We start from the raw sequence: 56065 nt of genomic DNA, 5'->3' as shown, positions 1-56065 counted from the left end.
CGCGATCCGAACCCGCTGGCGATCAAGTACGATAGCCTCGGCCGCCCCAAGCGCGACACCAGGCCCGCCGAAGTCCGCGCCGCGCAATATGTCGAGGACCGCGCGCGTCAGGCCGACGCGATCCTGCGCGCGCATGTCGAATGGAAGCTGGGGATCGCGGTCGACAAGTTGCAGGGGCGACCGGAGGGGGCGGGGCCGCCGATCGCGCCGCTGGATCTGGTGGCGGAGTGGGAGAAGGCGGGGAAGCGGTAAGTTAGCGAGGTCGAAGTTTATGCCTCATCATCGCTGGATTCGGAATCTAACGAGCGAGACGAAATATCGCCTAAGTAAACTGCGCTGTTACGTGCGCGTGAGAGCTTAAGCCACTGGTTATTCAATTGAGATATTCTATCTTCCACATCTGATAGTTCTGCAATATTCATAGACCTCAGGCGGCCAATACTACCGATACGGTCAGTGAAATCGGCTTCGTCTTCACTGGAGTTTTCACCATGTTCAACAATTTTCTGAAGGCCATTCTGCATCCTATCTAAGAGGGCAAGCTTTTCGATTATGCCGTTACGCTTTGAAACTAGGTCTGCAAACTCCGAATTGTGCAAAGCCTCCTTTCGCAAACGTTTTCTTAAAATTCGAACCGCATCCAATTGTCGAACATCAACCTTTTGAATACTCTCTGCCTCCTTTACCTGTTCAACTACTTCTTTGCTGGCTTCAAAAGTGGCTAAAAGAAACGACAAAGGAACGAGGTGTAATGACTTTCCCTCGGATGCTCTTCGATACTCGTCGATAAGTTCAGGTCTTGGTTGAAAAGTTCCCTTCCTTTTTATCCACCAGTCCGACTTCTGTTCCTCGGTGACAAATATGCAATGTGACTTTCGGCGAGACGCTTCTGATAATATGGTTTTCCAAATAAGAAAATCACCGACTCCATAGTCATCCTTGTTTTGGTCTTTGTATCCCGGGGCAATCTCTAGGCTGGCACGTCTCTTCACCTCAGACAGCAGTTCCTTACGCGCCTGGCTGTCCGGCAGATCGCAATCGATTACACAGTCAGAAAGCAAATTTCGATATATTATAGAAACCCTGTCTCCGACGAGCTCGTCCTTTAGCTTTCGATTAACCAATTCAAGTTTTGACGATATCGTCCTCCCCAAGTCCAAATACCGCTTGGCCTCTGATTTAGCTTCTACATAGTCTTCGTCTTCTTCCAAAAGAGGAATGGATTTTTCAAAAAGCTGCCGTTTGGCACGCTCAATTGCCCCATCAATAGCGTCGGCTATCAACGCAATCTTCTTTGACCGGTTCTTGTAGAATTCTCTGACGGATTGACCGGGGACAACAAGGCGGTCTTCCCTTTTTAGCTTACTATAAATCCTCTCGATTTCTCTGATCGAAGCAGATGTGAATTCGTAGGGCAAAAGAAGGACATTGGCATCTAATACGACAATCGCATCTTTGCTCACCTCCTTCAAATCTATGATTTCATGCCTGAAAAGGGCCGCAGCATCCGGATACAGGTCGGTTAGCCAAAAAGCATCGTCATCAGATGTCTGGTAAGTAGCTTGTGAGGGCGACTTTTTGGACGAATCGCTCATTCCGGTAGCCCCTATCACGCTGAGAAGGCCGCGATAATGCACAAGGGAAAAGCTGACGCTAGCGGGTTTTTCGGTCGAATGGACGGTGGTGGTTCCGCAATCCATAGATCAGAGACTTATCGCTTGCCCTTTACCTAGAATGCCTTTTTCTCAATAACGCGGGAGGCTACCAGTCCTCTTTATTGCCATCATCAGGAAAGCAGGAGTCTCCATGGCCGGCGGCCTAATCGCACTACTTGATGACGTGGCGGCGATCGCCAAGCTGGCGGCGGCTTCCGTGGACGACGTGGGCGTCGCGGCGGCTCGGGCGGGGACGAAGGCCGCGGGCGTCGTGATCGACGATGCGGCGGTGACGCCGGGCTATGTCGTCGGCCTCGCCCCCGCGCGCGAGTTGCCGATCATCGCCAAGATCGCGGTCGGCTCGCTTCGCAACAAGCTCATCATCCTGCTGCCCGCGGCGCTGCTCCTGTCGGCGCTCGCGCCATGGGCGATCACGCCGATCCTGATGCTGGGCGGCGCCTTCCTCTGTTACGAGGGGGCCGAGAAGCTGCTCCACAAGCTGACCGGCGACAAGCACACCGACGACGCGGCGGCGATCGCCGATCCGGCGGAGCTGGAGGCGCGGCAGGTGTCGGGGGCGATCCGCACCGACCTGATCCTGTCGGCGGAGATCATGGCGATCGCGCTCGCCGAGCTGCCGCAGCAGAGCCTGTGGATGCAGGGCGTGGTGCTGGCGGTCGTGGGCATCGCGATCACGGTCGCGGTTTACGGCGCGGTGGCGCTCATTGTGAAGATGGACGATGTGGGGCTGCACCTCGTCCGGTCGGGGCGCGGGGTGGCGCTGGGCCGCGGGCTGCTCGCGGCGATGCCGGTGCTGCTCAAGCTGCTCGCCTGGATCGGCACTGCGGCGATGCTGTGGGTCGGCGGCGGGATCATCGTCCACGGGCTGGCGGGCTTCGGGCTCGCGGGGCCGGAGCATGTCATCCACGACGCGGCGGTGGCGATCGGCGGCGGCGTCGGCGCGATCGAGTGGCTGGTGACGGCCCTGGGGTCGGGGCTGCTGGGGCTGGTGGTCGGCTTTATCGTGGTGGGCGCGCTCAAGCTGCTGCCGGGGAAGCGCGGGCATTGATCCTCTGACGGGTTCACGCCCGTGGTGCGGTGCCGGGCCCGTTGAAGGGTCAATCGCGCCCCGCGCGGTTCACCCGAAACGGGCCGGCGCTGCCTCAACCAGTCACGCCGCCGCCTTCAGCGCCTCCGCCGCGCCGAGCAGCTCGCCCTGCGGCACCGTGTCGAAGCGGATCGGCACCTGCGCGATCGAGCGGGCGTGGCGGCCGGTGCCGGCAAAGGCGGCGGTGACGCGCGGGCGGCGGAACATCGGCGCGAGCGCGGCGCCAAGGCCGCCGGCGACGATCACCCCGTCCCATGCGCCGTGGCAGAGGACGAGGTTGCCGAGATGCGCCGCGAACGCCGCGGCGATCGTCTCACACGCCGCCTCCGCCACCGTGTCGCGGTCGGCGCCGGCGGTGATCGCCTCGGGACTGGTGAAGCGCGGCGCGGTGCCTTGGGTGCGGGCGAGATGGGTATAGACCTCGACCAGGCCCGAGGCGGAGATCAGCTCCTCCGCCCCCACCGACAGCCGGCCGGGGAACAGCGCGGCGACGATCGCGGCCAGCTCGGCATCGGGGGGCGTGAAGGCGGCGTGCCCGCCCTCGGTCGCGATCACGGTGATGCCGCGCGCCGGATCGCGCCGCAGGATCGCGACGCCGAGACCCGAGGTCGCCCCCGCGACGCAGTGGGTGGTGGCGAGCGCGCCCGCCCCGTCGCGCGCGGCGAGGGCCCAGGCCTCGGCCTCGAAATCGTTGAGGATGATCGGCGGGTGCCCCAGCATCGCCGCGAGGCCCGAGCGCGACAGGAACCAGCGCGTGCGCGTGACCGAGATCGCGTCGCCGCGGACGAGGCCCGCGACCGCAAAGGCCGAGCGGATCGCGCCCGGCGGCAGCGCCAGCTCGCGCTGGAAGCCGCTGATCGCGCCCGAGATGCTGGTGACCGTCGCCGCCTCGTGAAAGCGCGTGCTGCCGGGCGCGATGCGCCCCCCGGCATCGACCAGCGCCAGCCGCATCCCCTTGCGCCCGACATGGCCGACGATTGCGCGTGCCCCCGCGCTCGTCCCCTCGTACATCCTCATCCCCCTGTTTTTGCGGGGATGTTAGCGGTCACGGGTTAACGATCAATCCCCAAATCCGCAGGGCCGAAGGCGTGGGGGAGGAGGTCGGACAGGCGATGGCGCTCGGTCGCCTCGCCCTCGGCCCCCGCGCACAGGACGACGAGGTCGCGGCCCGCCATGCCGGCGGCTTCGTTGAGCACCTGGCGGCAGCGGCCGCAGGGGCGGACGGGGTCGGTGCCGGTGGGGCGGCCGTCCTCGATCATGCCGCCGATCACAGCGACGGCGACAATGTCGCGAAGCCGCCCCCCGGCGCTGGCGGTCGCGGTCGCGACCGTCTCGGCACAGAGCGACAGGCCATAGCTCGCATTCTCGAAATTGGCGCCCGTCACCACGCTGCCGTCCTTGAGCAGCAGCGCGGCACCCACGCCGAAGCGCGAATAGGGGGCGTGGGCATTCAGCGCCGCGGCGCGGGCGGCGGCGATCAGCGCGGTTTCGTCGATCTCGATCACGGTGCCACCACGTCCCAGCCCACCGGCGCCTCGAACCCCTCGACCGCCCTCGCGGCGTTCGCCTGCCACATCCGCCACGGCCGCGCCAGATAGCTGGGCGCGAACCAGCCGCCCGTCGCCCAGAAGGTGCGGGGCAGCCCCTCGCTCAGCCGGTACTGCTTGTCGAAGGCGGGAGTGACGCGGATCAGCACGCGCTCGCCGGTATGGCGCTCGACGCGTTCGAGGAAGGTCGCGACCTCGCGCAGCAGCACCTCGCGGGCGGGGCGGTCGGCGCAGTCGGGGGCGAAGTCGAAGGCGACGACCGCGGGCAGCGCATCGGGCATGCGCGGCACGACGGCGTTGAAATGATCGGCCTGGTCGGCGGCGAGGCGGCAGAGCGACCAGGCGTGCATCGCCCCGCGCCGGATGCCGCTGTCCGCGAGTGCGGCCCAATGCCCCTCGAACGCCGGGTCGCGCCCCTTGTCGCCCGTGGTCGCGAGGACATAGGCGAAGTCGACACCCTCCGCCTTCGCCGTCCCCCAGTCGATCACGCCGGTCGCGGCGCTCACATCGACGCCCTGGATCGGGAATTCCTCGGTCGAGGGGCGCCAGTGCACGGCGAACCACCAGCCCGCGAGCCCCAATACGACAAAAACGATAACGGCGCCGATCCAGCGCCCCAAACCCCACATCACTGCCCCCATTCAGCCCTTGATGTGCAACACGCAGATCAGCGTGAACAGCCGCCGCGCGGTGTCGAAATCAATCTCGATCTTGCCCTCCAGCCGCTCGCGCAGGAGCTCCGCCGCCTCGTTGTGGATGCCGCGCCGGGCCATGTCGACGGTCTCGATCTGCTGGGCGGTGGCGCTGCGGATCGCCTGGTAATAGCTGTCGCAGATCGCGAAATAGTCCTTGATCGGTCGCCGAAACCGCCCGAGCGCGAGTACCAGCGTCTCGAGCGGCGACTTGTCCTCGCGCGCGATGGCGAGCGCAAGGCGACCCTCCTCGACGCTCAAGGCGAGGTGATAGGGGCCGGCATAGCCGTCGGGATAGGCGCGCAACGGGCGGAAGTGATTGCCCTCGAGCAGGTCGAAGATCGCGATGCGGCGCTCCTGCTCGACATCGGCCGAGCGCCACAGGATCGTCCGCTCGTCGAGCGTCACGTCGATGATGCGGGGATCGGCCATCGCCGCCCCCGCTTGCCGCGTTCGGATCGTGATTACAACGGCCCACAGCTTTCACAGGGTGTGCGGCTTGCGCGTCGCGGGGCGATGCGCCCATGAGGCGGGATGGCCACTCAACTGATTCCGACCGCCCCCGCGGAGCCCCTTCGCCTGCCGCAGAATGTAGAGGCGGAGGCGGCGCTGCTGGGCGCGATGATGATCGACAATCGCTTGGCCGACGACATCGTCGACATGCTGAAGCCCGAGCACTTCCACGAGCCCGTGCATGCCCGCATCTTCGGCGCGATCGCCAAGCTGCGCGGCGACGACCTGCTCGCCAACCCGCTGACGCTGAAACCGATGTTCGAGGCCGATGCGGGAATGGCGGCGCTCGGGGGGCCGGCCTATCTTGCGCAGCTCACCGGCTCGGGCGCCGGCCTGATCGGCGCGCGCCAGTTCGCCAAGCAGATCTACGACCTCGCCCAGCTGCGCACGCTGGTCGAGGTCGGCCGCGAGCTGGTCGACCGGGCGATGGACACCTCGGAGAAGATCGACCCGTCGGCGCAGATCGAGGCCGCCGAGGAGCGGCTGTTCGCGGTCGCGGCGGGTGGCACCACGACTAAGTCGATCAAGACCTTTGCCCAGGCGACGGCGGCGGCGGTCGACATGGCGGCCAAGGCGCTCAATGCCGGCGGGGGCCTGTCGGGGTCGACGACGGGGTTCGAGAGCATCAACCAGCGGATCGGCGGCCTGCACCATTCCGATCTCATCATCCTCGCCGGACGCCCCGGCATGGGCAAGACGTCGCTCGCCACCAACATCGCCTTCAACACCGCACGGCGGTGGAACGACGACATGGCGCTCGGTCTTTCCCCCAAGGAGAGCGTGGGCGCGAAGGTCGCGTTCTTCAGCCTCGAAATGTCGGCCGACCAGCTCGCCACACGTATTCTCGCCGAACAGTCGCGCATCAGCTCCGAGGCGCTGCGCATGGGGCGGATCAGCAAGCAGGAGTTCCGCCAGCTCGCCGATGCGGCCACCGACCTCCAGAACCTGCCGCTCTATATCGACGATACCGCGGGCATCTCGATCAGCGCGCTGCATACGCGCGTGCGGCGGCTGAAGCGGACGCTGGGCGACGACCTGAAGTTCATCGTGGTCGACTATCTCCAGCTGCTGTCGGGATCAGGCAGCCGTGCGAGCGACAACCGCGTGCAGGAAATCTCCGAGATCAGCCGCGGGCTGAAGACGCTCGCCAAGGACCTCAACGTCTCGGTCATGGCGCTGTCGCAGCTCAGCCGACAGGTCGAAAGCCGCGAGGACAAACGGCCGCAGCTATCCGACCTGCGTGAGTCGGGCTCGATCGAGCAGGACGCCGACATGGTCTGGTTCGTCTACCGCGAGGATTATTACGTCGCCGCCAAGGAGCCCAAGCGCCCTGTCGAGGGTGACGATCCCAAGGTGTTCGAGGACCACCAGAAGTGGCACATGGACATGGAACGCGTCTTCGGCCTCGCCGAGCTCATCATCGCCAAGCAGCGCCACGGTGCGACGGGCAAGGTAACGCTGAAGTTCGAGCCCGAGATCACGCGGTTCAGCGACTATGCGGGGCCGCAATATCAGGGGCCCCTGGAGTGAGGTGAGGGGGGCTTCCCTCCTTCGCCGGGGGTACGGGCGGTTTGTACCAAGGGTGGCCACCCCGTTCGGTCCGAAGTCGGTAGCGCGATCCTAACGCGGTCTTCACCATTTCGGCTCTAGGCGTAACCCATGGTTAAGCTGTTTTCGGGGCCGGTCGCCGTGGCCGCCCAATGCATGCTCGCGATCGGCGGGATCGGCTCGCTGTTGCTGGCGCCGCCGGCAAAGGGGCCGCTGCTCATCGTGCCCGTTGCAGGTAGCAGCGTCGGCGCGCTCAATGCCGCGATCGGGGCCGGCGCGCGGCTGGTCGGCAAAGGCACGGTGCCCGGCAGCCTGATCGTCGAGGGCCGGCGCGACGCGATGATGATCGCGGTACTCCGCGCGGGCGGCCTGATCGTCGCGGCGCAGCCGGGCCTGTGCGGACGGACGGAGATCCCGGCATGATGGCGACGAATCCGGATTGCGCGCTGGCGGCGCTGCGGCGGCGCGGCCTCACCTTCGTCGCGGGGGCAGGGTGGGCAAGTCTTGTCGCGATCCTGTTCGTCGCGTGGTCGACGGGGCAGCCGATGCTGCCCGTCGCGATCCTGGGCGGGGCGGTCAATGTCCTGCCGACGCTGTCCGCGTTATCGGGCCGATCGGATGCGACCGCACGACTGCTGGCAGGGACGCTGTCGGCGGTGATGCCCGCGCTACTGGTCTATGCGCTGGCCGGTCATGGCTGGCAGATGGATGCGCACATGTACTTCTTCGTCGCGCTCGCGCTGTTGACGGTGCTGTGCGACTGGCGGCCGATCCTGCTCGCCTCCGGCTTGATCGCGGCCCATCACCTGGCGCTGGAGTGGCTGGCGCCCGACTGGGTGTTCAACGGCAACGGCAATCTGGGGCGCGTGGTGTTCCATGCGCTGGCCGTGGTGCTGCAATTCGCTGTGCTGGGATACGTGACGACGCAACTTGCACAGTTGGTCGCGGCGCAGGATCGCGCGATGCACGAGAGCGGGCGCCTGCTCGCCGCCGCAGAGGCCGAGGCGACGCGCGCCGAGCGGGAGACGCTGCGTGCCGAGAGCGCACTGGCACAGGCGCGGCGCGCGGAGGCGCTTGCCGAGACCGCCCGGACCGAGCGGCGCGACGCGGAGCGGCGCCATGCCGCCGAACGGCGACGCGAACTTTTGGCGCTGGCAGGCGATTTCGAAGCATCGGTGACCGGCATCGCGGTGGCGATCGAGGACGCGGCGCGGGGGCTGGAGCAATCGGCGGCCACGCTGGACGCGATGTTCGGGGCGGCGGGGCGCGAGGCGGGAATTGTCGCGGCGAATGCCGCCGATGCGGCGAGCGAAATCCGGCGCGTGGTCGGCGCGATCTCGACGCTCGGCCAGTCGATCGGGTCAATCGCCGCGGCGGCGGAGCAACAGCGCGAGTTGACCGGCATCGGCCGGGTCAAGAGCGAGCAGAGCCGCACGACAATCGCGGCCCTGTCGGACCGCACCGAGCAGATTGGCACGTTCATCAACGAGATTCGCGGCATCGCGGCCAAGACCAACCTGCTGGCGCTCAACGCGACGATCGAGGCGGCACGCGCGGGCGATGCCGGGCGCGGCTTTGCCGTCGTGGCGGGCGAGGTGAAGGGGCTGGCGGCGGAGACCGAGCGTGCGAGCGGACGGATCGTTGACATCCTCAACGACGTACGCGGATCGGCGGCGGCCTCGAGCGTGGACGCCGACCTCGTTTGCGATGTCGTGGGCGAGGTGTCCGATGCCGCGGCGGGCATCGCGGCGGAGGCGGCCGAGCAGCGGTCGCTGGCCAGCGCGATCGAGACGAGCGTGACGCGGGCGGCTGGCAATGCCGATCTGATCGAACAGCGGATCGAGGGGTTGGCCCAGCGCGTCGATACCGCCGGCACGCTGGCGACCGATCTTCGCGCCAGCACGCAGGCGCTGTCGGTCACCGCCCACGCGCTGCGCGGTTCGGCCGAACGGTTCGTGCTCCATCTGCGCGAGGAGCCGCTGGCAAATGCGGCCTGAACCCGCTCAGAAGCTCGGCTGGTCGGGGTCGCCGTCGTTCGGCTGGACGTGGATGCCGCATTCGGTCTTGTCCCAACCCTTCCATCGGCCCGAGCGCGGGTCCTCGCCGGGGGCAACCTTGCTGGTGCAGGGGGCGCAGCCGATCGAGGGATAGCCCTGCGCCACCAGCGGATGGGCAGGGAGGTCGTGCTGGCGGAAGTAATCCTCCAGATCCTCGCGGCTCCAGGTGATGAGCGGGTTGATCTTCAGCCGCCCGTCTTTGCTGGCGCTGTCGAGTTCGAAGCGCGGCAGATGTGCGCGCGTCGCCGCCTGGAATGCCTTGCGTCCGGTGATGCTGGCGTCGAAGTCAGCCATCGCCTTTTCGAGCGGGAGGACCTTCCTGATCTCGCAGCAGCCATCGGGGTCGTAGGACCAGCGCAGGCCAGTGGCGTCGCGCTTCTCGAGCGCTTCGGCATCGGGGGTCAGGACGCGCAGGTCGGTAAGGCCGAGGCGTGCCACCAGGTCATCGCGATAGGCAAGCGTTTCGGGGAAGTGCTTGCCGGTGTCGAGGAACAGCACCGGCGTCGATCGGTCGGCCTGCGCGACGAGGTGGAGGAGCACGGCCGATTCGGCGCCGAAGGAGGAGACGACCGCGACCTCGCCCACCATCCGCTCGCCGAGCAGGACGCGCAGCATCTCGGCGGTGTCGCGGCCGCGGAACAGGTTGTTGAGGCGCAGCGCGTCGGCCGCGGTGAAGCGGGGGGCGACGTCAATGCGATCGATGCGCCGGACGGCGGCTTCAGCCATGACGGAGTCTCCACACGGGGCTGCGGCCGTCGGCCGCCCCCTGATACACATGCGCCTGTTGTTCGAGGGCGCGGGCCAGCGCCGCCGCGTCCACCGGCTGGGCGGGCGCGAAGCTGTCGAAGCCGCAGCGGCGCATGAGCGGGATCTGATCGACGAGCACGTCGCCCTCGGCGCGCAGCTCGCCCCGATAGCCCGCCTCGCGCAGCACCGACGCCGCCGAATAGCCGCGACCGTCGCGGAAGCTGGGGAAGCTCACCTCGACCAGGGCGAGGCGATCGAGATGGGGGAGGAGCGCGCGCGCATCCTCGCCCGCCTCGATGCGGACCGCGGTGGCGTTCGACTGGCCGAGGAACGCGTCGAGCGTGACGGCGGGCTCGTCATGCTCGGGCTCGTCGCGGAAGCGGAGCGGGGAATTGGTCATGCGGCACCTTGGGGCAGGCTGACGATCGCCTTGATCTCGAAACGGAAGCCCGAGAGCCAGGTGGTGCCGGGCACGGTGATCGCCGGCCGCGGGCCGTCGCCGAAGCGCAGGGCGAACTGCTCGATCGCGAGCGGCAGCACCGTGTCGGGGTCGATCGCAAAGATCGTCACGTCGACAACGTCGTCGAAGCTCGCGCCCGCGGCGGCGAGGATCGCCGCGAGATTGTCGAAGGCGAGCGTGATTTCCTCGCCGAGATCCTCGGGCGGGGTCCCGTCCTCGCGCGCGCCGACCTGGCCCGAGACGAACAGGAACCCGTTGGCGCGTACCGAGGGCGAGTAGCCGTGCAGCTTGTAGAGCGCGTGCGGCTTTTCGGGCCAGACGGTGTCACGGGCGGGCATAGATGACCTCCTTGAACGGCTCCATGCCGAGGCGGCGATAGGTGTCGACGAAGCGCTCGCCGGGTTCGCGGCGAGCCTTGTAGAGATCGGTCACGCGCTCGATCGCGTCGACCACCCCGTCCTCGTCGAAGCCGGGGCCGGTGATGCGGCCGAGGCTGACGTCCTCCGCCCCCGATCCGCCGAGGAGGAGCTGGTAGTTCTCCGTCCCCTTACGGTCGACGCCGAGGATGCCGATGTGACCGGCATGATGGTGGCCGCAGGCGTTGATGCAGCCACTGATCTTGAGCTTGAGCTCACCCAGGTCGCGCTGGCGCTCCGGATCGGCGAAGCGATTGCTGATCTTCTGCGCGAGCGGGATCGAGCGGGCGTTGGCGAGGCTGCAATAATCAAGGCCGGGGCAGGCGATGATGTCGCCGATCAGGTCGAGATTGGCCTCGGCCAGCCCCGCGCCATCCAGCGCCTGCCAGACCGCATACAGGTCCGCCTTGCGCACGTGCGGCAGGACGAGGTTCTGTGCGTGCGTTACCCGCAGCTCGTCGAAGCTGTAGCGTTCGGCGAGGTCGGCGATGAGCTCCATCTGCTCGGCGGTCGCGTCGCCGGGGATGCCGCCGGCGGGCTTGAGGCTGATCGTCGCGATCGCATAGCCGGGCTGCTTGTGCGCGGCGAGATTCTGGTCGAGCCAGAGCGCGAACGCAGGATCGCTGCGGTCGATCGTGTCGGGCGCGTCCGCCTGGAACGGCGGATCGGCGAAGAAGGCAGCGATGCGGTCGAACTCGGCCTTGGGCGGGTCGAGGCCGAGCTGCTTGACGGCCAAGAACTCTTCCTCGACCTGCTCGCGATAGGCATCGACGCCGATCTCGTGCAGCAGGATCTTGATCCGCGCCTTGTAGATGTTGTCGCGCCGACCAAAGCGATTGTAGACGCGCAGGCACGCCTCAAGGTAGCTGAGCAGGTCGTCGATGCCGACGAAATCGCGGACTTCGTGCGCGATCATCGGCGTGCGGCCCATGCCGCCGCCGACGAAGATGCGCGCGCCCTGCTGGCCGTCCGCGTTTCGCACGATCTCGATGCCGATGTCGTGCAGGCGCATCGCCGCGCGATCCTTCGGCGCGGCGATCACGGCGATCTTGAACTTGCGCGGCAGGTAGCTGAACTCGGGGTGGAAGGTGCTCCACTGGCGAAGGAGCTCGGCCCAGGGGCGCGGGTCGGTCACTTCGTCGGCGGCAGCACCGGCATACTGGTCCGAGCTGATGTTGCGGATGCAGTTGCCGCTGGTCTGGATGGCGTGCATCTCGACCTTCGCCAGCTCGGCGAGGATGTCGGGCGCGTCCTTCAGCTGGATCCAGTTGTACTGGAGGTTCTGGCGCGTGGTGAAATGGCCGTAGCCGCGGTCGTAACGCCGGGCGATGTCGGCGAGGACGCGCAGCTGCGCCGAATTGAGCGTGCCATAAGGGATGGCAACGCGCAGCATATAGGCGTGAAGCTGAAGATAGAGGCCGTTCATCAGCCGCAGCGGCTTGAACTGGTCCTCGCTCAGCGCACCCGACAGACGGCGCTCCACCTGATCGCGGAATTCCGCGACACGAGCGTCGACGATGGCCTGGTCATATTGGTCGTAGCGGTACATGTATTCAGCTCCAGCGCCGTTCGGTCCGAGCGAAGTCGAGGAGGGCCGCCGAGCGAAGCGAGGCACGTCGCTGCGCTCGGCAATGTGTCTCGACTTCGCTCGACACGAACGGGAAGGTCATATCACCCAGCTCCCCGCCGCGGGGTCGGCGGGCTTGAGCGTCAGGTCGGCGCGGACGGTGGGGCCGAGTGCGCGGATGCGGTCCTTGATGTGCGCGGGGCGGGGGCCGCCTTCGGTCGCTTCCGCGTCGATCACATAGGGCACGTTGACCCGGCGCGCGGCCTCTTCCTCGCGCGCGAGGCGTTCGCCGTCCTCACCCACGTCGACCGCATCCTCGACATGGCGCGACCAATCGCTGCCCGTCCACCAGACGACGTCACCGGTGGGCAGATCGTTGCCCGTCAGGATTTTCATGCCGCCATTCCTTCCGCGACCTTGGCCCAGCGCGCGAGCTTGTCCTCGGCGTCCGAAAGTTCGACTACTTCGCCGACGACGATGATCGCCGGGCTTTCGACCCCCTCGCGCTCGACCATCGCGCCGAGGTCGGCAAGGAGCGTCTTGAGCGCGCGATGACCCGGGCAGGTACCCTTTTCGAGCACGGCGACGGGCATGTCGGGCGCAACGCCGTCAGCCATCAGCTTCTCGGCGATCGCGCTTGCTGTGGCGACGCCCATGTAGATGACGAGCGTGCGGCCGCGGCCGGCAAGGCCCGACCAGTCCTGTTCGGACAGGCCCTTGCACTGGCCCGCGACGAAGCTGACCGCACTCGAATGGTCGCGGTGCGTGAGCGGCAGCATCGCCTCCGCGGCGCAGCCGAGCGCCGCCGAGACGCCAGGAATGACCTCGACCGCAAGGCCGGCGGCGCGCACCGCCTCGACCTCCTCGCCGCCGCGGCCGAAGATGAAGGGGTCGCCGCCCTTCAGCCGCACGACGATCGAGCCGGCCTTCACATGCGCGACGATCAGCGCGTTGATCCCCTCCTGCGGCACGGTGTGGCGCGCGCGCTTCTTGGCGACCGAGATGCGCTGCGCGTGCGGCGGGGCGAGGTCGAGGATGCGGGGGTCAATCAGGCCGTCATGGACGACGACATCGGCCTGTCCCAGCGCCTCGACCGCGCGAACGGTCAGGAGGCCGGGATCGCCGGGGCCGGCACCAACGAGAATGACGCGCCCGCGCGCATCGGGATCGAGAAGGCTTGCCATGGCTCCGGATGTGGGCCGCAGAAACCGTCATCGCAATCCAGCGATGCTTGGTCGATGGGTAGCAACGCTATCGTCCGCGGGTCCGTCACTCGGCGATATGGAAGTCCGGATTGGCGGGGTCCACATAGGCGGTCTGAAGCGTCAGGATGCTGCAGCCGCTGCGCGATTCGTGCGGGCCGTGAACGACCCCGGTTGGATGGGTCACGAAGGCACCCGGCCCTAGCGTCTCGCCTGCATTGATGAAGTCGCCCGACAGCACGTAGTGCGCCTCTGCCCCGTCGTCATGATAATGCGCGGGGATGCGCGCTCCGGCGCGATGTGAATGATCTTCGTGACGAAGCCCCGCGCGGCATCGACGTTGACCAGCGTGGCTGTCACGCCGTCGGGGGTGCCCCCGGAATGCCGAACGGGACGGGTTCGATCGCGTCGGTCTGAACCGTCAAAGAAGTGCCGTCGACCTGCATTGCCGCCTCCCCTCGGAATTGTTATTGAACGTTACAATACTAGGCGCTCAATGTGACAGGTTCGCGTCGTGTGACGGCGGCAATTCTCAGCTCTCCCGCAACCCGATCCCGATCGACGCGCGGGCGGACTCGGCCTCGCTCGATACGACCGGGAAGGCGCAATAGTCGGCGGCGTAATAGGCGCTCGGGCGGTGGTTGCCCGACCAGCCGACGCCGCCGAAGGGCGCCGAGGAGCTGGCGCCGTTGGTTGGCTTGTTCCAGTTGACGATGCCCGCGCGGATGCCCGCCCAGAACTGATCGTAGAGGTGCGGGTCTTGGCTGACGAGGCTGGCGGACAGGCCGTATCGGGTTGCGTTCGCCTCGGCCACCGCTTCCTCGAAGGTTGCGGCGCGAATGACCTGGAGGACCGGGCCGAACAGCTCGACATCGGGCTTCTCGCGCGCGTCGGTCATGTCGACGATGCCGGGCGACAGGAAGGGGCGCCCCTCCACCGGCCGCTCCATGTAGCGGATCGGGCGGCCGCCCTGGCTCATCAGCGCGAGGAAGCTCTCGGTCAGGAGATCAGCCGTGTCGTTGTCGATCACCGGCCCCATGAAGGGTGCCGGATCGGCATGCGGCTCGGCGATGATGAGGCGGCCCGAGAGCTTCACGATCTCCTCGACCAGCGGGTCGAACAGGCGATCCTCGACGATCAGGCGGCGCGCGGCGGTGCAACGCTGGCCGGCGCTGGTGAACGCCGACTGGATCACGAGCACGGCGGCCGAATAAAGGTCGGGCGTGCCCCAGACGATGATCGGGTTGTTGCCGCCCATTTCGAGCGCGAGGATCTTCTCGGGCGTCTCGGCGAACTGGCGGTTGAGCGCGAGGCCGGTGCGCGCCGAGCCGGTGAAGAGCAGGCCGTCGATGCCCGGATGCGAGGCAAGCGCGCGGCCCGCCTCGGGCCCGCCGAGGAGCAGGCGGATGCAGTCCTCGGGCACGCCCGCGGCGCGATAGCAGTCGACAAGGAAGGCGCCGACCGCGGGCGTCTTCTCCGACGGCTTGAAGACGACGGCATTGCCCGCGATCAGCGCGGGAACGATGTGGCCGTTGGGCAGGTGCGCGGGGAAGTTGTAGGGACCGAGCACCGCAAGCACGCCATGCGGCTTGTGCCGGAGCGCAAGGCGGCTGCCCATCGGCGCGTCGATGCGGCGCTGGCCGGTTCGCTCCGAAAAAGCGGTGATCGAGATGTCGACCTTGGCGATGACGGTGTCGACCTCGGTCCGCGCCTCCCATAGCGGCTTGCCCGTTTCGCGCGCGATCAGGTCGGCGAAGGGGTCATATTTGGCGCGCACGACATTGGCGAAGCGGCGCATCGTCTCGATGCGATAGGTCAGCGGGCGTGCGGCCCACTGGCTCCACCCGGCGCGTGCCGCGGCGACCTCTGTATCGGCATCGCCGGCGGTCCCGCGCCACAGGACCGCGCCGGTAGCGGGTTCGAACGAGATCAATTCGCTGGCTGACACTGATGGCTTTCCGGCTGGCTCCCCCCGAGCGGGGGCGTTCTGCAACAAACGCGGGGGAAAGGCTACCCGTGGTTGTGGAGCGCGTGCGCCCGACGAACCGCGTCGTTTTTGGCCCATGGCACCAGACTTCGCGGAAGCACTCGCGTCGCAGCGGCGGGAGCCGGGGCCAAACGGTGCTGCACCCCTCAGGCGAGCGCCTCGCCCAATCCGCGGACCGCCGCCACCTTGTCATAGAGCGGCTGCCAGTCGTCGCGCTGGTCGATCGCGGACCACAGCGTCTCGACCTCGTCGATGAGCATCGACACCGGCGGGCCGGACCAGTGCGGGTGGCTGCGTTCCTTGCGGGGGGCATAGGGGGCTAGGTGCTCGCGCGCCTCGGCAAAGGCGTCGCCATTGCACGGCGCAATGATACCGCCGAAGCTGTCGTGGAAGAAGGCGTCGATCGGGGCGTCACTTTCGCGCAGGCCGCGCTCGATCGCCTCGACGAGGGGCAGGTCGTCGGCGCCGCGCGGGCTGACGCCAAGCCGCCACAGGATCGCGCGGGCCACCGCGGGCGGGTAGAGGTCGCCGAACCGCTCGAGTGCCTCGATCAGCGGGGGTGCGTCCGAGATCGTCCGCAAGGCGACGGCCAACTGCATGCAGTTCCAGTGGATCGCCTCCGGCTGGCGGGCAAAGGCGTAAAGGCCTGCATGATCGAAATAGGCGGCGGTGAAGCCCGGGTCCCAGCTCGGCGCGAACCGCCACGGGCCATAGTCGAAGCTCTCGCCCGACACGTTGATGTTGTCGGTATTGAGCACGCCGTGAACGAACCCCGCGGCCATGTAGGACGCGGCCAGTGTCGAGGTGCGATCGACGACATGGCCGAGCAGGCGCGCGGGAGCGTCGGCGCCGCCCTCCTCGCCATAGAAGTGGCGGAGGCAATAGTCGGTCAGCGCCGCCATGTTCTCTGCCTCCCGCAGATAGGCGAGGCGCTGGAAGGTGCCGATGCGGATATGGCCGTGGCTGAGCCGCGTCAGCACTGCGCCGCGTGTGGGCGAGGGTTCATCGTTGCGATCGAGCGCCTCGCCCGTCTCGACGATCGAGAAGGTGCGGCTGGTGTTGACGCCCAGCGCCTCGAGCATCTCGGTCGCGAGCAGCTCGCGCATCGCACCCTTCAGCGTCAGGCGGCCGTCGCCGAAGCGGCTCCACGGCGTCCGGCCCGACCCCTTGGTGCCGAAGTCCATCAGGCGGTCGCGATCGTCGCGAAGCTGGGCATAGAGAAAGCCGCGGCCGTCGCCGATTTCGGGATTGTACTGGCGGAACTGGTGGCCGTGATAGCGAAGCGCGAGGGGGGCGGGGAGGCTACCGGGCAGCGGCTCGAACCGGGCGAAGCGGGCGAGCCATTCGTCGTCGGACAGTGTCGCCAGCCCCACCTCCGAGGCGGCGCAATCGTTCCGCCAGCGCAGGATCGACTGCGGGAAACGCGCCGGCTCCACCACATCGTAGAAGGCATCGCCCAGTGCCTCGATCGCGCGTTCAGGGCGGGGCGGGATCGACGCTTGCGGGAAATCGGCCATGCGGCGATATGGGTAGCGATGGCCACTGCCCGCAACCCGAGCCCCTATTCCGACGGCTATTGGTGGTCGGGGGACGGCGTCCGGCTTCATTACCGCGACTATCCGGGGCCGGCGGACAAGCCGCCGATACTGTGCCTGCCCGGCCTGACCCGCAACGTCCGCGATTTCGAGGCGGTGGCGGCGCGTCTGTCGCCCGACTGGCGCGTGATCGCGGTCGAACTGCGCGGACGCGGCGAGAGCGGCTACGCCAAGGACCCGATGACCTATGTGCCGCTCGCCTATCTGCAGGATGTCGAGCGGCTGATCGACGAGCTGAAGTTGGAGCGGATCGTCGCGTTCGGCACGTCGCTGGGCGGCATCCTGACGATGCTGCTGGCAGCGACGGGACGCCCGCCGCTCGCCGCGGCTTTGCTCAACGACGTGGGGCCGGAGCTCGGCAAGGCAGGGCTCGAGCGCATCCGCGGCTATGTCGGCAAGCCCGCGCAATACCCGACCTGGATGCACGCCGCGCGCGCGCTGGCCGAGGCGAATGGCGACGTCTATCCGACCTATGGCGTCGAGGACTGGCTGGCCATGGCCAAGCGGCTGCACCGGCTCACCTCGGCGGGGCGGATCGTCCTCGACTACGACATGAAGATCGCCGAGCCGTTCCGCGTGCCGGGGAACGAGGCGGGGGTCGATATGTGGCGGGCGCTCGACGCGATGAAGGACGTGCCGACACTGATCGTGCGCGGTGAGCGCTCCGACATCCTCGCGGCCGATGTCGCCGAGCGGATGACCCAGCGGCTGGACCGCGCAGAGCTGGTGACGGTGGCGGATACCGGCCACGCGCCGACGCTGGATGAACCCGCGGTCGAGGCGGCGATCGACCGGCTGCTGGCGCGCGTGCCAGCGGCGTGACCGTCAACATCCTTCACCTCCATTCGAGCTTCGACCTCGGCGGCAAGGAGGCGCGCGCCGTCCGGCTGATGAACGCCTTCGGCAAGCGCGCGCGGCATACCATCGTGTCGGGCGTCGAGGGCGCGTATGGCGCGAGGGGCGCGATTACCAAGGGTGTGGCACATGAGATCGCGCAGGACCCGCCGCCGCTGACCGGCAAGCCCTCGGTCGCGCGGTACGAGGCGATTGCGCGCTATATGCGGCGGTTCGACCTGGTGCTCACCTATAACTGGGGCGCGGTCGACGGGGTGATGGCGGCGCGGGTGTTTCCCAAGGGCGCGCCGCCCGTTGTCCATCACGAGGATGGCTTCAACGCCGACGAGGCCGAGCGGCTCAACCGGATGCGCAACTATTATCGCCGCGTCGCGCTGGGGGCCGCGCATGCGCTGGTCGTCCCGTCCGAGCGGCTTGAGAAGGTCGCGCTGACCGCGTGGAAGCAGCCGGCTGCGCGCGTTCACCGCATCTCCAACGGCATCCCGACCCGCCTCTACGCCGGGCGGCCCGACCCGAGGGCGATCCCCGGCTTCGTCAAGGGCAGGGATGCCGTGGTCGGTACGCTTGCCGGGCTGCGCGCGGTCAAGGACCTGCCGCTGATGGTCCGCGCGGTCGGCGGCGTGCCGCAGAATGTCCGCCTCGTCATCGTCGGGGAGGGGCCGGAGCGGCAGGCGATTGAGAACCAGGCGGCGGCGATGTTCATGCACGACCGCGTGCACCTGCCCGGCTTTCTCGCCGAGCCGCACCGTTATATCGGGCTGTTCGATCTCTTCATGCTCACCAGCCTGTCCGAGCAGCAGCCGATTTCGGTGATGGAGGCGATGGCGGCGGGGTTGCCGATCGTGGCACCGCGCGTCGGTGACATCGCGTCGATGGTCGCGCCCGAAAACCTGCCCTATCTCGCCGACGGCCGATCGGAGATCGAGCTGCGCGACCGGCTGGCGCCGCTGGTCGCCGATCCCGACCTTCGTGCCGCGGTGGGGGCGGCGAATCGCGCGCGTGCGTCGGCGCTTTTCGACGAGGGCCACATGATCGGAGCGTACACAAGGCTTTATGAGGGTGCGATGCGCCGGCCGGGTGTGTTACAACCTTAATCTTCGCTCGCACGCGCCGTCGAATGACGCTAGCGCGGGGCGCATCAGGGTCCATTCGGAGGAAAGCTTGTTCAAGGGTCTGTCACCCATTCGCTACAACGGTCGCGAAGTCTGGCCGCTGATCGAAGGGGGGAAGGGTGTCGCCGCCACGAACCACGCATCGGCGGGCGCCTGGGCCGCGGCGGGCGGCATCGGCACGGTGAGCGCGGTCAATGCCGACAGCTACGACGCCGAGGGCAAGATCATTCCGCAGGTCTATCACGCGCTGACGCGCCGCCAGCGGCATGACGAGCTGGTCGAATATGCGATCGAGGGCGCGGTGCAGCAGGTCCGCCGCGCGTTCGAGATCGCCGGCGGCAAGGGCGCGATCAACATCAACGTGCTTTGGGAGATGGGCGGCGCGCAGCGGGTGCTGCACGGCGTGCTCGAGCGGACGCGGGGCATGGTCGCGGGTGTCACCTGTGGCGCCGGCATGCCGTACAAGCTTTCCGAGATCGCGGCGTCGTACGGCGTCAATTACCTGCCGATCGTGAGTTCGGGCCGTGCGTTCCGCGCGCTGTGGAAGCGCGCCTATTCCAAGGCGAGCGAGTGGCTGGCGGCGGTCGTTTACGAGGATCCGTGGCTGGCGGGCGGGCATAACGGCCTGTCCAATGCCGAGGACCCGCTGGCGCCGCAGGACCCGTATCCGCGCGTCAAGGCGCTGCGCGACGTGATGCGCGAGGGCGGCATCTCCGACGAGGTGCCGATCGTGATGGCGGGCGGCGTCTGGCATCTTCGCGACTGGAACGATTGGATCGACAATCCCGAGCTCGGCGCCATCGCCTTCCAGTTCGGCACCCGGCCGCTGCTCACCAAGGAGAGCCCGATCCCTGAAGAGTGGAAGGCGCGGCTGATGGAACTGGAGCCGGGCGACGTGCTCCTCCACCGCTTCTCGCCGACGGGCTTCTATTCATCGGCGGTGCGCAACCCGTTCCTCCGCAGTCTGGAAGCACGGTCGGAGCGGCAGATCCCCTTCTCGACGCAGGAAGCGGGCGATCACATCTTCCAGCTCGACGTCGGCGTGAAGGGCAAGAACTTCTGGGTGACGCGCGGCGACCTGCTCCGCGCGCGCGAGTGGTTCGGCCTGGGATTCACCGAAGCGCTGAAGACGCCCGACAACACGCTGGTCTTCGTGACCCCGCCCGAGAAACAGGAAATCCGCAAGGATCAGGCCGACTGCATGGGCTGCCTGTCGCAATGCGCCTTTTCGAGCTGGGCGGATACCGAGACGAACTCGACCGGCCGCCTCGCCGACCCTCGCAGCTTCTGTATCCAGAAGACGCTGCAGGACATCGCGCACGGCGGGCCTGTAGACCAGAACCTGATGTTCGCGGGCCATGCCGCGTACAAGTTCAAGCAGGACCCCTTCTACTCCAACGGCTTCGTACCGAGTGTGAAGCAGCTGGTCGACCGTATCCTGACGGGCGACTGACCTGGGTTGCGGCGGGCCGTGCTGGCCCGCCCTTCCGGTCGATCAGTCGTCGGTGACGGTGCCGATCACCGCGCCGCCGACGCCGCCAACGGCCGCGCCCTTCTCGACATCGCCGCCGGTTGCCGCAGCAACGCCGGCCCCGCCCGCGCCGCCGATCGCCGCGCCACGGAGAGTCGAACAGGCGCCGAGGCTACCGGCCGCGGCGACGAGCAAAGTGGTGGCGAGAAGCGTTCGCATGCATGGCTCCTGTTGATGTGGATCAGGAAAGATACGCACCAGCAGCCAAGCGCGTTCCCGGCCATGTGCGGCGGCAACGAACAATTACAAACGCTTGCGTAATCAGCGCCCGCGCCAGATGCGCAGCGGCTGGCCCGCCGGGCGGCCGCGCTGGCGCGCGGGACAGCGCGTATAGCCAAGGCGCGTGTCGAGGCAGATCCACACCTCGTCGAGCCAGCCTTGGCGATCGGCGGTGACGCGCAGCATCGCCGGAGTGAGGCCGGGATTGGCGCGGGCAAAGGCCTGGGCGAACTGGCCGGTGGTCAGCCCGCGGCGGCGCGACAGCGCGTCCATGTCGGGATAGCGCAGCCGGCCGTAGAGCCGCGTCGACTGCTCGAAATAGGCGGCGGGGGACACGCCCATGCAGGTGCCATGCTTGGCATATTCGTGCTGGAGCAGCTGCACCGACGGCGTCGCGCACAGGTTGCGACGGATCACCGCAGCGGGGAGGGCAGGGGCCGCGCGGCAATATTGCGGCCAAGCCTTGCCCCGCCCATCGGGCCACAGGCCGTGGAGCGTGAAGCCGAAATCATTGCCACCGCCACATTGAACTCGCGACGACGGCCGGTTACCCGAGGTACGGCAGAATTGGGGACTCCAGCTGATCGCAAGCGTGTAGCTGCCGATCGGCAGGACGCGGCGCGGCTCGCGCTGGGTTGGTCCCTCGACGCGAGGGTCGGGCAGGCGCTGCGGGATCGCACAGCGATACGCCTGCGCTGAGGCGGCGCCGGGCAGCGCGACCAGCGCGGCCGCGGTCGCCAGGGCGAACTTCACTCGAACGTCTCGCCCAGATCGTCGTCGCGGGTACCGCGAAACCATGCGGCTGCATCGCGGCGAAACAGCATCGTCACCGCCGCCGCTTGAAGCAGCCAGCCAAAAGCGCCGAGCAGCCCCGCCGTCCCCGACGGATAGCTGCCCATCGAGACCGAGAAAATGAGCGACACCGCGCCGAAGAGGAACAGAACGACCAACACCCAGCGTGCCCCGTTGCTCGCGCGGCGAGCGATGAAGAACCAGAGCGCCAGGTTGATGACGACACCAATCGCGATCGACCCGATCAGAAAGCCCGGTCCCAGGGGCTGTGCGCCGGGAATCTCGCGAAGCTGGTCGAACACCATCGCCGAGTTGACGAGCCCGACCGCAACCGCGCCGAGGAAAAGCCGCTCGAACCAGATGATCGATGGTGGCCGCATGATCTCGAATCCCCCTTTGTTTCGGCGACGATAGCCGGGCCGAAGCGCTCGCGAAAGCTCAGCCCGGCGCGAGATCGAGGCCGATATCGGCGGCGGGCGCTGACTGGGTCAGGCGGCCGACGCTGACATAGTCGACGCCGGTCTCGGCGATAGCGCGGATGGTGTCGAGGCGGACGCCGCCCGACGCCTCGGTCGCGGCGCGGCCGGCGACGATCGCGACCGCCTGTCGCAGCGTCGCCGGCGCCATGTTGTCGAGGAGAAGGTGGGTCGCCCCCGCGCCGATCGCCGGCTCGATCTGGTCGAGCCGGTCGACCTCGACGATGATGCGCGGGATGCCGGCCGCGACGGCACGAGCAGTGGCGGCCTCGACCGACCCGGCGACGGCGACATGATTGTCCTTGATCATCGCCGCATCCCACAGGCCCATGCGGTGATTGGTCGCGCCGCCCATCCGCGTTGCATATTTCTCGATCACGCGAAGGCCGGGCAGCGTCTTGCGCGTGTCGAGCAGCGTCGCGCGGGTACCCGCGATCGCCTCGACATAGGTGCGGGTCAGCGTGGCGATGCCCGACAGGTGCTGAACGGTGTTGAGCGCCGATCGCTCGGCGGTCAGAAGCGCACGTGCCTTGCCGGAGATGCGCATCAGGTCGGTGCCCGCCGCGACGGCCGTACCCTCCTCGACCAATCGCTCGACTTGCACCTCGGGGTCGAGCGTGCGGAAGAACGCCTCGGCGAGCGGCAGTCCGGCGACGACGATCGCGTCGCGGCTGTCCATGACCCCGTCGAAGCGCGCCTCGGCGGGGATGACCGCGACCGAGGTGACATCGCCGCCGGGGCCGAGATCCTCGGCCAGGGTGGCGGCGACGAAGCCGTCGATGTCGAAGCCGGTCAAGTCGATCATCCCCCGCGCCTAAACCGTGTGGCCCGGTGCGGCAACGGATCGTCGCACGAAAAATGCGGTGAGTCGTCGTCGGGGCCGTTGACAGGCGCAGGTTGAAGTTGAAACTTTCCGTTCAGTTAAGGGCCGGGGGCAGTGTGCCACCGGGGGACGGGAATGGGTCGGCGCGCGACCGACCGGCGCGGCGGAGCTGGTACCAGGGATCAGCTTGCCGCGTCTGCGCACCGGGTCATGGTCAGCCGCTGTGCCGGATCACGGACTGAACGTCCGCCCGGCGCGGCCCCGCGCGCAAGGGCAAGGGGACGAGCATGGGTATCATGAACAATCGCACGACCTTCTCCAGCTTCGAGGGTGGGGACGCCCTGGCCGCGGTACGAGCCAGCGGCAGCTTCAATCCGCTGCGCGCGGTGGATGCGGGGCTGCACCCGCAGGGTTGCGATTGCGGCCTGCACGAGGCGAGCGATATTGACCCGCGCCTTGTGACCAGCGACGCCTCGGTCGATCCGCTTGCCGGTACCACCGCGCCCAACGGCAAGCCGATCTGGAACCTCGATCAGATCACCGCCAATCTCAACCGCAACGGCCACAGCTGGAACCCGGGCGGCGACAATACCGAGCAGCGCGGCGATGCCGATCCGCGGACGATCACCTTCGGCTTCTTCAACACGCAGGCCGATCTGGTCGGTCAGGGCTATACCTTCGACTATCAGGGCGTTTCCTACGGCGCCGAGGAGTTCTTCAACTTCGGCGCCTTTACCGATGCGCAGCGTGCGGCGGCGCGCGAGTCGATCGGCTATTGGGACGATGTTCTCGATGTGAGCTTCGTCGAGACGAGCTCCGACCAGGCCGATATCAATTTCGGCGGCCTGGCCGACGCGCCGCAGACGCAGGCCTATGCATATTTTCCCGCCAAGACGCTGTACGGCCTCGACGAGATCGACGCGCAGGTGCAGGGCCTGGGCGGCGATGTGTGGATTTCGGCCAGCCAGGCGAGCAACTTCCAGTTCCAGCAGGGCGGCTATGCCGGCAACACGCTGACGCACGAGATCGGCCATGCGATCGGTCTGGACCATCCGGGCCGCTATAATTTCGGGCCCGGCTTCTCAGTCAACTATGCCAACGGCGCCGAATATTATCAGGACGCGCGCAACTACACGATCATGTCCTACTGGAACCCGCGCGACATCGGCGCGCGCGATTTCGATTTCACGATCCACACGATCTCGTACGGATCGACGCCGATGATCCACGACATCTATGTGGCGCAGCAGATTTACGGCGTCGACACGACGACGCGGACGGGCAACACCACCTACGGCTTCAACAGCAATGCCGGCCGCGATGCGTTCGACTTCACCAAGAACACGGCGCCGTTCGTGGCGATCTGGGATGCCGGCGGCAACGACACGCTCGACGTCTCGGGCTTCAACACCAACCAGATCATCGACCTCAATCCCGGCACGCTGAGCTCGATCGGCGGATCGACCCAGGCCGAGGCGCTGGCGCTCTCGTTTGAGGAAGTAAACGCCAAGCGCGTGGCGCTGGGCTACACGCCGATCACCCAGACGCAGTATCAGAACAACATTAACGCGATCCTCAACGATCCCTTCCGCGGGCAGCTGACCGACAATGTCGGCATCGCTTACGGTGCGACGATCGAAAACGCGGTGGGCGGCGGCGGCAACGACGTCATCATCGCCAACTCGGTCGCAAACCGGATCGACGGCGGCGCCGGCAGCGACACCGTGAGCTATGCCACCGCCACGTCGGGTGTCACCGTCAACCTCATCGCCAAGCTGACGCTGGGCGGGGCAGCGGGCGACACGCTGACCTCGATCGAGAACATCACCGGTTCGAAGTACAACGACATCCTGTCCGGCGATCTGGGCGACAACACGATCAGCGGCGGCGTCGGCGGCAACGACCTGCTCGACGGGGGCTGGGGTACCGACACGCTGAGCTATGCCGACGCGCTGACCGGCGCGACCGTCAACCTCCAGACGTACCAGTTCGCTGGCGCGGCTGCGGGCGACTTCGCGTTCAACTTCGAGAACGTCCTTGGCTCGGCCTATGACGACGTACTGACCGGCAACGTCTTCGCCAACGTCCTGACCGGCGGGGCGGGCAACGACCGGCTCGACGGCGGCGTGGGCAACGACACGCTTGATGGCGGCGCGGGAAGCGACACGCTGACCGGCGGGGTCGGCAAGGACCTCTTCAAGTTCAGCCATGCCGATGGCGGCTATGACGTCATCACCGACTTCGCGAAGAACGAGAAGATCGACCTGTCGGCGATCGATGCCAAAACGACCGTCGCGGGCAACGACGCCTTTACGTTCGTCGGCGCAAATGCATTTACCGGGGTGGCGGGCGAGGTCCGCTTCGCGAACGGCCTGCTGCAGGGCGACGTGAATGGCGACGGCACCGCCGACTTCACCGTCGATATCGGCAACAAGTCGCTCGTCGTCGGCGACCTGGTGCTCTGAGGCGCGGAGCGGGGCCGGCGGCTCGCCCCCGGTCCCGCGCTTCAGCCCGTCAGAAGGTCAATCGACATCCTCGTCGGGGGCAACGCCCCACAGGCGAGCGGTCTCTACGAAGCCGCCCCGCCCCTTGACGTCGAGATAGCACCAGCCGCGGGCGCAGCGGCTGATCCGGCCCACGACACCCGGGGCTGCGCGCCAGGCGACCCGCGCCGACGCGGAGGGAGCGTCGCGCAGGATCGCGACGCCGCCCTGGACGAAGGCAGTACGCGTATCGCTGAGCAGTCCGACCTGCATCCAGCCCTGCGTCCCGCCAGGATCCTCGACCTTGCGCCAGTCGCGATAGATATCGACCACCTTGATCGGCAGGTCGGCGCGAACATAGAGCCAGCTGGCGGGATAGTTGCGGCCCGGGCCGGTGCGCATCCGCGCCTTGTCCGCGGCGATCGAGGCGAAATAGGGGGGCTTGCGCGTCTGCGCCTCGAGCGCCGACAGGCCGGTCGCGGCCATCGCCACGGCGGCGAAGCCGGCGGTCAAACGGGGTACGCGATGCATCGACATGTCCTGTTGCCCTTTGGTCCGCCCTAACGCGAAGCGCCGGCCAGCATCAATGGCGTTGACGCCGCCGCGGGCGCGGGCCAATTCCGATGGATGGCCGATCCCGCCCGCTCGCCGCGCCCCCGCCGCCCCCGCGTGATCGTGACGCGCCGGCTGCCCGACCCGGTGATCGCGCGGATGCACGAGCTGTTCGAGCTTGTCCCGAACGAGGACGATCATGCGTTTTCCGCGCAAGAGCTCGCGGCCGCGGTCGCCGATTGCGACGTGTTCGTGCCGACCGTCACCGATGCCGTCGACGGCGACCTGCTGGCGGGAGCGGGCGAGCGGCTGCGGCTGATCGCCAATTACGGCGCGGGCGTGAACCATATCGACCTTCGCGCCGCGCGCGCGCGCGGCATCGTCGTCACCAACACGCCGGGCGTCCTGACCGAGGACACCGCCGACATGACGATGGCGCTGATCCTGTCGGTGCCGCGTCGGCTGGCCGAGGGCGAGAAGCTCGTCCGGTCGGGTGCGTGGACGGGGTGGAGCCCCTGCGCGATGCTGGGCCACCGGATCGGCGGCAAGGCGCTGGGCATCGTCGGCATGGGCCGGATCGGCCAGGCGGTGGCGGCGCGGGCGCGGGCGTTCGGGCTCACCGTCCATTATCACAATCGCAACCGGCTGCCCGCGGTGCTCGAGGCGCAGCTGGGGGCAACCTGGCACGCCGATCTCGACGCGATGCTCGGCGCGATCGACATCCTGACCATCCACACGCCGCGCAATGCCGACAGCGAGGGGTTGATCGACCGGCGGCGGATTGGGCTGCTGGGACCGCACGTCTACCTTATCAACGCCTCGCGCGGCGGAATCGTCGACGAGGAAGCGCTTGTGGAGGCGCTGGAGGGCGGCCGGCTGGCGGGGGCGGGGCTTGACGTCTGGCAGTTCGAGCCGGCGATCGACCCGCGGCTGCTGGCGCTGCCCAATGTGGTCATGACACCGCACATGGGATCGGCGACGATGGAGGGGCGCGTCGCCTCGGGCGAGAAGGTCATCGCCAACATCCGCGCCTGGGCCGACGGCCACCGCCCGCCCGACCAGGTGCTCGAGGGCTGGATCTAGCGCCCGCAGCGCCTGCGCATCTCGGTGACGCCAGCGGGATCTAGCGGTCGAGATAGCTCGGCACAGATCCGTCCCGCCGCGTCGGTCATCACGCTGTATGGCAGCCCAGCGGTACGGCTAGAGAGCGCCGCCACGACGACCCGCGAGGTCGCGATGCGATCGGGATCGACGCGCGCCAGCATCCGAGCGGTCGCCGGGCGGCGATCATAGGGAACGACGCGAACCTCCACCGGCCCCGCCGCCGTCTGAAGCGCGTCGAGGCGCGCGATCTCGCCATAGCAGGGCACGCACCACGACGCGACGAGGAGGAGCAGGCTGTCGGCGGGCAGCGGCTCCGATGCCGGTGCGGACGCCGCCAGCGAAGTTGCGGCGAACGGCAGCGCCAAATATCGGGAAAGCGTGGACAATCGCATCGCGCTTTGATCTTTTCCCCGCGGGAGATGCGTGGGGAGGTTCAACGATGTTTAGCGTGATGATCGCCGGTGCCGCAATGGCCGCGGCGTCGCCGCAATCGGCGCAGGCAGCGTTCGATGCCGCGACCAAAGCGGCGGAGGCAGGGCAGTGCGAGGAGGCGATCGCCGCCTTTGACAGGCTGGCGGCGGGCCCGGCGGGCAGGAACAAGACCGTTGCCGCCGCGATCGCGGTACGCCGCGGCCAGTGCCTGCGTCGACTCGGGCGACATGAGGAGGCCGAGCGGTCGATCCGGGCCGGCGTCGCCGCGATCGAGGCGCAGGGCGGCAGCTTCCGCGCCGAGGCGCGAGACGCCTATGTCGCGCTGGCGCAGATCGGAACGACCAACCTCACCTATGACCAGGCGATCGCCGATGTGAACAAGGCGCTGGCGTTGTCGGAAGGGACCGAGCGGGTCGTGCCACTCCAGATTCGTTCGCGGCTGACGCGGTTCGACGGCGACGGCGCGGCGATCCGCGATGCCGAGGAGGCGCTGAAACTGCTGCCGGCGGCGACGCCCAAGCCCGACCTCGCCAGTGCGCAGATCTTCGCGGGCCGGGCGCTGCTCGCCGCGGGGCGAGTCGCGGAGGCCGATGCGCTGCTCAAGAAGGCGCTCGCGAATAACGGCGGCCTGACGCTGCGCGTGAGCCTGGCCGACATCGCCACGCGCTACGACCTTGCGCAGGTCGCGCTGCTCAAGAAGAACATGGACGATGCGCGCAAGTATCTGGTCTACACCGGGGCCGGCCGGATCAGTGAGGCGCCCTTCGCCTCCGCCCGGTCGATCGAGGCGCCGACGTGTGACAGCGCGCCGGGGCTGACGCCCGACAGCTATGCAGTCGTCGAGTTCGCGCTCGACGACAACGGGGCGGTGCAGAGCGCACAGCCGATCTTCGTTCAGGGCGGGCGCGAAGTCGCGCTCGCTTACGCCCGCGCGGTCCGTGAATGGTCGTGGGCGCCCGAGGATGCGGCCAAGATTCCCGTCTTCTACCGCGCGCTGACGCGCGTCGAGTTGCGCTGCTCGAAGGCGGGCGAGACGATGGACCTGCAAGCGCCGCTCATACAGGAGTCGGAGGCGTGGCTGGCAGGCAAGGGGGCGACGGGCACGCCAACGGAGCAGCAGGCCGCGGGCCTCGCCACACTGCGTCAGGCGGCGGGCGGCAGCGATGCTGCGGCGCTTCGTGCGAACCTGGTGCTGGCGGGTTCGGGGTTGATCGGCACCCCCGAACGCACGGCAGCGAGCGACCGCGCCGTCGCGCTTGCCGCGACGCTCGCGGCGCCACAAGCGGTGCGGACCCATGCGGCGTTGATGCAGATCGAGGCGAGCGGATGGCCCGACCGCCGCGAACAGGGCGTGCGCCTGCGCAAGCTCGATGCACTGCTCGCCGATCGGGCCGTCGCCGCCGATCCGGTCAGCCGGGCGACGGTGCAGCTTCGCGTCGCCGAGATCCGTCAGCGGCTGGCGGGCAATCGCGCCGCCGATCCCGCACTCGATGCGGCATTAACAGCAGTCGCCGACACACCTGACCTGCCCGAGCGGCATCCGCTGCGTGCCCGCGCGCTGCTCGGTCTGGCCAACAATGCGGCAGCGCGCGGTGATTTCGAAGCGGCGCAGCGTGCCTTTGCCAGAACCGGCCTGGACGAGCAGCAATGCTCGCTGGTCGGCGCCAAGCCCGACATGAAGCGGAGCGGCGCGTCCTCCGCCTTCTATCCGACCGAGCTGACGCGGCTGGGGTTCGAAGGCTGGTCGCGGATCGAGTTCGACATTGCCGCCGACGGCAAGACGGTCGGGCCGCGGACGATCATGTCCTATCCCCCCTTCCTGTTCGGCGACGCGGCCAAGGAAATGATCGCGAGGGCGCGCTTCGAACAGAGCTACCGGCCCGCGAACGGCCTGGCGTGCGCGGCCGATCAGCGCACGTTCGTCTTTCGGCTTCCGACCTGAGCTACAGCCCCGCCAGCCACTCGCCGACGACCGCACGGCCGGCGGCGACCGCGCCGGCGCCGTGGGTCTCGTGCGCGGCGCGCATCGCGGGGGGGTCGGTTCCGGCTTCGGCGAGGTAGGCGACGTCGTCCAGCCATTCCTCGAACCGTTCGTCCTCGCCCATTTCGGGGTGGCATTGCAGCGCGAGGAGTTCGGGACCGCGGCGATAGGCCTGGTGCGCGTAATGCGCGGAGGAGGCGAGGAGTTCGACGCCGGGTGGCAGGTCGAAAGTGTCCCCATGCCAGTGGAGCACCGGCACGCCCGCCAGATGACGGACGGGCGAGGCCTGTCCCGCGGCGTTGATCGTTATAGGGGCGAAGCCGACTTCCTTGACCGGGCCGGGAAATACGCGCGCGCCGAGCGCCGCCGCGATCATCTGCGCGCCGAGGCAGACGCCGAGCACTGGCAGGTTGCGGTCGAGCCGCCCCGCCAGAGCCTCGACCTCGCGGGCGATCCATGGGTTCTCCTCGACCTCATAGACGCCCATCGGTCCGCCCATCAGCACGACAAGGTCGGGTGAAAGGAAGTCGATCTGGGCGAACGTCGGATCGGTCACGTCGACACGGTCGATGACATATCCGGCCTGTTCGACCGGCTGGCGGAAGCCGGCAATTCCTTCATAGGGCGTGTGACGGACGACGAGGGCGCGCTTCATGGCGGGCAGGCTAGCCCGGCCCGCGGCGCGATCAAGCCGTCAGCAGACGAAGAATCGCTTGGGCCTGCTCCATTCCCGATTGCGGCACCCGCTCTCGTGCACGGTCGGTGATCGCGGCCCAGTGCGCGGCAACTCCCTCGGGCGACAGATCTTCGCCGGCCAGCGCCACCCCCTCGGTGAGGGTGATATAGGCGGCCTGGAACACGCCCGCGCCCGCACCGACGATCATGTTCGAGGGCGCCTCGTCACTGACGAGGAACAGCGCGGCGGGAGCGACGCTTTCGGGGGTGAAGCGGGCAAACGCCTCGGCGGGGAAGATGTCCTCGGTCATGCGCGTGCCCGCGGTTGGGGCAAGCGTGTTGACGTGGATGCCGTACTTCGCACCCTCCAGATGAAGCGTGCGCGCGAGACCTGTGATCCCCAGCTTCGCCGCACCGTAATTTGCCTGGCCGAAATTGCCGTAGAGCCCGCTCGACGAGGCAGTCATCAGGATGCGGCCATAGCGCTGGAAGCGCATCGTCTCCCAAACCGCCTTGGTGACGATCGCCGAGCCGATCAGGTGGACGCGGACGACGAACTCGAAATCGGCGGGCGTCATGTTGGCGAAGCTCTTGTCGCGCAGCACGCCGGCATTGTTGATCAGGATGTCGATGCTGCCGAAAGCCTCGCGGGCGCGCTCGACCATGCGGGCCATTGCGCCCTCGTCGGTGACGTCGCCGCCATCGGCGATGGCGATGCCGCCCGCCGCGCGGATCTCCTCGACCACGGCATCGGCGGCGGGGGAGGCGCCCGCCCCGTCGCGTGCGGCGCCGAGGTCATTGACGACGACCGCCGCCCCGCGCCGGGCGAGTTCGAGCGCATAGGCGCGGCCCAGGCCCCCGCCGGCGCCGGTCACGATCGCGGTACGGCCATCGAAGCGGATGGTCATTGTGGTATCCCCTGTAACGATCTCTGCCCGCACGGTGTCGCGGACGGGCGCCTGGCGCAAGGGGGAAGGGCACCAGGGGGCGGGAGTGTGCGCCGGGCTCCGACGCGATTTCCCCATCCCGACGGCCGGTTGAACTCGTTAGTTGGGGGACCGGGGCATTATCGAGAATGGTCCGGCTTTCGCCTGGATGACGGGTCGAACGACGTGTGTCTCGACCTTCGCTGGCTGACGGTCGCGGTCAGCGTCAAGCTGCGACGAAAAAGGCCCCGACAGATGTCGAGGCCCTTCGTCAGCTAGTCGGGGATCGATCAGCCGCCGCGCTGGCGGCAATTGTCGGTCTGGCCCTTCTTGCAGATCGGATATTCGGCCTCGGGTGCCGGCGGCGGAAATGCCTGGCTGGGCGACATCGACGGCTGGACGCGGACGGTGGCGCCGGGCGTCGGCGTGCCCGACAGCGGCGGGGTCGAGGGCATGTAGCCGCCCGTGGTCTCGGTGCCGCCGGTGGCGCCGGTCGGCGTGCTTGCCATCGGCTGCTGGGCCATTGGCGCGGTCTGGGTTGGCGCCGACTGCATCGCCGGGTCGGTCGCGGGGGCAGTGGCGGCGGGCGCGTTGGGGTCGCTCGGCGGGGTGTTGGCGTCGGGCTGCGTCACGCCGGGCTGGGTCATGCCGGGATCGGCGGGGGGCGTCTGCTGCGCATAGGCGGCGCCGGTCAGCGCCAGCGCGGCGGTCATTGCGATGAGCTTCATTGCGAACTCTCCTCGTACCAAACGCGCTGGTTACGCGCGCGTCGGGCCGATGAACGCCCGGCACGGCGAAGGTTTCCTTCGTTGCGCTGCCGATTCGGCTTTAGGGGAGGTTGATCGCGATCAATTGCCCGCATCAAGCGCATAGCCCGCCGAGCGGACGGTGCGGATGATGTCGGGCTTGTCGCCGACATTGATCGCCTTGCGCAGGCGACGGATATGGACGTCGACCGTCCGGCTTTCGATATCGCTGTCATGGCCCCAGACGGCGTCGAGCAGCCGCTCGCGCGAGAAGACCCAGCCGGGATGTTCGAGGAAATGCTTGAGCAGCCGGAACTCGGTGGGGCCGAGCGGGATCACCTCTCCGCCGCGGCGCACCTTATGGCCCACCGTGTCCATCTCGATATCCGAATAGGTAAGCTGCTCGCCTGCCAGCGCGGGACGCACGCGGCGCAGCACCGCGCCGACACGGGCGACCAGCTCGCGGGGGGAGAATGGCTTGGTCACATAGTCGTCGGCGCCGGTCTCAAGGCCGCGGACGCGATCCTCCTCCTCGCCGCGTGCGGTCAGCATGATGATCGGTACGTTCGCCGTCTCGGGCATGCGGCGCAGGCGGCGACAGACCTCGATCCCCGACAGCCCCTCGACCATCCAGTCGAGCAGGACGATATCGGGCGTCGCTTCCTTGGCGAGGAGCAGCGCCTCCTCGCCATCGGGGGTCTGCTTGACCTCGAAATCCTCGCGTTTGAAATGCCAGGCGAGCAGTTCGGCGAGCGCGGCGTCATCCTCGACCAGCAGCATCTTTACCCGTGCCATCGTCGTCCCTTTCAACTCACTCGCTCGCGCTCGCCCATCCGCTCGCCGGTGGCGGCGTAATGGACCATCTCGGCCAGGTTGGTCGCCTGGTCGCCGATGCGCTCGAGATTCTTGGCGATGAAGAGCAGGTGCGCGGCCTGGCTGATGGACTTGGGGTTTTCCATCATGAAGGTCACGAGCGCCCGAAAGATCGAATTGTAGAGGTCGTCGACTGCGCGGTCGCGCTCGCAGACGCGCTTCGCCGCCTCGACATCGCGCGCGGCAAAGGCGTCGAGCACGTCGTGCAGCATCTCGCCCGCGACGGTCGCCATCGCGGGCAACACCGACATGGGCTCGATGGGGACCGACCGGTCGATCTCGCCCACGCGCTTGGCGATGTTCTTGGCATGATCGGCTACACGCTCGAGCGTATTGGCGAACTTCATGCCCGTCAGCACCTCGCGCAGGTCGTCGGCCATCGGCGCGCGCAGCGCGATGAGCTGGACCGCGAGGCGCTCGACCTCGCCCTCCAGCGCGTCGATGCGGCGATCGCCCTCGACGACACGCACCGCCGCGGCGAGGTCGCCGCGGACCAGCGCCTCGACCGCGCTTTCGATGGCTTCCTCGGCCAGCCCGCCCATCTGCGCGACCAGTCCACGCAGTTGACCCAGTTCGTCGTCGAAAACCTTGACCGTATGCTCGTTCATCATGGTTCCTGTCCGGCTCAGCCGTAGCGGCCGGTGATGTAATCCTTGGTGCGCTCCTGGCGCGGATTGGTGAAGATCTCCGACGTCACGCCGTATTCGACGAGGGTGCCGAGGTGAAAGAAGGCGGTGCGCTGCGACACGCGCGCCGCCTGTTGCATGTTGTGCGTGACGATGACGATCGCATACTTGCCGCGCAGCTCATGGATCAGCTCCTCGATCTTCGCCGTGGCGATTGGGTCGAGCGCGCTGCATGGCTCGTCCATCAGGATCACTTCGGGATCGACGGCGATCGCGCGGGCGATACACAGGCGCTGCTGCTGGCCGCCCGACAGTGCGGTCCCCGAATCGTTCAGCCGATCCTTGACCTCGCCCCACAGGCCGGCGCGCGTGAGCGACTGTTCGACGATGCGGTCGAGGTCGGCCTTGCTCGCGGCGAGGCCGTGGATACGCGGGCCATAGGCGACGTTCTCGTAGATCGACTTGGGGAACGGATTGGGTTTCTGGAACACCATGCCGACGCGCGCGCGCAGCTGCACCACGTCCATGTCGCTGGCATAGATATCCTCGCCATCCAGCCGGATCTCGCCATCCACGCGCGCGGTGGCGATGGTGTCGTTCATGCGGTTGAGCGTGCGCAGGAAGGTCGACTTGCCGCAGCCCGAAGGGCCGATGAAGGCGGTGACATTCTCCATATCGACGTCGATCGACACGTCGTCGATCGCCTGCTTGCGACCATAGAAGACGTTGACGTGGCGCGCCGACATCTTGGGCGAAGCGGTGGGGGCGGGGGCGTGCATCACCAGCGGGTCTCGAAACGGTTGCGGAGGTAGATGGCGAGGGCGTTCATCGCGAGCAGGAAGACGAGAAGGACGATGATCGCCGCCGACGTCTTCTCGACAAAGCCGCGGCTGACCTGATCGGACCAGAGGAAGATCTGGACGGGCAGCACGCTGGCGGCGTCGGTCAGCTTGTCGGGCGGGGTCGCGATGAAGGCGCGCATGCCGATCATCAGCAGGGGCGCTGTCTCGCCCAGCGCCCGCGCCATGCCGATGATCGTGCCGGTCAGGATGCCGGGCAGCGCGAGAGGGAGGACGTGGTGGAAGACGACCTGCACCCGGCTCGCCCCCACGCCCAGCGCCGCGTCGCGGATCGAGGGGGGCACCGCCTTGACCGCGTTGCGCCCTGCGATGACGATGACGGGCATGATCATCAGCGCGAGCGTCAGCCCGCCGACGACCGGTGCCGAGCGCGGCATGTTGAAGGTGCCGAGGAAGACGGCGAGGCCCAAAAGGCCGAAGATGATCGAGGGGACGGCGGCGAGGTTGTTGATCGACACCTCGATCAGGTCGGTCCAGCGGTTCCGGGGGGCATATTCCTCAAGATAGATCGCCGACAGCACGCCGATGGGGAATGCGAGGCCGAGCGTCACCAGCATCGTGAGCAGCGAGCCCTTGAGCGCTCCCCAGATGCCCGCCGCGGTCGGATCGGTCGAATCGGCCCCGGTCAGGAAGGTCCAGTTGAAGCCGCTGGTGAGCGCACCCGCGGCCGCGAGGCGGGCCGCGGCGGCCTCGTCATCAGGCCGGGCTTCACCGGTCGCGGCCTCGTGGATGCCGGGCGCAGCGGGGACAGTGATGGTGGCACGGCGCGAGAGGAGCGAGGGGTCTGCCTTGATCGCCTCACGCACCGTCACCCAGGCGCTGTCGGAGATGACGCGCTCGCCATCGTCACCGAATGCCTGCACCGCCGCAGCGCCGACCGCATTCTGGAGCCCCGCGCCGGCGAGCGCGAGGTCGGCGCCCGCGCGGCCGAGCTGTTCGGGGCGTACGTCGAGCGCCATCGCCGGAAAGTCGAGAGGCAGTCGGACCTCGGTGCGTGAAAAGCCGCCGAGCCCGCTAGCCAGCATCGTCCACAGGAGGAAGGCGAGGAACGCCCCCGACAGCGACACCGCCGCCAGCCCCAGCCAGCGGAAGCGGCGCTCGGCGGCATAGCGGCGGCGGATGCGGCGCTGCATTGCCTGTGCCCGCCAGTCGGTGGGCGCACGGTCGGGGATGGCGGCGCTATTCATAGGCCTCGCGATACTTCTTCACGACGCGCAGCGCGACGATGTTGAGCAGGAAGGTGATGACAAACAGCGTCAAACCTAGCGCGAAGGCGGCGAGCGTCTTGGGGCTGTCGAACTCGGCCTCGCCGGTCAGCAGATCGACGATCTGCTTGGTGACGGTCGTCGCGCTGTCGAAGGGATTGAGGCTGATCGTCGCGGCGCCCGATGCGGCCATGACGACGATCATCGTCTCGCCGATCGCGCGGCTGACGGCGAGAAGGATGCCGGCGACGACGCCGGGCAGCGCGGCGGGCATCAAGACGCGGCTGATCGTCTCGGACTTGGTCGCGCCCATCGCCAGGCTGCCATCGCGCATCGCCGAGGGAACGGCGGCGAGCGCGTCGTCGGCCATCGAGCTGACGAAGGGGATGATCATCACCCCCATCACCAGCCCCGCGGCGAGCGCGCTCTCCGAGCTGGCATAGGGCATGCCGATCGCGACGGCGAACTGGCGGATCGCCGGGCCGACGGTGAGCGCGGCGAAATAGCCGTAGACGACGGTGGGCACGCCCGCGAGAATCTCGAGCATCGGCTTGACCCAGCGGCGGACGGCGGGGGCGGCGTACTGCGTCAGGTAGATCGCGCTCATCAGGCCGAACGGGATGGCGACCGCCATCGCGATCACCGCGCCGATGAAGAAGGTGCCCCAGAAGAGCGGCACCGCGCCGAGGTCGGCACCCGGATCGGTCGCGCTGACGACCTGCGGGCTCCAGTGTGTGCCGAACAGGAAATCGCCGATCGGCACGATCGAGAAGAAGCGCGCGCTTTCGAACAGCAGCGAGCCGAAGATCCCGAGCGTCGTCAGGATGGCAATCAGGCTGGCGACGAGCAGGATCAGCATCACGCCGCGCTCGACATGACCGCGCGCGCGGAACGGCGGGGCGATGCGGCTGAAGGCATAGGCGCCGCCGGCAAAGGCAAGGAGCAGCGCGATCGCCGTGCCGATCCAGGAATAGCGGGTGAGGTAGGTACGATAGACGGGTGCCAGCAGCTCGGCCTGCGGATTGAAGGCGCCGAGGTCGGGATTGCGGGCGATCGCGCGAGCCTCGGCGAGGATCGCCGACCGCTCGAACGCGAAGGTGGGCAGCCCCGCGGCCTGTGGGCTCGCCAGCACCCCCTCACGCGCCAGCTGCGGACTGAGCCAGCCCCATAGCGCGAGGAACACGAAGGCGGGGATCGCCACCCACATCGCGACATACCAGCCATGCTGGCCGGGCAGCGAGTGCAGCCGCGCGGTCCCCGACAGTCGTACCGCGCGCGCCCGCGCCGTCAGCCAGCCGATCAGCGCAAGGCCGAGGACAAGGAAAAGGAGCGCCGAGCCCGACATCGGTTATTGAAGCGCCGCGGGGTCGAGCGTGGTGCCGCGCGCCACGATGGCGGCCGAGGCAGCGCGCACGGCGCGTGGCGCGGCGATCATGCCCTTGCGCACCAGCGGGCCGTCGGGTCCCCATGCGGCGGCATAGTCGGCCAGGAAGTCGGCCAATCCCGGGACCGGCCGCAGATGGCGCTTCTTCACATAGATGTAAAGCGGTCGCGCGCCCGGATAGCGGCCGGTCGAGATCGTCTCATAGGTCGGTTCGACGCCGTCGACCGGCACGCCGTGTAGCCGGTCGGCATTTTCCTCGAGATAGCTGAAGCCGAAGATGCCGACGGCGCTGGGATTGGCGTCGAGCTTCTGGACGATGAGGTTGTCGTTTTCGCCCGAGTCGACATAGGCGGCATCGTCGCGCACGCGGGTGCAGGTGCGCGCGAAGCGGTCGGGGTCGACCTCCTTCCACTCGGCGGCCTGCGGCAGCAGTGCCTCGCAAGCGGGGGCGAGGATCAGTTCGGCGAGCGCGTCGCGCGTGCCGCTGGTTGCGGGCGGGCCGAGCATCTGGATCGGCACGCGCGGCAGGCCTGGATTGACGTCGGACCAGAGCCGGGCGGTGTTGGGCCGCCCGCCGGGGAATGCGGCGAGAGCGCGATAGATGTCGGTGCGACCGAGCCTGAGGCGCGGTCCCCGGTTCGATTCGGCGAAGGCGACGCCGTCGAGCCCGACCTGCACCTCGATGATCTCGCTCACGCCGTTGGCGGCGCAAGCGTCATATTCGGACTTCTTGAGGCGGCGCGAGGCGTTGAGGATGTCGGGGTGGAGCGGGCCGATGCCGGCGCAGAACTGCTTGATCCCCGCGCCGGTGCCCGTCGCCTCGATCACCGGTGCCTTGCGATCGGGGCGCTTGTTGCGGAATGCCTCTGCCACGGTGGTGGTGAAGGGGTAGACGGTGGAGGAGCCGACGATCCTGATCTCGTCGCGCGCGACCCCGCCCTCGTCGCACGCGGCGAGTGCAAGGGCGATGAACCCCGCAAGGGTAAGCGGTCGAAGCATCTGCACGGTCCCCCGGACGCCTGGACAGGCGGTTCCATGAAGGCCGCTAGCACCCGATCGACGCCCCTTTGTTGCATCGACGTTGCGGTTTGATGACAACGAGGGCGGGCGGGGCCGATCCAGTGCACCGGTTCGTCGCCCCGGCCTTGATCCGGGGTGGCGCCATTCCTTGGTGTTGGCGCGAGATCAAAGAAAGAAGCTTGGCGCGAACGTCACGGACGTGCTGGCGGGATCGGCGTATACTGGGTGGAGACCAGCTTCCACTTCCCCGCCTCCCGCCGCGCGAGGTGGCGGACGCGGAGTGCGCGGGTCTGCCCCCCCGGCAGCGCCAACGACTGGCGAAGCGTGACGACGGCAACGTCGCCCCTCGCAGCGCCGGCCCATTCGTCGGCAGTCATCGGCGGCACGGGCGCCTTCTTGTCGGCGGTGTAGAAGCCGATCACCTCGGCGCGCTTGTCGACGGTGCCGACGGGCGAGATCTCCTCGTAATCGGGGGCGAGCGTCGCTTCGAGCGCGGCGGCGTCATAGCCCGCGCGGGCAGCGGCGAAGCGCTCGGTAAGGTCGCGCAGCGGCTGTTCCTGCGCCGCGACCGGCGAGGCGGCGGCGGTCAGGGTCACGGCGATCAACATGGTCCGCATCGTTCAGGTCCCCCTTTGGTCGTTCTTCACCCCGCCACCACCGGCAGCAGGATCGTCACTGTCGTGCCCGTCCCCGGCACGCTGGCGATGTCGAGCCGCCCGCGGTGACGTTCGACGATATGCTTGACGATCGAGAGGCCGAGGCCCGTTCCGCCCGCCTGCCGACTGCGCCCCGAATCGACGCGATAGAAGCGTTCGGTGAGGCGCGGCAGATGCTCGGCGGCGATGCCATCGCCCTCGTCGCGCACCGCCAGCCGGAGCATTGCGCCGCCATCGTGGCGCAGCTCGACCGTTACCGGCGTGCCGGGGCGACCATATTTGAGCGCATTGCCGACGAGGTTGTGGAGCACCTGGCTCAGCTGCGCACGATCGCCCTTGACCGGCGGCGCGTCATGGACCGCGGTGACAAGGTCGGCGGCGCGCGCGTCGGCGACGCTCGCCACCTCGGCGCGGACTTCCTCCACCAGTTCGCCGAGACGGACGATCTGATCGGGCTCGCGATATTTCTCGGCCTCGATCCGCGAAAGGCTCATCAGGTCGTCGACCAGCCGGCGCATGCGCGTCGCCTCGCCGAACATGATCTTGAGGAAGCGGTCGCGCGTCTCGGGATCGTCGCCCGCGCCCTCGCGGAGCGTCTCGATAAAGCCGAGGATTGAAGCGAGGGGCGTGCGCAGCTCGTGGCTCGCATTGGCGACGAAATCGATCCGGATCTTGTCGGCCGCGTAGCTGCCCGTCCGGTCGATCAGGTGGACGACCCGCAGCGACGGGCCGGCGGCGCGGACATGCATTTCCCAGCGCTGCTCGCGCGTGCCGACGCCGACCAGGTCGATCGGCGCGTCCCCCTCGGGTAAGGGTGCGGTCAGCCGCTCGGCGGCGGCGGGGTGCCGGATGGCGAGGCGCACATCCTCGCCGAGGATATGCTGGCCGAGCAGCGCGCGCGCGGCCGCGTTGGCGCGCACCACGCGGCGGTCGGCGACGACCAGTAAAGGCTCCACCACCGCCTCGATCACGTCGCTGACCAGGGCGTCGGGTGCGGGTGGCGGCGGGGGCGCGACAGGCGCGGGCCGCTCGTCCGATTCGGTGCCGAGCGCGACCAGCACCGCGGCGATCGCACCGACGATCGCGACGAGGGTCGCCGACACGTCGCCGCCGATCAGCAGCGCCGCCGCGCCGCTCGCTACCGCAAGCGCAAGCGCGATGCCCGCCCGAATCGCCCGATCGCTTCCCATCGGCCCGTTCGCTACCGCATCGAAGCGGCCTTGTCGCCGCCGTCGCCCGTGTTGACCGGCGGCTGGGGGTTCGCCAAGGGGTCGGCTTCACACGATCCGACATGAAGGTGCGCCTTGTCCCGACCCGATGCGCCGATGAGCTTCCAGCGCATGATCCTGACGCTCCATGATTACTGGAGTGCGCGCGGCTGCGTCATCCTCCAGCCCTATGACATGGAGATGGGGGCGGGCACCTTTCACCCCGCGACGACGCTTCGGGCGTTGGGGCCGGAGCCGTGGAACGCCGCCTTCGTCCAGCCGTGCCGCCGGCCGACCGATGGCCGCTATGGGGAGAACCCCAACCGGCTCCAGCATTATTACCAGTATCAGGTCATCCTGAAGCCGAGCCCGACCGACTTGCAGGAGCTTTATCTCGGCAGCCTCGCGGCGATCGGCGTCGACATGGCCAGCCACGACATCCGCTTCGTCGAGGACGATTGGGAAAGCCCGACGCTGGGCGCCTGGGGCCTCGGTTGGGAGGTCTGGTGCGACGGGATGGAGGTGACGCAGTTCACCTATTTCCAGCAGATGGGCGGTTTCGACTGCAAGCCGGTCGCGGGCGAGCTCACCTACGGGCTCGAGCGGCTGGCGATGTACATCCAGAATGTCGACAGCGTGTACGACCTCGCCTTCAACGACGCGGGCGTCACTTATGGCGACGTGTATCACGAGAACGAGGTCCAGATGTCGACCTGGAACTTCGAGGTCGCGAATACCGACAGCCTGTTCGACGCCTTTCGCAAGCATGTGGCCGAGTGCGAGAACTCGCTGAACGCCGCGCTGCCGATCGCCGCCTATGAGCAGGCGATCAAGGCGAGCCATGTCTTCAACCTGCTTCAGGCGCGCGGCGTGATCTCGGTCGCCGAGCGACAGGCCTATATCGGCCGCGTCCGCGACCTGGCGAAGGGCGCGTGCAAGGCGCAGATCGACAAGATGACGCCGGTGTGGAGCACGCGATTTCCGGAGTGGAGCCTGTGACCGACTTCCTCCTCGAACTCCGGTCGGAGGAAATCCCGGCGCGGATGCAGGATCGCGCGCGTGCCGACCTTGAGAAGTTGTTCGTCGCCGAGCTTGCCAAGGCTGGCATCTTGGCGGGCGGCATGGTCACCTATGCGACGCCGCGCCGGCTCGCCCTGATCGCGCGCGACCTGCCCGACGCGACCGAGGGGGCGCGCGAGGAAGTGAAGGGGCCGCGCACCTCCGCGCCCGAGCAGGCGCTGGAAGGGTTCCTGCGCAAGACCGGCCTCACCAGGGACCAGCTGACCGAGCGCGACGGCGTGTGGTTCGCCGTGACCGAGAAGCCCGGCCGTGCGACGGCCGAGGTGCTCGCCGCGGCCATCCCGGCGATCGTTCGTGCCTTCCCCTGGCCCAAGTCGATGCGCTGGGGCGACGCCTCGCTGTCGAGCGAGAGCCTTCGCTGGGTTCGGCCGTTGCAGGGGATCGTCGCGATCTTCGGGCAGGAGCTTGTGCCTTGCGAGGTGGCGGGGATCGAGAGCGGGTTCGCGACGGTCGGCCACCGCTTCCATAGCCCGCATGCGATCACGATCGGCGGCGCGCACGACTATGCCGAGAAGCTGCGGGCGTGCCACGTCATCGTCGATCAGGATGAACGACGCGCGCTCATCCGCGAGCGGGCGGGTGCGCTGGCGGCGGGGGCCGGGCTCAAGCTGATCGAGGACGAGGGGCTGGTCGCGGAGAATGCGGGACTGACCGAATGGCCGGTGCCGCTGCTCGGCCGCTTCGACGAGGCGTTTCTCGACGTGCCGGCGGAAGTCATCCAGCTGACCGCGCGGGTGAACCAGAAGTATTTCGTGTGCGAGGGAGCAGATGGCGGCCTCGCCAATGCCTTTGTCTGCGTCGCGAATATCGAGGCGAAGGACGGCGGCGAGAAGATCGTCGCGGGCAACCAGAAGGTGCTCGCCGCGCGCCTTTCAGATGCGCGCTTCTTCTACGAGACCGACCTCAAGGTGCCGCTCGAAGAGCAGGCGAAGAAGCTCGAGAAGATCGTTTTCCACGAAAAGCTCGGCACCGTCGCCGACAAGGTCGAGCGCGTGGCGAAGCTCGCGCGCTGGCTGGTCGAGGAAGGGATCGTCAAGGGCGCCGACCCCGCCCACGCCGAACGCGCCGCGCGGCTGGCCAAGGCCGATCTCGTCACCGGCATGGTCGGCGAGTTTCCCGAATTACAGGGCCTGATGGGCGGCTACTACGCTAAGGCGCAGGGCGAACCGACCGAAGTCTGGGAAGCCGTCCGCGATCACTACAAGCCGGTCGGGCAGGGCGACGAGGTGCCCACCGTGCCGCTGACGGTGGCGGTGTCGCTGGCGGACAAGCTGGATACGATTGTCAGCTTCTTTACTGGCGAAATGCCGCCGACTGGGTCCCGCGATCCTTATGCCCTCAGGCGTGCCTGCTTGGGCGCAATCCAGCTTATAGCACAGTCTGATCTAAGATTGCCGCTGGAACAGGCTCTCAGCCTGGTGACTGCAATGGTCTGGATTCAGAGAGAAAATGCTGAGATCGAGCGAGATCGCCCGCGCACTGAACTTATCGACGAGGCTCTGCGAATCGGTGGGATTGATCAGGACGGATTATCTGAACGTGCGCGTCTAGCCCTCGTCATCGCGGCGCATCCGGATATCGAAATACTTGACTCCAAGGCGCCTGCAAAGGTGCTCGATTTCTTCGCCGACCGCCTCAAAGTCCAGCAGCGCGAGGCCGGCGTCCGCCACGACCTGATCGACGCGGTGTTCGCGCTCGGCGGCGAGGACGATCTCGTCCGGTTGCTCGCGCGGGTGCATGCGCTTCAGGGGTTCGTGGCGACGGGCGAGGGGACGAACCTGCTTGCCGGGTACAAGCGTGCGGCGAATATCCTGAAAAAGGAAGCGTGGCAGGAAGGCCCGGCGCTTGCTGCCTCGCCGGCGCCCCAGTTCTCCCTCGCCGACATGGCGGAGCAGTCGAAGCCGTTCGGTGACGAGCCGCGGCGCATGCCCGACGAGGCGCGCTTCATTGCCGCGGACCTCGCCGGCGGGAACATCCCGCAGACCGGCGAGGAGGACCCGCTCGCCGAACCCGCTGGGCAGGACGCGGCGGGCGCGGCCGCGGGCGAGAGGAGCGACGACGCGACCCCTGTTTTCGAGCCCGCCGAGGCCGCGCTGATCGCGGCGCTCGACGCCGCCGAGCCGCGCGCCGCCGCAGCGATCGAGGCGGAGGATTTCGAGGGCGCGATGGCCGCACTCGCGAGCCTGCGCGCGCCGATCGACGCCTTCTTCGAAACTGTAACGGTCAATGACGCCGATCCGGCCAAGCGGCAGCGGCGGCTTGAACTGCTCGCACGGATGCGCGCGGCGGTGCACCGGGTGGCCGATTTCTCGAAGATCGAGGGTTGATAGCGCTATAGTCGGAGTGGACACCCGCCATCGCTGCTGCAATGCAGCGCATACCTATGCAAAGACCAGAGGCAGGGACTGAATTAATGGCGAGCCAGGGCACCGAACCGCAATATGTCTATCGCTTCGGCGGCGGCGTGTCCGACGGCGGCAAAGGGGACAAGAACCTCCTTGGCGGAAAGGGCGCGAACCTTGCCGAAATGGCGTCGATCGGCCTGCCGGTGCCGCCGGGCTTTACGATCTCCACCGCGATGTGCGCACGCTATTACGAGGAGGGCGAGGCCTTTCCCGACAGCCTGCGCGCCGAGGTTGCGGACGGGATCGCGCATATCGAGGGGGTGACGGGCAAGGCGTTCGGCGACCCGGCCAATCCGCTGCTCGTCTCGGTCCGCTCGGGCGCGCGCGTGTCGATGCCGGGGATGATGGATACCGTCCTCAACCTGGGGCTCAACGATCAGACGGTCGAGGGGCTGGCGACGGTATCGGACGATCCGCGCTTCGCCTGGGACAGCTATCGCCGTTTCATCCAGATGTATGCCGACGTGGTCCTCGGCCTCGACCACGACCGGTTCGAGGAAGCGCTGGAGATCGCCAAGGAGGATCGGGGCTATTTTCTCGACACCGACCTGACCGCTGAGGACCTGAAGGCGCTGGTCGCCGAATATAAGGGGCTGGTTGAAGAATTGTGGGACAAGCCCTTCCCGCAGGACGTGCACGACCAGCTATGGGGCGCGGTGGGTGCGGTGTTCGGGTCGTGGCAGTCGGAGCGGGCCAAGGTCTATCGGCGGCTGAACGACATTCCCGGCGATTGGGGGACCGCGGTCAACGTACAGGCGATGGTGTTCGGCAATATGGGCGACACGTCGGCCACCGGCGTCGCGTTCACCCGCGATCCCTCGACCGGCGAGAACGGTTATTACGGCGAGTTCCTCATCAATGCGCAGGGCGAGGATGTGGTCGCCGGCATCCGCACGCCGCAATATCTGACCCGTGCGGCGCGCGAGGCGGCGGGGGCCAAGCCATTGTCGATGGAAGAGGCGATGCCCGAGGTCTATGCCGAGCTCGCGGGCGTGTTCGACACGCTCGAGCGGCATTACCGCGACATGCAGGACATCGAGTTCACCGTCGAGCGCGCCAAGCTCTGGATGCTGCAGACGCGCAGCGGCAAGCGGACGGCGAAGGCGGCGCTCAAGATCGCGGTCGATATGGCAAGCGAAGGCCTGATTACCGAGGAGCAGGCGGTGGCGCGGGTCGATCCGTCGGCGCTCGACCAACTGCTGCACCCGACGCTCGACCCGGCGGCCGCACGCGACGTGCTGACCAAGGGGCTGCCCGCGTCGCCGGGCGCTGCGTCGGGCAAGGTCGTGTTCGACGCCGACACCGCCGAGAAGATGGCGGCAGCGGGCGAGGACGTGATCCTCGTGCGTGTCGAGACCAGCCCCGAGGACATTCACGGCATGCACGCGGCCAAGGGCATCCTGACCGCGCGCGGCGGCATGACCAGCCACGCTGCGGTGGTGGCGCGGGGTATGGGGCGCCCCTGCGTTTCGGGTGCCGGGAGCCTGTCGATCAAGGGCAAGGACGGCGTGATGCGCGTCGGCGACCGCGAGGTGCAGGCGGGCGAGGTGCTGACGATCGACGGCTCGACCGGCGAGGTGATGCTGGGGGCTGTGTCGACGGTGCAGCCCGAGCTCGCCGGCGACTTCGGGACGCTGATGGGCTGGGCCGACAAGGTCCGCCGGCTGAAGGTGCGAACCAACGCCGAAACGCCCGCCGACTGCCGCACCGCGCGCGAGTTCGGGGCGGAAGGCATCGGGCTTTGCCGGACCGAGCACATGTTCTTCGACGCGGGCCGCATCACGTCGGTGCGCCAGATGATCCTGGCCTCGGACGAGGCGGGGAGGCGGGCCGCACTCGACAAGCTGCTGCCCGAACAGCGCGCCGACTTCGCCGAGATCTTTGCGGTGATGGCGGGCCTTCCCGTCACGATCCGCCTGCTCGACCCGCCGCTCCACGAGTTCCTGCCGCACGAGGACGCCGAGTTCGAGGAAGTGGCGAAGGCCACCGGCTTGGAGGTCGAGGCGCTGAAGCGGCGCGCGGGCGAGCTCCACGAGTTCAACCCGATGCTCGGCCATCGCGGCTGCCGCCTGGGCGTCACTTATCCCGAAATCTACGAGATGCAGGCGCGCGCGATCTTCGAGGCGGCGGTCGAGGTCGCGGAGTCGTCCGGCGCGGCGCCGGTGCCCGAGGTGATGATCCCGCTGGTCGCGACGGCGAAGGAGCTCGAGCTGATGAAGGCCGTGGTCGACAAGGCGGCAGAGGCTGTGTTCGCCGAGAAGGGCCGGCGGATCGAGTATCTCGTCGGCACGATGATCGAGCTGCCGCGCGCGGCGCTGCGTGCGGGCGAGATCGCCGAGGTGGGGGAGTTCTTCAGCTTCGGCACCAACGACCTGACGCAGACGACGCTCGGCGTCAGCCGCGACGATGCGGCGCGGTTCCTCGGCGTCTATGTCGAGAAGGGGATCTACGCGCGCGACCCGTTCGTCAGCATCGACATCGAGGGCGTCGGCGAGCTGGTCGAACTGGCGGCCGAGCGCGGGCGGGCGACGCGGCCCGACATCAAGCTCGGCATCTGCGGCGAACATGGCGGCGACCCCGCCTCGATCGCATTCTGCGAGAAGGTTGGGCTCGATTACGTGTCGGCCAGCCCGTACCGCGTGCCGATCGCGCGGTTGGCGGCGGCGCAGGCGGCGCTCGCGCAATGAAGCATCGCCGCGCCCGCACCACCCGCGACGGCTATGACCGCGTGGGGCCGTTCCACCCTTTAGTCGCCTGGGCGGGGGTGGCGCTGTTCGACCTGTCGCTGGTGGCGTTCGTCGTGCTCACGATGCTCGTCGGCGTCGACTGGACCGAGGATCTGATATTTCCGGGCGGGCCGGAGTTGCTGCCATTCTGAGGCGGCGTCGTGCCCCCGCTTTCGCGGGAGCACGACATCAGTCCATCACCTTCAGCATCGATCCGATCGACACAAAGGCAAACGCGACCGAGCTGTCGGCCACGCCATACGGGATGAACAGACGGTCCCCGTGCCGGATCGCGCCGCACGAATAGACGACGTTGGGGACGTACCCCTCGCGATCCTGATCCGCCGCCGCCAGCAGTGGCTCGCGGGTACGGCCGATCACCTTGGACGGATCGTCCTTGTCGAGCAGCACCGCGCCGATCGAGTATTTGCGCATTGCGCCCACACCGTGGGTGAGGAGCAGCCAGCCCTCGTCGATCTCGATCGGCGGGCCGCAATTGCCGATCTGGACCAGCTCCCACGGGTAGTGGGGTTTCAGCAGCAGCTCGCCCTCGTCCCAGTGGGTCAGCGTGTCGGACTGGATCAGGAACAGGTTCTCGCCGTCCTGACGCCCGATCATCATGTACTTGCCGCCGATCTTGCGCGGAAAGAGCCCCATGCCCTTGTTGCGCGCGGCCGAGCCGGTCATCGGTACGAGGTCGAAGGCCCTGAAGTCTCGGGTGCGAAGCATCTCCGACTGGATAACCGAGCCATTATAGGCGGTGTAGGTGCCCAGCCATTCGACCGACCCGTCGTCATGGGTGAAGTGCACGAGGCGCATGTCCTCCAGCCCGTTCGACTGCGCACGCGTGATCGGGAAGATGACGGTGCCCGACAATGTCGAATCGCGGTGGCGGTGGACCGTCACCTCGCCTTCGGGGATACCGAGTTCGTCGGCGCCCTCGCGGTCGACGGCGGTGGCGAAGGGGGGCTCGGGCGCGAGGATCAGCTCGTTCTGGTCGGTGATGATTCCCTCACGGAACGCGACCGAGCTGATATGCCCCTCGCCCACGGCGCGCAGTGACATGAGGATGCGCAGCGACCCCTTGGGCATCCCAGACTGGTCGAAATGCGGCACCGCGCTGGGGTTCATCAGAGCGGCGGCGGCATAGCTGTATTCGTGGCAGAAATAGGCGCCGATCAGCTGACGCTTCTCGTCGGAGATCGACGCGCCGTCGAGCTTCAGCAACTCCTCGATCTGGTCGTAACGGGTCATGAACACGCGCCGCGTCTGCCAGTGGCGCGCCTCGAAATCCTTAAGCACGGTATTGAGCTGCCGCCGCGCCTCGATCGGCGACATGGCGAGCACGGCGTGCACCAGCCGCTCGGTCCGACTGGGCGCCGATCCGTTCGACTGCCAGGCGATGTGAAACGGACGTACGACCACGCGCGACGGATCGGCATGCAGCCGCAGCGCGTGGGTTTCCAGTTCGAGCATTCAAGCCCCCCGTAAGGCCGTCGCTCTCCGACCCGATTGTTCTAGGCGACGACGATGCGAGGCGGGTCTGCCAGATTTGCTGCCGCCTTTGAAAGCCCGGAAATGGCGCAATTGGCCAATTGTAGCGCCAGAATCGATTCGGCGCCCTGGTTGCGATTAAGTCCGGTGGGCTGGAGCCCGTCGAAACAGCCGCCATCCTGCGCCGTCGCCAGCGGCAGTTCGAGGTCGTTGCCGCCGAGGTACCAGCGATAGGCCTTCATCGCCTCGTCGAACCAGCGCTTCTCGCCCGTTGCCTCGAACGCGGCGGCGCACGCCTCTACCGTCGCCTGCGCCTCGAGCGGCTGCTGGTCGAAGGGGAGCGGCTCTGCATAGGCTCGGCCAAAGCTCTCGGTTCCGACCGCGCGGAAATTGCCCGCGGGCGACGTCTGACGCGAGACGATCCATTCGAGCGTCTCGATGCCGCAGGCGATGAAGTCGCGCCGGCCGAGCACATGACCCGCGCGGATCAGCGCCTCGGGCAAGCGGGCATTGTCATAGGCGAGGACGATCTCGAACCACTGCCAGTCGGGGCGCCGATTCGTCTCGCACAGCGCGACTAACTGCTCGCCAAAGGTCTCGAGGATGCGCGTCGCGATCGGATGCGACGGGAAGCCGTCGCGCATCGCCGCCGCACCCAGCATCGCGAACGCCTGCGCGCGCGGGCTGCCGAGGTCGAAGGCGAGGCTGGCCGTCTGGTCGAACATCGCCGCCGCCCAGTCGCGATGCTTCTGCTCGCGCGCCTCGGTCGCGGCAACGCCGAGCGCCCAGAGCGTGCGACCGTTCGAATCCTCCGACCCCTCGTCCTCGCACCAGGCGCGGTCGAAGCGCATGAAGTTGCGGAAGCGCCGCTTATCAGGGTTCCAGGCGTACTGAACGAACGAGGCATAGATGCTCGTCCATTTGTCTCGCACCACCTCGTCCAGCGGATCGATCCGGCACATCAGGATTAGCGCGCGAGCATTGTCGTCGATGCAATAACCGTGACGGCGATCGGGGATCGAATAGATCGAATGCTGAAGCATCCCCGTCGCGTCACTCATCCGCTCCACCGCCGACAGGTCGGGACGAAGCGGCGCGAACTCGGCGGCGACGCCGGGGATCCGGCGGGGGCGGGCGGTCGCGATTTGCTCCGCCGCCTTCATGATCCCCTCGGCCAGGCACGGCCACATCATCGTCCGGCCGCGAGCATAGGCGCGCGTCGCCAGCGCCATGCGCGCACCATCATCCGCGAGCAGTCCGCCGATTGCTCGCGCGAAGCCGGCGACATCACGGAAGTCGACGAGCACGCCATGGTCTTCGGCCAGGATCTCGGTCGCATGGACATATGGCGTCGAGACGACGGGCTTGCCCATGCCCACCGCGAAGCTGAGCGTGCCCGAGGTGATCTGGGCGGGGTTATGGTACGGGGTCGCATAGATATCGGCGGCCTGGAGATAGTCGAGGAGTTCCGGCTCCTCGGCGAAGCCGTCGAGCAGCTCGACATGATCCGATACGCCGAGCTCGGCCGCTTGCGCGATCAGCCGCTCGCGATATGCCTCGCCCTCGTGCGCGACGAGGTTGGGGTGGGTGGCGCCGAGGACGATATAATGCGCGCGTGGTTCCGCCTTCACGATCTCGGGCATTGCCGCGATCATCGTCTCGATACCCTTGTTGGGGGCGAGGAGGCCGAAAGTGAAGATGACTCGCCGCCCCTCCCAGCCGAAGCGCGGCTTCATGGCGTCGGGGTCGAGGAAGGCGCGGTCGGGTACGCCGTGCGGAATGGTGACGATGCGGCGCGGGTCGGCGCCGTGTACACGGGTCAGGATCTCGCGGCCCTTCTCGGCCATCACCATCACCTTGCTCGCGCGGCGGAGCAGCGCCTCCATCACCCGCCGTTCCTCGGCGCTCGGCTTTTCGAGGATGGTGTGCAGCGTGACGATGACCGGCAGCGACGTGCGGTCGAGCAGCGCGAGCAGATGGTCGCCCGCCGACCCGCCGAAGATGCCATATTCGTGCTGAACCCACAGGACCTGCGCGCCCGACATTTCGATCCGACGCGCCGCGGCGAGATAGGCCGACAGGTCGTGCTGCGGGATCGTCGCGGTCACCGCCTCGGGATAAGCGTGGCGGCCAGGATGGTCGTCCATCGCATAGACATCGACGCGAAGGTCGGGATAGCGGTCGATCATCGCCTGATGGCAATGCGTGGTGAACGTCGCGAGCCCGCACTGGCGGGGCAGATAATTGCCGATCAGCGCCAGATGATTGATCCGCGGCGCCTTCGCTCCCTCAAGCGTCGACATGGCTTACCTTTCGCATATGCAACACGGACCGGGCAGGCCCTAAGCTTCGTCTCCCAAACGACTTGATCGAAATATGGTTGCAACATTGGTGCAATGCAACACGGGTCGGTTCAGCCCGCGTTCAACGCTATCAGCCGCGACCGCGATATCCCGCAACACCCTGATCCGGGACCCAAAGCCCCTCGGGCGCTAGGCCCGATTGCCAGAAAACATCGATCGGGATGCCGCCGCGCGGATACCAGTAGCCGCCGATCCGCAGCCATTGGGGCTTCATCTCCGCGACCAGCCGCTCGCCGATCCCGACGGTGCAGTCCTCGTGGAACGCCGCATGGTTGCGGAAGCTCCCGAGGAAGAGCTTCAGCGACTTCGATTCGACGATCGTTTCAGCCGGCGCATAGTCGATGACGAGGTGCGCGAAGTCGGGCTGCGCCGTCACCGGGCAGAGCGAGGTGAACTCGGGTGCGGCGAAGCGGACACAGTACAAAGAACCCGGGCGCGGATTGGGAACATAGTCCAGGACCGCTTCGTCGGGGCTGGCGGGCAGGGCACTGGTCTGGCCGAGATGCTTGGGGGTCATGGGCTCGCCATATAGTCGGACGCGCGACGGAGGGAAGATTTGACGGTTCTGATCCCGGTGCTGGGCGACCAGCTATCCGACAATCTCTCCTCGCTGGACGGCATCGACAAGGGCGAGGCGCGGATCCTGATGATGGAGGTGGGGGACGAGGCGACCTATGTCCGCCACCACGTCCGCAAGATCGCCTTCCTCTTCTCGGCGATGCGCCACCATGCCGAGCGGCTGCGCGCCGCCGGATGGAAGGTCGACTATGTCACCCTCGACGATCCGGACAACGAGGGCAGTTTCTCGGCCGAGGTTGCGCGCGCGGTCGAGCGGCTTCGCCCCGAGCGGATCGTCGTCACCGAAGCGGGGGAGTGGCGCGTGCGCGCGATGCTCGAAAGCTGGCAGGATCGTTTCGACTGCGCGGTCGAGATCCGCCCCGACACCCGCTTCGTCGCGAGCCATGCCGAGTTCGAGGCCTGGGCGGCGGATCGCAAGTCGCTGCGCATGGAGTTCTTCTACCGCGAAATGCGGCGCAAGACCGGCCTCCTGATGGACGGCGCCAAGCCCGAGGGCGGGCAATGGAACTACGATGCCGAGAATCGCAAGCCGCCCCCCGCAGCCGCGAGGCCGCCCGCGCCGCTCGCGTTCGAGCCGGACAAGATCACGCAGGACGTGCTGAGCCTGGTGAAGGCGCGCTTCGACAATCATGTCGGCCGGCTCGAAGATTTCGGCTTTGCGGTGACGCGCGAGGATGCGCTGAAACAACAGGCGCATTTCCTCAAGCATCATCTGCCGCGCTTCGGCGACTATCAGGACGCGATGGTGACGGGTGAGCCGTATTTGTGGCACGCGGTCCTGTCGCCCTACCTCAATGCCGGGCTGCTCGACCCGCTCGACCTGTGCCGTGCGGTCGGGAAGGCGTACCGCGCCGGGCGCGTGCCGCTCAACGCAGCGGAAGGCTTCATCCGCCAGATCATCGGCTGGCGCGAGTTCGTGCGCGGCATCTACTGGCGCGAGGGGCCGGACTATACCACGCGAAACTTCCTGAATGCGAAGCGCGACCTGCCCGATTTCTATTGGACGGGCGAGACCGACATGCACTGTATGGCAGAGGCGATCGGCGGGACGATCGACCATGCCTATGCCCACCATATCCAGCGGCTGATGGTGACGGGCAATTACGCCCTCCTGATTGGGGCCGATCCCGAACAGGTGCAGCGCTGGTATCTTGAGGTCTATGCCGACGCCTATGAATGGGTGGAGGCGCCCAACACCCTGGGCATGAGCCAGTTCGGCGACGGCGGCCTGCTCGCGTCGAAGCCTTACGCCTCCTCAGGCGCATACATTAATCGCATGTCTGATTATTGCGGGCACTGCCGCTATGACGTCAAGAAGCGCGAGGGAGCGGACGCCTGTCCCTTCAACGCGCTCTACTGGGACTTTCTCGCGCGCAATCGAGCCAAGCTCGGCAACAATCAGCGGTTGGCCATGCCGTACCGGAACTGGGACCGGATGGATGAGGCGACGCAGAAGGCCGTCCGGAAACAGGCCGCCACCTACCTTCGGACGCTTGGCGGGAGCGACGCTTCTACGTAGGCTGGCAAAAAACCGCTGGGGAGGACTGCCATGGATTCGCTCGTCTCGACCGACTGGCTCGAAGGTGAACTGGGGGCCGGCGACCTGCGCGTGGTCGACGCGACGTGGTTCATGGCCGGGCAGGGCGACGGCGCCGCCGATTACGAGCGGGCGCATATCCCCGGGGCGGTGTTCCTCGATCTGGAGGACGTGCGCGACACGTCGAGCGACCTGCCGATGATGCTGCCGGCTGCCGAGAAGTTCGCCAGCCGGATGCAGTCGCTGGGGCTCGGCGACGGTAGCCGCATCATCCTCTATGACAATTCCCCGTACAAGACCGCGGCGCGCGCGTGGTTCATGCTCAAGACCTTCGGCGCGCATGACGTCGCGATCCTCGACGGCGGCTTCGCCAAGTGGCTGGCCGAGGACCGGCCGGTCGCGAGCGGGCGCGAAACGCTGCGCCATCGCCACTTCACCGTGTGGGAGGATCGCGGCAGCGTCCGCACGCTCGCCGACATGCAGGCCAGTCTGGCGAGCGGCACCGAGCAGATCGTCGATGCCCGCTCGGCCTCGCGCTTCTCGGGCGAGGAGCCGGAGCCGCGCGCTGGCACCGCGTCGGGGCATATCCCCGGTTCCGCGAACGTGCCGATCGCCCGGCTGTTCAATGCCGATGGGACGTACAAGTCGAAGGACGAGCTTCGCGCGGCGTTCGAGGCGGCGGGAGTGGATGTGGAGAAGCCGATCGTCACTACCTGCGGCTCGGGCGTCACCGCGTCGGTGCTTGCCTTCGCGCTGCATCTGCTGGGGCAGAAGGCGGCGCTCTATGACGGCAGCTGGTCGGAATGGGGTGCGCATCCTGAGACGGCGAAGGCCTGAAGATCCTTGCCGGCACGCGGAGGAATTGTCCACTCCGGCCGCGGACGCTACCACCCGCCGCATGACTGACCCGACCCACCCTGCCGCCCCGATCGCCGATGCCACCCGGGTGGTGCAGGGCGGGCGGCGGGACGAGTGGACGCGGGGGATCGTCAATCCGCCAGTCTGGCGCGCGTCGACGATCCTCTACGACAGCGTCGCCGACCTGCGCACGAATGCCAAGCGCGACACCACCCACCGCCTGTTCTACGGCCGGAGGGGCACGCCGACTCAATGGAGTCTCGCCGATGCGCTCGATGAGCTTGAGCCGGGTGCGGAGGGGACGCTTCTTTACCCCTCGGGTGTCGCCGCGATCGCGACGGCGCTGCTTGCGGTCCTGTCGCCCGGCGACGAGGTGCTGATTCCCGACAGCGCCTATGACCCGACGCGCTCGCTGGGGGGCGGCATCCTCAAGCGGATGGGAATATCAACGCGCTTCTATGATCCGCTCGTCGGCGCGGGGATCGCCGATCTGATCGGCCGGGCGACGCGCGCTGTCTTCATGGAAAGCCCCGGCAGCCTGACTTTCGAGGTGCAGGACGTGCCGGCGATCGTCGCGGTGGCGAAGGCACGGGGGCTGGTGACGTTGCTCGACAATACCTGGGCAACGCCGCTCCTCTTTCCCGCGATTGCGCGGGGGGTGGATTACACGATCCTCGCCTGCACGAAATATGTCGTCGGGCACTCGGACGTGATGCTGGGGTCAGTGACGGCGGGTCCGGGGCGGCTTGAGGCGCTGCGGACGGCGACCTATCAGCTCGGTCAGTGCGTGAGCCCGGACGATGCGTGGCTGGGCAGCCGCGGGCTGCGCACGATGAAGCTCAGGCTCGACGAGCAGGGGCGTTCGGCGCTCGCCATCGCCGAGTGGCTGAAAACGCGGCCGGAGGTGGCGCGGGTGCTGCACCCGGCGCTGCCCGACTGCCCGGGGTACGAGGTGTTCGCGCGCGACTTCAAGGGGGCGGCGGGGCTGTTCAGCGTGGTTCTGAAGGGTGACAGCGATGCGGGCCGCGCGGCGATGATCGACGGGCTCGCGCATTTCGGCATCGGTTATAGCTGGGGCGGCTATGAAAGCCTTGTCATCCCCGTTGATCCGCAATTCTACCGCACCGCGACACGCTGGGCAGCCGACGGGCCGATGATCCGGCTTCAGATCGGGCTGGAGGATACGGGCGATCTGATCGCCGATCTGGAGGCGGGCCTCAAGAGGTTTGCCGCCGCCTGAGCGGGCCGTCGCAGAGAAAGTAGGATCCCTGAGCAATTTGGGGGCTAGCGTTCTCAACCGGGCTTGTCGATTCCCGCCACCCGGCGTGCCTTGGCGATCGCGCGGTATGCCGTCGATTTGGCCAGGTTCTGCGCCGGATAACGTTTGGGGGCCGAGGGTGACAGGCCGACATCGCGCAGCATTGCGTTGAGATTGTGCGCGTACTGCTCGCGATAGCTCCATCCGGAGCGCCAGGTGATCGAGAAGGACACCGACGTCGCCGGCCCGTTCTGGACCCAGTGCGGCGCCTTGACCGGCACGTAGATCGCCTCGCCTGGCGCGATCGTGATCGGCTGGCCGCGGTCCTTGATCTCGTCGCGGAAGGGCAGGTTGCGATGCGCGCCGCGGTGGAAAGCCTCATGAGCTTCCGGTTTCACCACGTCATGGTCGGCCGGGTCGAAGACGGTCATCGTCTTTGACCCGCGCAGTTGCAGCAGGATGTTGTGCTCGGGATCGAAGTGGAACGGCGTGACCGCTTTGGGCGACGACACGAAGATGAACGCCTCGCGTTTCAGCATCGGCCCGGTCGAGGGGGCGGCAAGCGGTGCGATCTCGTCGAGCACTTCGTCCATGAGCGCCTTGTAGGCGGGATCCTGCTCGACGAACTTCAGCACCATCCACGAGCCGTTTTCCTCGATCGACCGGATCGTATCGGCGAAGGACAGACCGTTGTCGCGCACCGCGTCGGGATCGACCCCGATCGGTAGGTCGGCGAGATTCTGCTCGACATCAACCGGCCGCATCCGCTGCGCAAGGGCGACGAGCGACTCGAGCTCGAACAATTTGTGCCCGACAAGGCCATGCGTCAGCTTGCCCGCGGTTTCGGGATAGAGCGCGTCGAACGTGCTGCGCGCGCCGTCGTCAAAGATCTGCGTCATCGTGGTCGTTCCGTGGCGGTGAAGGGGTGGGTGCGCGGCGCGCCTTGATCGCGGCCCAACTGCGCTCGACCGCGCGCGCCGCGGCGAAGGCGAGGCGCCCGCGTGCGCCGCCGATGGGCAGCGTCAGCCGGACGATGCCGCGACGCTCTGCCCACAGGCTGTCGATCATCGGGTGGTTGGCCGCCGCGCAGCTGTCCATCCAGTCGATCGCGGGGTCGGTGAGCACCTCGTAATTCTCGATCTGTATGAGCACGCCCGGCGAGAAGCGCGCATAATCCTCGTCATAGGCGATCTTGAACGAGGCGCTGCCGGGGGGGCAGCGGAAGTTGACGAGCATCGCGATCGTCCGCCCGGCGACGGTCATGCGCAGGATTTCGAGCCGCCCGGCATCGCGAGCGCCCGCCAGCGCCTCGGCAAAGAAAGCTCGCTTGGACGCGTCCCTGCCGAGGGCCGAACCCTCGCGCCCCTTCCAGCCCGACGCCTCGAGCGTCAGGAACGCCTCGATCCAGTCGTCCAGCTCATCGCCCTCGCCGAAGCGGGTCGTGACGACGGGGCCGAGCTCCGCGAGGCGATTGGCGAGGCGCTTCAGCTCCTTGCGCTTCTTCTTTCGCACCGTTGCTTCGTAATAGGCTGCGGGCGACAGGTCGCTGGCGAGCAGCGCGCGTTCGTATCGGAGGACCGCCGCGATCGGCCGGTCGGCGGCAGCGGTGAGCGCGCGGTGCGCAGCGCCGCCCTCGGCGATTGCCGTCAGATGAAGGAGCGGGGGCAGGCCGGGTGCCTTGTCGAGGCAGGCGAGCATCGCCCGGATCGCCGGCGCCTCGTCACCAGCGTGCAGCAGCGGCATGCCGAGAAAGGCATTGGCATGGACCCAGTTTGCGAGTGTGGGCAGCGGGATACGGTAGTAACGCGGCTCAGTCGCGAGCGGCATCAGGCCGATCAGCCGCTGGCCGCGAAACGCCGCGACCGCGCGAATGGCACCTGCATCGCCGAGATGCCGGGCCGATGCCATGACGAACCAGCGCTCGGAAAAGGGATTGGGCTCAGCGGCGCAAGCGGCGCAATCGTCCCACGCCGCCGCATGCAGCGCATCGAGGTCGGCAAGCGTCAGCAGGCGCGCCGACACGGGCGCATCCGCCGGCTGTGGCCGCTCGATCGCTTGATGGTACAGGGCCGCCTCCACAATGACGGCAGATCTTAGCGGTCAGCCGTTAACAAGCCGCGACCACGTACACA

53 protein-coding genes and 1 pseudogene (1 of these 54 only partly in view) are annotated in these 56065 nt (G+C 67.7%); 18 read left to right on the top strand and 36 right to left on the bottom strand.

All coding sequences use genetic code 11. The annotated features are described in order from the left end of the window. Positions 1-252, top strand: partial view of a hypothetical protein gene (locus COC42_RS01355; protein WP_096341499.1) — the 3' end only. The gene continues 654 nt to the left of window position 1, outside the view; the window shows 252 of its 906 coding nt (coding positions 655-906); its start codon lies off the left edge, out of view; its stop codon occupies positions 250-252. Positions 253-269: 17 nt separating this feature from the next. Here the strand turns inward: COC42_RS01355 and COC42_RS17335 are convergent, their stop codons facing one another. Then, positions 270-1595, bottom strand: a complete 1326-nt coding sequence (locus COC42_RS17335) for a PIN-like domain-containing protein (RefSeq protein WP_141395758.1) — start codon at positions 1593-1595, stop codon at positions 270-272. A gap of 211 nt (positions 1596-1806) precedes the next feature. Between COC42_RS17335 and COC42_RS01350 the strand changes: the two genes are divergently transcribed. Beyond that, positions 1807-2724 (top strand): DUF808 domain-containing protein, encoded by a 918-nt coding sequence (locus COC42_RS01350; RefSeq protein ID WP_096341498.1) that lies wholly within the window; start codon positions 1807-1809, stop codon positions 2722-2724. A 102-nt stretch (positions 2725-2826) separates the two neighbouring features. Here COC42_RS01350 and COC42_RS01345 read toward each other — a convergent pair whose 3' ends face one another. Genes COC42_RS01345 through COC42_RS01330 form a run of 4 tightly spaced genes read right to left on the bottom strand, consistent with a single transcriptional unit; the run spans position 2827 to position 5434 of the window. After that, on the bottom strand, positions 2827-3774 hold the full coding sequence (locus tag COC42_RS01345; protein WP_176484528.1) for a glucokinase: 948 nt from the start codon (positions 3772-3774) through the stop codon (positions 2827-2829). A gap of 41 nt (positions 3775-3815) precedes the next feature. Further along, complete coding sequence (locus COC42_RS01340) at positions 3816-4268, bottom strand: cytidine deaminase (protein ID WP_425442784.1); 453 nt, start codon at positions 4266-4268, stop codon at positions 3816-3818. Then, positions 4265-4939, bottom strand: a complete 675-nt coding sequence (locus COC42_RS01335) for a GH25 family lysozyme (protein ID WP_176484527.1) — start codon at positions 4937-4939, stop codon at positions 4265-4267. Before COC42_RS01335 ends, COC42_RS01340 begins: the two co-directional genes overlap by 4 nt. 12 nt (positions 4940-4951) lie before the next feature. Next, positions 4952-5434 (bottom strand): UPF0262 family protein, encoded by a 483-nt coding sequence (locus COC42_RS01330; RefSeq protein WP_096341495.1) that lies wholly within the window; start codon positions 5432-5434, stop codon positions 4952-4954. 102 nt (positions 5435-5536) lie between these two features. Between COC42_RS01330 and COC42_RS01325 the strand changes: the two genes are divergently transcribed. The 3 genes from COC42_RS01325 to COC42_RS01315 all read left to right on the top strand — a co-directional run bounded on the left by COC42_RS01325 (position 5537) and on the right by COC42_RS01315 (position 9060). After that, positions 5537-7045: a replicative DNA helicase gene (locus tag COC42_RS01325; protein WP_096341494.1), complete on the top strand. Its 1509-nt coding sequence runs from the start codon at positions 5537-5539 to the stop codon at positions 7043-7045. Between the two features lie 129 nt (positions 7046-7174). Continuing rightward, entirely contained in the window at positions 7175-7486 is a 312-nt protein-coding gene (locus tag COC42_RS01320; protein ID WP_096341493.1) for a hypothetical protein, read from the top strand. Continuing rightward, entirely contained in the window at positions 7486-9060 is a 1575-nt protein-coding gene (locus tag COC42_RS01315; protein ID WP_096341492.1) for a methyl-accepting chemotaxis protein, read from the top strand. Before COC42_RS01320 ends, COC42_RS01315 begins: the two co-directional genes overlap by 1 nt. A gap of 6 nt (positions 9061-9066) precedes the next feature. Here the strand turns inward: COC42_RS01315 and COC42_RS01310 are convergent, their stop codons facing one another. The 9 genes and pseudogenes from COC42_RS01310 to COC42_RS17795 all read right to left on the bottom strand — a co-directional run bounded on the left by COC42_RS01310 (position 9067) and on the right by COC42_RS17795 (position 17016). Beyond that, positions 9067-9846, bottom strand: coding sequence for a phosphoadenylyl-sulfate reductase (locus COC42_RS01310; RefSeq protein ID WP_096341491.1), 780 nt, complete (start codon positions 9844-9846; stop codon positions 9067-9069). Beyond that, positions 9839-10267: a DUF934 domain-containing protein gene (locus COC42_RS01305; RefSeq protein ID WP_096341490.1), complete on the bottom strand. Its 429-nt coding sequence runs from the start codon at positions 10265-10267 to the stop codon at positions 9839-9841. Before COC42_RS01305 ends, COC42_RS01310 begins: the two co-directional genes overlap by 8 nt. Then, positions 10264-10665: a Rid family hydrolase gene (locus COC42_RS01300; protein ID WP_096341489.1), complete on the bottom strand. Its 402-nt coding sequence runs from the start codon at positions 10663-10665 to the stop codon at positions 10264-10266. The genes COC42_RS01305 and COC42_RS01300 overlap by 4 nt, the downstream gene beginning before the upstream one ends. Continuing rightward, positions 10652-12292, bottom strand: a complete 1641-nt coding sequence (locus tag COC42_RS01295; RefSeq protein WP_096341488.1) for a nitrite/sulfite reductase — start codon at positions 12290-12292, stop codon at positions 10652-10654. Before COC42_RS01295 ends, COC42_RS01300 begins: the two co-directional genes overlap by 14 nt. 117 nt (positions 12293-12409) lie before the next feature. After that, a complete protein-coding gene (locus COC42_RS01290) occupies positions 12410-12706 on the bottom strand; it encodes a DUF2849 domain-containing protein (protein ID WP_096341487.1) in 297 nt (98 codons plus the stop codon). Continuing rightward, a complete protein-coding gene (cobA, locus tag COC42_RS01285; protein ID WP_096341486.1) occupies positions 12703-13494 on the bottom strand; it encodes a uroporphyrinogen-III C-methyltransferase in 792 nt (263 codons plus the stop codon). The genes COC42_RS01290 and cobA overlap by 4 nt, the downstream gene beginning before the upstream one ends. Before the next feature lie 85 nt (positions 13495-13579). After that, a pseudogene (locus tag COC42_RS01280) lies at positions 13580-13798 on the bottom strand (cupin domain-containing protein); the annotation flags it as partial. A 246-nt stretch (positions 13799-14044) separates the two neighbouring features. Next, positions 14045-15460 (bottom strand): succinylglutamate-semialdehyde dehydrogenase, encoded by a 1416-nt coding sequence (gene astD, locus COC42_RS01275; RefSeq protein ID WP_245843757.1) that lies wholly within the window; start codon positions 15458-15460, stop codon positions 14045-14047. 185 nt (positions 15461-15645) lie between these two features. Beyond that, positions 15646-17016, bottom strand: coding sequence for a protein adenylyltransferase SelO family protein (locus COC42_RS17795; RefSeq protein ID WP_096341483.1), 1371 nt, complete (start codon positions 17014-17016; stop codon positions 15646-15648). Positions 17017-17034: 18 nt separating this feature from the next. On the opposite strand from COC42_RS17795, the gene COC42_RS17790 reads away from it, so the two are divergent. The 3 genes from COC42_RS17790 (at position 17035) to COC42_RS01255 (ending at position 20514) form a co-directional block, all read left to right on the top strand. Next, positions 17035-17916, top strand: coding sequence for an alpha/beta fold hydrolase (locus COC42_RS17790; RefSeq protein ID WP_096341482.1), 882 nt, complete (start codon positions 17035-17037; stop codon positions 17914-17916). Continuing rightward, positions 17913-19043 carry a glycosyltransferase family 4 protein gene (locus COC42_RS01260; protein ID WP_096341481.1) on the top strand — a complete coding sequence of 377 codons (1131 nt, stop codon included), beginning with the start codon at positions 17913-17915 and terminating at the stop codon, positions 19041-19043. Before COC42_RS17790 ends, COC42_RS01260 begins: the two co-directional genes overlap by 4 nt. Before the next feature lie 67 nt (positions 19044-19110). Then, a complete protein-coding gene (locus tag COC42_RS01255; RefSeq protein WP_096341480.1) occupies positions 19111-20514 on the top strand; it encodes an NAD(P)H-dependent flavin oxidoreductase in 1404 nt (467 codons plus the stop codon). A 42-nt stretch (positions 20515-20556) separates the two neighbouring features. Here the strand turns inward: COC42_RS01255 and COC42_RS01250 are convergent, their stop codons facing one another. From COC42_RS01250 to nadC, 4 genes are all read right to left on the bottom strand, one after another. Continuing rightward, positions 20557-20751, bottom strand: coding sequence for a hypothetical protein (locus COC42_RS01250; RefSeq protein ID WP_096341479.1), 195 nt, complete (start codon positions 20749-20751; stop codon positions 20557-20559). Positions 20752-20853: 102 nt separating this feature from the next. Beyond that, on the bottom strand, positions 20854-21564 hold the full coding sequence (locus COC42_RS01245; protein WP_245843756.1) for a ribonuclease T2 family protein: 711 nt from the start codon (positions 21562-21564) through the stop codon (positions 20854-20856). Next, positions 21561-21983: a hypothetical protein gene (locus COC42_RS01240; protein WP_096341477.1), complete on the bottom strand. Its 423-nt coding sequence runs from the start codon at positions 21981-21983 to the stop codon at positions 21561-21563. The genes COC42_RS01245 and COC42_RS01240 overlap by 4 nt, the downstream gene beginning before the upstream one ends. 58 nt (positions 21984-22041) lie before the next feature. Next, the gene (nadC, locus tag COC42_RS01235; RefSeq protein WP_096341476.1) at positions 22042-22884 is read right to left on the bottom strand and encodes a carboxylating nicotinate-nucleotide diphosphorylase; all 843 of its coding nucleotides are present in this window, start codon (positions 22882-22884) and stop codon (positions 22042-22044) included. A gap of 305 nt (positions 22885-23189) precedes the next feature. Between nadC and COC42_RS01230 the strand changes: the two genes are divergently transcribed. Next, positions 23190-25367, top strand: coding sequence for a M10 family metallopeptidase C-terminal domain-containing protein (locus tag COC42_RS01230; protein ID WP_096341475.1), 2178 nt, complete (start codon positions 23190-23192; stop codon positions 25365-25367). A 57-nt stretch (positions 25368-25424) separates the two neighbouring features. Here the strand turns inward: COC42_RS01230 and COC42_RS01225 are convergent, their stop codons facing one another. After that, complete coding sequence (locus COC42_RS01225; protein ID WP_176484525.1) at positions 25425-25916, bottom strand: SH3 domain-containing protein; 492 nt, start codon at positions 25914-25916, stop codon at positions 25425-25427. A gap of 96 nt (positions 25917-26012) precedes the next feature. Between COC42_RS01225 and COC42_RS01220 the strand changes: the two genes are divergently transcribed. After that, entirely contained in the window at positions 26013-27020 is a 1008-nt protein-coding gene (locus COC42_RS01220) for a 2-hydroxyacid dehydrogenase (RefSeq protein WP_096341473.1), read from the top strand. Here the strand turns inward: COC42_RS01220 and COC42_RS01215 are convergent. Further along, positions 27017-27433: a TlpA family protein disulfide reductase gene (locus tag COC42_RS01215; RefSeq protein ID WP_141395756.1), complete on the bottom strand. Its 417-nt coding sequence runs from the start codon at positions 27431-27433 to the stop codon at positions 27017-27019. The genes COC42_RS01220 and COC42_RS01215 overlap by 4 nt on opposite strands. 47 nt (positions 27434-27480) lie before the next feature. Here COC42_RS01215 and COC42_RS01210 point away from each other — a divergent pair, with 47 nt between their 5' ends. Beyond that, positions 27481-29415 carry an energy transducer TonB gene (locus COC42_RS01210; protein ID WP_096341471.1) on the top strand — a complete coding sequence of 645 codons (1935 nt, stop codon included), beginning with the start codon at positions 27481-27483 and terminating at the stop codon, positions 29413-29415. 1 nt (position 29416) lies between these two features. Here the strand turns inward: COC42_RS01210 and COC42_RS01205 are convergent, their stop codons facing one another. From COC42_RS01205 to COC42_RS01155, 11 genes are all read right to left on the bottom strand, one after another. Beyond that, a complete protein-coding gene (locus COC42_RS01205; protein WP_096341470.1) occupies positions 29417-30109 on the bottom strand; it encodes a glutamine amidotransferase in 693 nt (230 codons plus the stop codon). A 31-nt stretch (positions 30110-30140) separates the two neighbouring features. Next, positions 30141-31037, bottom strand: coding sequence for an SDR family NAD(P)-dependent oxidoreductase (locus COC42_RS01200; protein ID WP_096341469.1), 897 nt, complete (start codon positions 31035-31037; stop codon positions 30141-30143). 308 nt (positions 31038-31345) lie between these two features. Continuing rightward, the gene (locus tag COC42_RS01195; RefSeq protein WP_096341468.1) at positions 31346-31783 is read right to left on the bottom strand and encodes a hypothetical protein; all 438 of its coding nucleotides are present in this window, start codon (positions 31781-31783) and stop codon (positions 31346-31348) included. Positions 31784-31903: 120 nt separating this feature from the next. Beyond that, the gene (phoB, locus tag COC42_RS01190; protein WP_096341467.1) at positions 31904-32596 is read right to left on the bottom strand and encodes a phosphate regulon transcriptional regulator PhoB; all 693 of its coding nucleotides are present in this window, start codon (positions 32594-32596) and stop codon (positions 31904-31906) included. A gap of 11 nt (positions 32597-32607) precedes the next feature. Then, on the bottom strand, positions 32608-33282 hold the full coding sequence (phoU, locus tag COC42_RS01185; RefSeq protein WP_096343009.1) for a phosphate signaling complex protein PhoU: 675 nt from the start codon (positions 33280-33282) through the stop codon (positions 32608-32610). 17 nt (positions 33283-33299) lie between these two features. Then, the gene (pstB, locus tag COC42_RS01180) at positions 33300-34079 is read right to left on the bottom strand and encodes a phosphate ABC transporter ATP-binding protein PstB (protein ID WP_096341466.1); all 780 of its coding nucleotides are present in this window, start codon (positions 34077-34079) and stop codon (positions 33300-33302) included. Next, entirely contained in the window at positions 34079-35347 is a 1269-nt protein-coding gene (pstA, locus tag COC42_RS01175; RefSeq protein WP_245843755.1) for a phosphate ABC transporter permease PstA, read from the bottom strand. The genes pstB and pstA overlap by 1 nt, the downstream gene beginning before the upstream one ends. Further along, complete coding sequence (gene pstC / locus COC42_RS01170; RefSeq protein ID WP_096341465.1) at positions 35340-36710, bottom strand: phosphate ABC transporter permease subunit PstC; 1371 nt, start codon at positions 36708-36710, stop codon at positions 35340-35342. Before pstC ends, pstA begins: the two co-directional genes overlap by 8 nt. Positions 36711-36713: 3 nt before the next feature. Beyond that, positions 36714-37748: a substrate-binding domain-containing protein gene (locus tag COC42_RS01165; RefSeq protein WP_096341464.1), complete on the bottom strand. Its 1035-nt coding sequence runs from the start codon at positions 37746-37748 to the stop codon at positions 36714-36716. 212 nt (positions 37749-37960) lie between these two features. Further along, positions 37961-38386 (bottom strand): nuclear transport factor 2 family protein, encoded by a 426-nt coding sequence (locus COC42_RS01160; RefSeq protein ID WP_245843754.1) that lies wholly within the window; start codon positions 38384-38386, stop codon positions 37961-37963. Between the two features lie 26 nt (positions 38387-38412). Continuing rightward, a complete protein-coding gene (locus COC42_RS01155; protein WP_096341463.1) occupies positions 38413-39615 on the bottom strand; it encodes a sensor histidine kinase in 1203 nt (400 codons plus the stop codon). A 150-nt stretch (positions 39616-39765) separates the two neighbouring features. On the opposite strand from COC42_RS01155, the gene COC42_RS01150 reads away from it, so the two are divergent. The 4 genes from COC42_RS01150 to COC42_RS01135 all read left to right on the top strand — a co-directional run bounded on the left by COC42_RS01150 (position 39766) and on the right by COC42_RS01135 (position 45996). Further along, complete coding sequence (locus tag COC42_RS01150; RefSeq protein ID WP_096341462.1) at positions 39766-40632, top strand: glycine--tRNA ligase subunit alpha; 867 nt, start codon at positions 39766-39768, stop codon at positions 40630-40632. Further along, a complete protein-coding gene (gene glyS / locus COC42_RS01145) occupies positions 40629-43040 on the top strand; it encodes a glycine--tRNA ligase subunit beta (RefSeq protein WP_096341461.1) in 2412 nt (803 codons plus the stop codon). The genes COC42_RS01150 and glyS overlap by 4 nt, the downstream gene beginning before the upstream one ends. Before the next feature lie 86 nt (positions 43041-43126). Then, positions 43127-45805, top strand: a complete 2679-nt coding sequence (gene ppdK, locus COC42_RS01140) for a pyruvate, phosphate dikinase (protein WP_096341460.1) — start codon at positions 43127-43129, stop codon at positions 45803-45805. Beyond that, positions 45802-45996, top strand: coding sequence for a hypothetical protein (locus COC42_RS01135; RefSeq protein ID WP_096341459.1), 195 nt, complete (start codon positions 45802-45804; stop codon positions 45994-45996). Before ppdK ends, COC42_RS01135 begins: the two co-directional genes overlap by 4 nt. Positions 45997-46033: 37 nt before the next feature. Here the strand turns inward: COC42_RS01135 and COC42_RS01130 are convergent, their stop codons facing one another. From COC42_RS01130 to queF, 3 genes are all read right to left on the bottom strand, one after another. Further along, the gene (locus tag COC42_RS01130) at positions 46034-47320 is read right to left on the bottom strand and encodes a glycoside hydrolase family 130 protein (RefSeq protein WP_096341458.1); all 1287 of its coding nucleotides are present in this window, start codon (positions 47318-47320) and stop codon (positions 46034-46036) included. 41 nt (positions 47321-47361) lie between these two features. Next, entirely contained in the window at positions 47362-49641 is a 2280-nt protein-coding gene (locus COC42_RS01125) for a glycosyltransferase family 4 protein (RefSeq protein WP_096341457.1), read from the bottom strand. 130 nt (positions 49642-49771) lie between these two features. Next, entirely contained in the window at positions 49772-50218 is a 447-nt protein-coding gene (gene queF, locus COC42_RS01120; protein WP_096341456.1) for a preQ(1) synthase, read from the bottom strand. A 39-nt stretch (positions 50219-50257) separates the two neighbouring features. Here queF and COC42_RS01115 point away from each other — a divergent pair, with 39 nt between their 5' ends. The 3 genes from COC42_RS01115 to metC all read left to right on the top strand — a co-directional run bounded on the left by COC42_RS01115 (position 50258) and on the right by metC (position 53915). Continuing rightward, the gene (locus COC42_RS01115; RefSeq protein WP_176484524.1) at positions 50258-51799 is read left to right on the top strand and encodes a cryptochrome/photolyase family protein; all 1542 of its coding nucleotides are present in this window, start codon (positions 50258-50260) and stop codon (positions 51797-51799) included. A 30-nt stretch (positions 51800-51829) separates the two neighbouring features. Further along, entirely contained in the window at positions 51830-52654 is an 825-nt protein-coding gene (sseA, locus tag COC42_RS01110; protein WP_096341455.1) for a 3-mercaptopyruvate sulfurtransferase, read from the top strand. Between the two features lie 61 nt (positions 52655-52715). Then, a complete protein-coding gene (gene metC / locus COC42_RS01105; RefSeq protein ID WP_096341454.1) occupies positions 52716-53915 on the top strand; it encodes a cystathionine beta-lyase in 1200 nt (399 codons plus the stop codon). Positions 53916-53968: 53 nt separating this feature from the next. Here the strand turns inward: metC and COC42_RS01100 are convergent, their stop codons facing one another. Together COC42_RS01100 and COC42_RS01095 are read right to left on the bottom strand one after the other, a co-directional pair. Next, entirely contained in the window at positions 53969-54832 is an 864-nt protein-coding gene (locus COC42_RS01100) for a cupin-like domain-containing protein (protein WP_096341453.1), read from the bottom strand. Then, a complete protein-coding gene (locus COC42_RS01095; protein WP_141395755.1) occupies positions 54816-55955 on the bottom strand; it encodes a GNAT family N-acetyltransferase in 1140 nt (379 codons plus the stop codon). The genes COC42_RS01100 and COC42_RS01095 overlap by 17 nt, the downstream gene beginning before the upstream one ends. Positions 55956-56065: the final 110 nt, after the last annotated feature.

Origin of the sequence: Sphingomonas spermidinifaciens (assembly GCF_002351485.1) — a bacterium.
GTDB lineage: Bacteria > Pseudomonadota > Alphaproteobacteria > Sphingomonadales > Sphingomonadaceae > Sphingomonas > Sphingomonas spermidinifaciens.
This window is presented reverse-complemented; position numbering and strand designations above follow the sequence as displayed.

Coding starts and splice junctions, on each gene's coding strand:
- COC42_RS17795 (WP_096341483.1), bottom strand. CDS start 17,016: ATGGCCGATTTCCCGCAAGCGTCGATCCCGCCCCGCCCTGAACGCGCG.
- nadC (WP_096341476.1), bottom strand. CDS start 22,884: ATGATCGACTTGACCGGCTTCGACATCGACGGCTTCGTCGCCGCCACC.
- COC42_RS01315 (WP_096341492.1), top strand. CDS start 7,486: ATGGCGACGAATCCGGATTGCGCGCTGGCGGCGCTGCGGCGGCGCGGC.
- COC42_RS01220 (WP_096341473.1), top strand. CDS start 26,013: ATGGCCGATCCCGCCCGCTCGCCGCGCCCCCGCCGCCCCCGCGTGATC.
- COC42_RS01250 (WP_096341479.1), bottom strand. CDS start 20,751: ATGCGAACGCTTCTCGCCACCACTTTGCTCGTCGCCGCGGCCGGTAGC.
- COC42_RS01350 (WP_096341498.1), top strand. CDS start 1,807: ATGGCCGGCGGCCTAATCGCACTACTTGATGACGTGGCGGCGATCGCC.
- COC42_RS01210 (WP_096341471.1), top strand. CDS start 27,481: ATGTTTAGCGTGATGATCGCCGGTGCCGCAATGGCCGCGGCGTCGCCG.
- pstC (WP_096341465.1), bottom strand. CDS start 36,710: ATGTCGGGCTCGGCGCTCCTTTTCCTTGTCCTCGGCCTTGCGCTGATC.
- metC (WP_096341454.1), top strand. CDS start 52,716: ATGACTGACCCGACCCACCCTGCCGCCCCGATCGCCGATGCCACCCGG.
- COC42_RS01205 (WP_096341470.1), bottom strand. CDS start 30,109: ATGAAGCGCGCCCTCGTCGTCCGTCACACGCCCTATGAAGGAATTGCC.
- phoB (WP_096341467.1), bottom strand. CDS start 32,596: ATGGCACGGGTAAAGATGCTGCTGGTCGAGGATGACGCCGCGCTCGCC.
- pstA (WP_245843755.1), bottom strand. CDS start 35,347: ATGAATAGCGCCGCCATCCCCGACCGTGCGCCCACCGACTGGCGGGCA.
- COC42_RS17790 (WP_096341482.1), top strand. CDS start 17,035: ATGGCCACTGCCCGCAACCCGAGCCCCTATTCCGACGGCTATTGGTGG.
- COC42_RS01290 (WP_096341487.1), bottom strand. CDS start 12,706: ATGAAAATCCTGACGGGCAACGATCTGCCCACCGGTGACGTCGTCTGG.
- COC42_RS01195 (WP_096341468.1), bottom strand. CDS start 31,783: ATGAAGCTCATCGCAATGACCGCCGCGCTGGCGCTGACCGGCGCCGCC.
- COC42_RS01345 (WP_176484528.1), bottom strand. CDS start 3,774: ATGTACGAGGGGACGAGCGCGGGGGCACGCGCAATCGTCGGCCATGTC.
- COC42_RS17335 (WP_141395758.1), bottom strand. CDS start 1,595: ATGAGCGATTCGTCCAAAAAGTCGCCCTCACAAGCTACTTACCAGACA.
- phoU (WP_096343009.1), bottom strand. CDS start 33,282: ATGAACGAGCATACGGTCAAGGTTTTCGACGACGAACTGGGTCAACTG.
- cobA (WP_096341486.1), bottom strand. CDS start 13,494: ATGGCAAGCCTTCTCGATCCCGATGCGCGCGGGCGCGTCATTCTCGTT.
- queF (WP_096341456.1), bottom strand. CDS start 50,218: ATGACCCCCAAGCATCTCGGCCAGACCAGTGCCCTGCCCGCCAGCCCC.
- COC42_RS01215 (WP_141395756.1), bottom strand. CDS start 27,433: ATGCGATTGTCCACGCTTTCCCGATATTTGGCGCTGCCGTTCGCCGCA.
- COC42_RS01305 (WP_096341490.1), bottom strand. CDS start 10,267: ATGACCAATTCCCCGCTCCGCTTCCGCGACGAGCCCGAGCATGACGAG.
- COC42_RS01240 (WP_096341477.1), bottom strand. CDS start 21,983: ATGCGGCCACCATCGATCATCTGGTTCGAGCGGCTTTTCCTCGGCGCG.
- COC42_RS01325 (WP_096341494.1), top strand. CDS start 5,537: ATGGCCACTCAACTGATTCCGACCGCCCCCGCGGAGCCCCTTCGCCTG.
- pstB (WP_096341466.1), bottom strand. CDS start 34,079: ATGCACGCCCCCGCCCCCACCGCTTCGCCCAAGATGTCGGCGCGCCAC.
- COC42_RS01125 (WP_096341457.1), bottom strand. CDS start 49,641: ATGTCGACGCTTGAGGGAGCGAAGGCGCCGCGGATCAATCATCTGGCG.
- COC42_RS01225 (WP_176484525.1), bottom strand. CDS start 25,916: ATGCATCGCGTACCCCGTTTGACCGCCGGCTTCGCCGCCGTGGCGATG.
- COC42_RS01335 (WP_176484527.1), bottom strand. CDS start 4,939: ATGTGGGGTTTGGGGCGCTGGATCGGCGCCGTTATCGTTTTTGTCGTA.
- COC42_RS01155 (WP_096341463.1), bottom strand. CDS start 39,615: ATGGGAAGCGATCGGGCGATTCGGGCGGGCATCGCGCTTGCGCTTGCG.
- COC42_RS01300 (WP_096341489.1), bottom strand. CDS start 10,665: ATGCCCGCCCGTGACACCGTCTGGCCCGAAAAGCCGCACGCGCTCTAC.
- COC42_RS01150 (WP_096341462.1), top strand. CDS start 39,766: ATGATCCTGACGCTCCATGATTACTGGAGTGCGCGCGGCTGCGTCATC.
- COC42_RS01320 (WP_096341493.1), top strand. CDS start 7,175: ATGGTTAAGCTGTTTTCGGGGCCGGTCGCCGTGGCCGCCCAATGCATG.
- COC42_RS01310 (WP_096341491.1), bottom strand. CDS start 9,846: ATGGCTGAAGCCGCCGTCCGGCGCATCGATCGCATTGACGTCGCCCCC.
- ppdK (WP_096341460.1), top strand. CDS start 43,127: ATGGCGAGCCAGGGCACCGAACCGCAATATGTCTATCGCTTCGGCGGC.
- COC42_RS01330 (WP_096341495.1), bottom strand. CDS start 5,434: ATGGCCGATCCCCGCATCATCGACGTGACGCTCGACGAGCGGACGATC.
- sseA (WP_096341455.1), top strand. CDS start 51,830: ATGGATTCGCTCGTCTCGACCGACTGGCTCGAAGGTGAACTGGGGGCC.
- COC42_RS01130 (WP_096341458.1), bottom strand. CDS start 47,320: ATGCTCGAACTGGAAACCCACGCGCTGCGGCTGCATGCCGATCCGTCG.
- COC42_RS01295 (WP_096341488.1), bottom strand. CDS start 12,292: ATGTACCGCTACGACCAATATGACCAGGCCATCGTCGACGCTCGTGTC.
- COC42_RS01160 (WP_245843754.1), bottom strand. CDS start 38,386: ATGCGGACCATGTTGATCGCCGTGACCCTGACCGCCGCCGCCTCGCCG.
- COC42_RS01100 (WP_096341453.1), bottom strand. CDS start 54,832: ATGACGCAGATCTTTGACGACGGCGCGCGCAGCACGTTCGACGCGCTC.
- COC42_RS01200 (WP_096341469.1), bottom strand. CDS start 31,037: ATGACCATCCGCTTCGATGGCCGTACCGCGATCGTGACCGGCGCCGGC.
- COC42_RS01230 (WP_096341475.1), top strand. CDS start 23,190: ATGGGTATCATGAACAATCGCACGACCTTCTCCAGCTTCGAGGGTGGG.
- COC42_RS01165 (WP_096341464.1), bottom strand. CDS start 37,748: ATGCTTCGACCGCTTACCCTTGCGGGGTTCATCGCCCTTGCACTCGCC.
- COC42_RS01135 (WP_096341459.1), top strand. CDS start 45,802: ATGAAGCATCGCCGCGCCCGCACCACCCGCGACGGCTATGACCGCGTG.